This window comes from Muricoprocola aceti, assembly GCF_025567005.1.
Taxonomy (GTDB): Bacteria; Bacillota; Clostridia; order Lachnospirales; family Lachnospiraceae; genus Marvinbryantia; species Marvinbryantia aceti.
Genome location: NZ_JAOQKE010000024.1, coordinates 1 through 40,455 on the forward strand (window position 1 = coordinate 1; position 40,455 = coordinate 40,455).

At 45.5% G+C, this 40,455-nt stretch carries 42 protein-coding genes; 2 read left to right on the top strand and 40 right to left on the bottom strand.

Features of this window, described 5'->3' with window-relative positions:
* Nucleotides 1-120: 120 nt before the first annotated feature.
* The 31 genes from OCV47_RS13740 to spoIIIAA all read right to left on the bottom strand — a co-directional run bounded on the left by OCV47_RS13740 (nucleotide 121) and on the right by spoIIIAA (nucleotide 28,162).
* Nucleotides 121-567: a LytR/AlgR family response regulator transcription factor gene (locus OCV47_RS13740; RefSeq protein WP_262655640.1), complete on the bottom strand. Its 447-nt coding sequence runs from the start codon at nucleotides 565-567 to the stop codon at nucleotides 121-123.
* On the bottom strand, nucleotides 512-877 hold the full coding sequence (locus tag OCV47_RS13745; protein WP_262655641.1) for a LytR/AlgR family response regulator transcription factor: 366 nt from the start codon (nucleotides 875-877) through the stop codon (nucleotides 512-514). The genes OCV47_RS13740 and OCV47_RS13745 overlap by 56 nt, the downstream gene beginning before the upstream one ends.
* On the bottom strand, nucleotides 849-2,654 hold the full coding sequence (locus tag OCV47_RS13750) for an ABC transporter ATP-binding protein (RefSeq protein ID WP_262655642.1): 1,806 nt from the start codon (nucleotides 2,652-2,654) through the stop codon (nucleotides 849-851). The genes OCV47_RS13745 and OCV47_RS13750 overlap by 29 nt, the downstream gene beginning before the upstream one ends.
* Nucleotides 2,655-2,723: 69 nt before the next feature.
* Nucleotides 2,724-2,951: a heavy-metal-associated domain-containing protein gene (locus OCV47_RS13755; protein ID WP_262655643.1), complete on the bottom strand. Its 228-nt coding sequence runs from the start codon at nucleotides 2,949-2,951 to the stop codon at nucleotides 2,724-2,726.
* A gap of 141 nt (nucleotides 2,952-3,092) precedes the next feature.
* Complete coding sequence (locus OCV47_RS13760) at nucleotides 3,093-4,292, bottom strand: serine/threonine-protein phosphatase (protein WP_262655645.1); 1,200 nt, start codon at nucleotides 4,290-4,292, stop codon at nucleotides 3,093-3,095.
* Between the two features lies 1 nt (nucleotide 4,293).
* Nucleotides 4,294-6,015, bottom strand: coding sequence for a [Fe-Fe] hydrogenase large subunit C-terminal domain-containing protein (locus OCV47_RS13765; RefSeq protein ID WP_262655646.1), 1,722 nt, complete (start codon nucleotides 6,013-6,015; stop codon nucleotides 4,294-4,296).
* A 12-nt stretch (nucleotides 6,016-6,027) separates the two neighbouring features.
* Entirely contained in the window at nucleotides 6,028-6,339 is a 312-nt protein-coding gene (locus tag OCV47_RS13770; RefSeq protein ID WP_262655647.1) for a hypothetical protein, read from the bottom strand.
* Between the two features lie 263 nt (nucleotides 6,340-6,602).
* Nucleotides 6,603-7,187, bottom strand: a complete 585-nt coding sequence (locus OCV47_RS13775) for a 50S ribosomal protein L25 (RefSeq protein ID WP_262655648.1) — start codon at nucleotides 7,185-7,187, stop codon at nucleotides 6,603-6,605.
* A gap of 177 nt (nucleotides 7,188-7,364) precedes the next feature.
* Nucleotides 7,365-9,701, bottom strand: coding sequence for a ferrous iron transport protein B (feoB, locus tag OCV47_RS13780; RefSeq protein ID WP_262655649.1), 2,337 nt, complete (start codon nucleotides 9,699-9,701; stop codon nucleotides 7,365-7,367).
* 65 nt (nucleotides 9,702-9,766) lie between these two features.
* Entirely contained in the window at nucleotides 9,767-10,351 is a 585-nt protein-coding gene (locus OCV47_RS13785; protein ID WP_262655650.1) for a chromate transporter, read from the bottom strand.
* Nucleotides 10,348-10,911 carry a chromate transporter gene (locus OCV47_RS13790; RefSeq protein WP_262655651.1) on the bottom strand — a complete coding sequence of 188 codons (564 nt, stop codon included), beginning with the start codon at nucleotides 10,909-10,911 and terminating at the stop codon, nucleotides 10,348-10,350. The genes OCV47_RS13785 and OCV47_RS13790 overlap by 4 nt, the downstream gene beginning before the upstream one ends.
* Nucleotides 10,912-11,028: 117 nt before the next feature.
* A complete protein-coding gene (gene spoIVB, locus OCV47_RS13795) occupies nucleotides 11,029-12,345 on the bottom strand; it encodes a SpoIVB peptidase (RefSeq protein WP_262655652.1) in 1,317 nt (438 codons plus the stop codon).
* A gap of 101 nt (nucleotides 12,346-12,446) precedes the next feature.
* The gene (gene recN, locus OCV47_RS13800; protein WP_262655653.1) at nucleotides 12,447-14,132 is read right to left on the bottom strand and encodes a DNA repair protein RecN; all 1,686 of its coding nucleotides are present in this window, start codon (nucleotides 14,130-14,132) and stop codon (nucleotides 12,447-12,449) included.
* A 47-nt stretch (nucleotides 14,133-14,179) separates the two neighbouring features.
* The gene (argR, locus tag OCV47_RS13805; protein ID WP_262655654.1) at nucleotides 14,180-14,635 is read right to left on the bottom strand and encodes an arginine repressor; all 456 of its coding nucleotides are present in this window, start codon (nucleotides 14,633-14,635) and stop codon (nucleotides 14,180-14,182) included.
* A 20-nt stretch (nucleotides 14,636-14,655) separates the two neighbouring features.
* Nucleotides 14,656-15,525, bottom strand: coding sequence for an NAD(+)/NADH kinase (locus tag OCV47_RS13810; RefSeq protein ID WP_256299163.1), 870 nt, complete (start codon nucleotides 15,523-15,525; stop codon nucleotides 14,656-14,658).
* A 5-nt stretch (nucleotides 15,526-15,530) separates the two neighbouring features.
* Nucleotides 15,531-16,349 (bottom strand): TlyA family RNA methyltransferase, encoded by an 819-nt coding sequence (locus OCV47_RS13815; protein ID WP_262655655.1) that lies wholly within the window; start codon nucleotides 16,347-16,349, stop codon nucleotides 15,531-15,533.
* Nucleotides 16,346-18,217, bottom strand: a complete 1,872-nt coding sequence (gene dxs, locus OCV47_RS13820) for a 1-deoxy-D-xylulose-5-phosphate synthase (RefSeq protein ID WP_256299167.1) — start codon at nucleotides 18,215-18,217, stop codon at nucleotides 16,346-16,348. The genes OCV47_RS13815 and dxs overlap by 4 nt, the downstream gene beginning before the upstream one ends.
* Before the next feature lies 1 nt (nucleotide 18,218).
* On the bottom strand, nucleotides 18,219-19,124 hold the full coding sequence (locus OCV47_RS13825) for a polyprenyl synthetase family protein (protein ID WP_262655657.1): 906 nt from the start codon (nucleotides 19,122-19,124) through the stop codon (nucleotides 18,219-18,221).
* Complete coding sequence (gene xseB / locus OCV47_RS13830; protein WP_317244426.1) at nucleotides 19,090-19,323, bottom strand: exodeoxyribonuclease VII small subunit; 234 nt, start codon at nucleotides 19,321-19,323, stop codon at nucleotides 19,090-19,092. The genes OCV47_RS13825 and xseB overlap by 35 nt, the downstream gene beginning before the upstream one ends.
* A complete protein-coding gene (xseA, locus tag OCV47_RS13835) occupies nucleotides 19,320-20,534 on the bottom strand; it encodes an exodeoxyribonuclease VII large subunit (RefSeq protein ID WP_256299171.1) in 1,215 nt (404 codons plus the stop codon). The genes xseB and xseA overlap by 4 nt, the downstream gene beginning before the upstream one ends.
* 12 nt (nucleotides 20,535-20,546) lie before the next feature.
* The gene (gene nusB / locus OCV47_RS13840) at nucleotides 20,547-20,951 is read right to left on the bottom strand and encodes a transcription antitermination factor NusB (protein WP_262655659.1); all 405 of its coding nucleotides are present in this window, start codon (nucleotides 20,949-20,951) and stop codon (nucleotides 20,547-20,549) included.
* Nucleotides 20,952-21,049: 98 nt separating this feature from the next.
* On the bottom strand, nucleotides 21,050-21,436 hold the full coding sequence (locus tag OCV47_RS13845) for an Asp23/Gls24 family envelope stress response protein (protein WP_117447527.1): 387 nt from the start codon (nucleotides 21,434-21,436) through the stop codon (nucleotides 21,050-21,052).
* A 119-nt stretch (nucleotides 21,437-21,555) separates the two neighbouring features.
* Nucleotides 21,556-23,145 carry a peptide chain release factor 3 gene (locus tag OCV47_RS13850; RefSeq protein WP_262655660.1) on the bottom strand — a complete coding sequence of 530 codons (1,590 nt, stop codon included), beginning with the start codon at nucleotides 23,143-23,145 and terminating at the stop codon, nucleotides 21,556-21,558.
* A 135-nt stretch (nucleotides 23,146-23,280) separates the two neighbouring features.
* The gene (locus OCV47_RS13855) at nucleotides 23,281-23,856 is read right to left on the bottom strand and encodes a SpoIIIAH-like family protein (RefSeq protein ID WP_117447529.1); all 576 of its coding nucleotides are present in this window, start codon (nucleotides 23,854-23,856) and stop codon (nucleotides 23,281-23,283) included.
* Nucleotides 23,857-23,873: 17 nt separating this feature from the next.
* On the bottom strand, nucleotides 23,874-24,440 hold the full coding sequence (locus OCV47_RS13860; RefSeq protein ID WP_117447530.1) for a stage III sporulation protein AG: 567 nt from the start codon (nucleotides 24,438-24,440) through the stop codon (nucleotides 23,874-23,876).
* A complete protein-coding gene (locus tag OCV47_RS13865) occupies nucleotides 24,437-24,949 on the bottom strand; it encodes a stage III sporulation protein AF (protein WP_262655662.1) in 513 nt (170 codons plus the stop codon). Before OCV47_RS13865 ends, OCV47_RS13860 begins: the two co-directional genes overlap by 4 nt.
* A gap of 2 nt (nucleotides 24,950-24,951) precedes the next feature.
* Complete coding sequence (locus OCV47_RS13870) at nucleotides 24,952-26,091, bottom strand: stage III sporulation protein AE (RefSeq protein ID WP_262655664.1); 1,140 nt, start codon at nucleotides 26,089-26,091, stop codon at nucleotides 24,952-24,954.
* 1 nt (nucleotide 26,092) lies between these two features.
* Nucleotides 26,093-26,479 (bottom strand): SpoIIIAC/SpoIIIAD family protein, encoded by a 387-nt coding sequence (locus tag OCV47_RS13875; protein WP_256299182.1) that lies wholly within the window; start codon nucleotides 26,477-26,479, stop codon nucleotides 26,093-26,095.
* A gap of 10 nt (nucleotides 26,480-26,489) precedes the next feature.
* Nucleotides 26,490-26,684 (bottom strand): stage III sporulation protein AC, encoded by a 195-nt coding sequence (spoIIIAC, locus tag OCV47_RS13880; RefSeq protein WP_117447534.1) that lies wholly within the window; start codon nucleotides 26,682-26,684, stop codon nucleotides 26,490-26,492.
* A gap of 21 nt (nucleotides 26,685-26,705) precedes the next feature.
* Entirely contained in the window at nucleotides 26,706-27,221 is a 516-nt protein-coding gene (locus tag OCV47_RS13885; RefSeq protein WP_262655665.1) for a stage III sporulation protein AB, read from the bottom strand.
* Nucleotides 27,218-28,162, bottom strand: a complete 945-nt coding sequence (spoIIIAA, locus tag OCV47_RS13890) for a stage III sporulation protein AA (RefSeq protein ID WP_262655666.1) — start codon at nucleotides 28,160-28,162, stop codon at nucleotides 27,218-27,220. Before spoIIIAA ends, OCV47_RS13885 begins: the two co-directional genes overlap by 4 nt.
* 130 nt (nucleotides 28,163-28,292) lie before the next feature.
* Here spoIIIAA and OCV47_RS13895 point away from each other — a divergent pair, with 130 nt between their 5' ends.
* On the top strand, nucleotides 28,293-28,634 hold the full coding sequence (locus tag OCV47_RS13895; RefSeq protein WP_117447537.1) for a cupin domain-containing protein: 342 nt from the start codon (nucleotides 28,293-28,295) through the stop codon (nucleotides 28,632-28,634).
* A gap of 233 nt (nucleotides 28,635-28,867) precedes the next feature.
* Here the strand turns inward: OCV47_RS13895 and arcC are convergent, their stop codons facing one another.
* From arcC to OCV47_RS13935, 8 genes are all read right to left on the bottom strand, one after another.
* Nucleotides 28,868-29,797, bottom strand: a complete 930-nt coding sequence (gene arcC, locus OCV47_RS13900) for a carbamate kinase (protein WP_262655667.1) — start codon at nucleotides 29,795-29,797, stop codon at nucleotides 28,868-28,870.
* A 65-nt stretch (nucleotides 29,798-29,862) separates the two neighbouring features.
* On the bottom strand, nucleotides 29,863-30,891 hold the full coding sequence (locus tag OCV47_RS13905) for an XdhC family protein (RefSeq protein ID WP_262655668.1): 1,029 nt from the start codon (nucleotides 30,889-30,891) through the stop codon (nucleotides 29,863-29,865).
* Between the two features lie 17 nt (nucleotides 30,892-30,908).
* The gene (gene yqeB / locus OCV47_RS13910) at nucleotides 30,909-32,273 is read right to left on the bottom strand and encodes a selenium-dependent molybdenum cofactor biosynthesis protein YqeB (protein WP_262655669.1); all 1,365 of its coding nucleotides are present in this window, start codon (nucleotides 32,271-32,273) and stop codon (nucleotides 30,909-30,911) included.
* Nucleotides 32,255-33,037, bottom strand: a complete 783-nt coding sequence (gene yqeC, locus OCV47_RS13915; protein WP_262655670.1) for a selenium cofactor biosynthesis protein YqeC — start codon at nucleotides 33,035-33,037, stop codon at nucleotides 32,255-32,257. Before yqeC ends, yqeB begins: the two co-directional genes overlap by 19 nt.
* A 1-nt stretch (nucleotide 33,038) precedes the next feature.
* Nucleotides 33,039-35,321 (bottom strand): xanthine dehydrogenase family protein molybdopterin-binding subunit, encoded by a 2,283-nt coding sequence (locus tag OCV47_RS13920; RefSeq protein ID WP_262655671.1) that lies wholly within the window; start codon nucleotides 35,319-35,321, stop codon nucleotides 33,039-33,041.
* Nucleotides 35,309-35,785, bottom strand: coding sequence for a (2Fe-2S)-binding protein (locus OCV47_RS13925; protein WP_117447542.1), 477 nt, complete (start codon nucleotides 35,783-35,785; stop codon nucleotides 35,309-35,311). The genes OCV47_RS13920 and OCV47_RS13925 overlap by 13 nt, the downstream gene beginning before the upstream one ends.
* Before the next feature lies 1 nt (nucleotide 35,786).
* Entirely contained in the window at nucleotides 35,787-36,554 is a 768-nt protein-coding gene (locus OCV47_RS13930; protein WP_256299196.1) for an FAD binding domain-containing protein, read from the bottom strand.
* A gap of 29 nt (nucleotides 36,555-36,583) precedes the next feature.
* The gene (locus OCV47_RS13935) at nucleotides 36,584-37,978 is read right to left on the bottom strand and encodes a uracil-xanthine permease family protein (protein ID WP_262655672.1); all 1,395 of its coding nucleotides are present in this window, start codon (nucleotides 37,976-37,978) and stop codon (nucleotides 36,584-36,586) included.
* Nucleotides 37,979-38,105: 127 nt separating this feature from the next.
* Here OCV47_RS13935 and OCV47_RS13940 point away from each other — a divergent pair, with 127 nt between their 5' ends.
* Nucleotides 38,106-39,848 carry an alpha-amylase family glycosyl hydrolase gene (locus OCV47_RS13940; protein ID WP_262655673.1) on the top strand — a complete coding sequence of 581 codons (1,743 nt, stop codon included), beginning with the start codon at nucleotides 38,106-38,108 and terminating at the stop codon, nucleotides 39,846-39,848.
* Nucleotides 39,849-39,923: 75 nt separating this feature from the next.
* Here the strand turns inward: OCV47_RS13940 and OCV47_RS13945 are convergent, their stop codons facing one another.
* Nucleotides 39,924-40,352, bottom strand: a complete 429-nt coding sequence (locus OCV47_RS13945) for an HIT family protein (protein ID WP_256299202.1) — start codon at nucleotides 40,350-40,352, stop codon at nucleotides 39,924-39,926.
* Nucleotides 40,353-40,455 lie beyond the last annotated feature (103 nt).

Consider the following 40,455-nt stretch of genomic DNA (forward strand, 5'->3'; position numbering starts at 1 on the left):
ATTTTCACCAAGGGATAAGTGCGCCCTTTTTTAGTCCTAAAATATAATCAATATTTTTTAAATTTCTTATTGACATTTATTAGCTGGACTTTTGTTGTTCTTTTACCGCATTTTTCTATATTATACATGATTTTTTTTTTCTGAGCAATACTTCATGTCATTTTTTAACAATTTGTCACGGTTTCTTTGTATATTTTTTGTTATTTTTGCAAAACAAGTCGGTTCTTCCGCGCTAACCAAAAACAGCTTTCCACGTTTTGTGAAAAGCTGCTTCATCTTTTTATTTACAAGAAAGCCTTTTCCACACCGAAAAAATCCATAAGATTTCATCGTCGCTTCCAGTTCTTTCAAAGCCGTTCTGGATAAATACTTTCCAGATTCCATCCGATAGATCACGTTGTGCCCTACACTTTCAATGTAAAGAATCTCTGCTACATTCAGCTTCTTAACCCCATTTTCTACCGGGACTTTAAGAAATACCTCTGTCTTTTTCTGTATTCTTCCAATTGCCTTATCCAGCTTTTGTGAAAAAGCAAAATATTCTACCGGTTTCACCACATAATCCATTGCATCCACTTCGTACCCGCGCACTGCATATTGAATCATATTGGTAATAAATATTGGTAATAAACATCAACACCACTTCAGAATCCAGTTCCCGTATTTTCTCTGCAGCCGTCATACCATCCATAAAACGCATCTGGATATCCAGAAGAATGATATCATACTCCCCTTTATAACCGGATACAATGTCTTCTCCGTCCTGAAACCATGTTACTTTTATCTGTTTTTTTCGTTCTTCTGCATATTTACTGATGTAATTCTGAAGCTGCTCTGCATATAATTCTTCATCTTCCACCACTGCAATCCGAATCATTGCTCTTCTCTCCGTCTTCCCCGGTCAGCTGATTCCATAACCGGTAATAACTGCCTCTTTTTTTCAGAAGCTCCTCATGGCTGCCTTCTTCTTCAATACCATCTCCGGATAATACCAGTATTCTGTCATAATTTCTGATTGTTGTCAGTCTGTGGGCAATGGTAATCGTTGTTCTTCCCTGTGCCAGCTGATTCAGACTTTTTCCTACCAGCAGTTCGCTTTCGTTATCCAGCGCACTTGTCGCCTCGTCCAGAATGAGAATCGGTGGATTTTTCAGGAATACTCTGGCAATGGAAATACGCTGTTTTTGACCACCGGATAGCTTTACGCCACGCTCTCCCACATAAGTATCATATCCGTCTTTTAATCCGGAAATGAATTCATCTGCTCCGGCAAGTTTCGCTGCCTGACGAATCTCTTCCATCGTGGCATCCTTCTTGCCATAGGCAATATTTTCTGCCACACTGCCGCTGAACAGATATACGTCCTGCTGCACCACCCCGATCGCTTCACGCAGACTTTTTAACGTCACATGTCGGATGTCCTGCCCATCCACATCAATTTCTCCTCCGGTCACATCATAAAAACGGGGAATCAGATTGCACAGAGTTGTCTTTCCGCCTCCGGACGGGCCTACCAGCGCCACTCTTTCGCCAGGTGCCACATGCAGAGACAGATCTTTTAACACATGATTGTGATCATCCGGGTATTCAAAAGAAACCTTTTTAAAATCAATACTGCCTTCCTTCATCTGAAGCGGTACCGCATCCTCTGCATCCTGAATCTCAATCGGTGCATCCATAATCTCAAAAAAGCGCTCAATACCGGTCATTCCACGCTGGAACTGTTCTGCAAATTCCACGATACGGCGAATGGTTGCAATCAATGTCGATACATACATCACATACGCCACCAGATCTCCCGGGGAAATTGCTCCGCGGATCACAAACAAACCGCCCCCAAGTACTACCAGCAGATACATCAGTCCATCAAAGAGTCTGGTAGATGCCTGAAAAGCTGCCATCGTTTTGTAGGTCAGCTTCTTAATATCCTGAAATTCCTGATTCCCTTTTGTGAATTTGACTTTCTCCCGTTCTTCTACGCCAAATGCCTTTACCACACGTTCGCCTAGCAAAGAATCCTCAATCTGCGCATTCAATTCACCAATCTGAATACGTTGCCTGCGGAATGCTTCTCTCTGCCAGCGGTTCAGCTTGATAGATACCACTGTCATCAACGGTATACAGGCGAAAATCAATATGGTCAATGGCACATTATAGGTACACAAAATCACAAAGCTGACCACAAACTTGAGTCCGGCAATGAAAAATTCTTCCGGACAGTGGTGTGCAAATTCTGTCACATCAAACAAGTCATTGGTGATACGTCCCATAATCTGACCGATTTTCGTGTTAGAATAGTAAGTATACCCCAGCTTCAGCAGATGATCGAAGGCATCTTCTCTCATGTCTGTTTCGATATATACTCCCATCACATGTCCCATGTCTGCCATATAGTACTGGGCTCCGGCATCGATCAGCCTCAGAATAAAATATAAAAAGGTCAGCTTCAATACCAGTGATACGGTAAGTGCTGCCAGATCTGTCATGGCAAGATTGGTAATTGTACGCAAAATTAACGGCAATATCAGATCACATAAACAGGTTAATGCTGCACAAAACAAATCCAATATTACCGTTTTTAAGTATTTCTTCTCATATGGCCAGAAGCGTCTGATCAGCTGCAGACTGCTTCTTTTTGCCTTATTGGACTTCATGCTTATAATCCTCCATCTGTATAGATTGTTCTATTATAAGCCCAATGCTGTCTATATTGCAACTTAAGATTATGCTTCGTGAGTACTTTCTACTGAAACCAGTTTATATCCGATCTCTTTCATTTTCATTTTCAAATAAGGAATGTCCAGAATCTCATCACTGAGTACTACCGTTTCCCCGTCTTTTGCAGAAGAACTCACCTTTTTTACCTGAAACAGGCTGCGTACCAGATCATTCATATGTGATTCACACATGCCACAGGACATACCGTCTACTTTTAAAACAGTCTTTACCATAATATTGTCTCCTAATTATAATTATTTTAAACTAACCTTTCTTTAAAAAAGAATGTGCCATTTCAGGCACATTTTTATCTTATTCTCTTGCTTTTCCTCTGTCAAGTACCACATCTTCCGTAAACCTGTTTTTTTGCTCTGTTATACACACCAGAAGCAGATCTTCACCTGTTTTCCTTCTTCCCTCAGTTCATCGATCAGCTTCAGTGCCAGATTTTTCTTCTTTTCACGGTCAATATGAAGGGCGGTATAATTCTCATTCAATGCATTTCCAAAGAAGAAATTAATCTCTGTTGCTTCTGCAAACAGCACCCGGAACAGCTCTGCTGCTCCATCTTTCTTTTTGATCAATTTCTGGTAATACAATCTGTCTTCTCGAAAATCTCCATAATATTCCATCAGCTTCTGCAGAGTTAGCAATCCTTCTGTCACCAGATCAATCCCCTGGATCGCAGACATGGCAGGTACTTCTTCTGTTGCGCTCTCTGGCAGACTGATGATCTTTTTCCCCATATAGTCCGCCACCAGTTTTGCGGTAGTACCTCCACAGACTACCCGCATGCCTTCTTTCTGAAAAAATGTTTCAAAATAGCTGCGGTCATCTTCCCGGTCTGCCGGAGGCCCAACACAGATATTTACTACTTTTCTTTTCATGCCTTTCAGTGCAAGCACAGTCAGATCGTCATCCGTCTCATCCAGATTCAGATCCAGTCCTGCATTTCCTATGGCAGATGCCATCTCCTGGGCACTCATGTCTTCCCGATAACGCTGCTCACAGTACCTCACAACTTCTTCTCTGCCCCAGCCACCGTAAGTCGTCTTTCCCATGCCGGCATTGGTCACTCCATCGCTCATCAGAAGTAGCATATCTCCTTCCTGGAACTGCAGGTAACTCTGATGTATCTCTTTCTCGCCAAATATCAGAATGTCCCGATAATAGTCTACACTTTTCCCGTTACGCAGCAAAATCGCATCCGGATTGTCATATTGCAGCAAACAGATCTCATTGCCTTCCGCCACCAGTACCGTGAATGTGGCATAAGCCAGGTTTCGTACGCTGCACACCGGCAGTGTGTCAGCCACTGCTTTTACGGCTGTACGGATATCCACTTTTCTGGCAATCATAATACTAAGCATTCTGGCTGTCAATGTGGCCAGAATATTTGCTTTCACGCCACTTCCCAGTCCATCGGAAAGCACCAGGACAGAAGAATCCCCATCATGAATCACAGTATAGTAATCACCGCAGATTTTTTCTTTTTTCTTATTCAGACTGACCTTGCCGAATCCCACAGGAATCTCTCCTATTGCCTGTATCGTCTTATCTGTCTTCTGTTCCATCTTACTTAATCTCCTGCTGAATGGTCTGCTTCAGTTCTTCTATGGCCACCTTGGTATCTGCCGCAGTTTCTCCTAAAAGGCTTGCTATCTCATGAACAATTCGAAGCTGTTCCTCTGCCAGTTTATCTGCCATCTGCACCGCCTCGGCCTGCGCACGCTTCTGTTTCTTTTCTCTTGTTTTTTCCCTGGTCACATCTTTCATAATACACAAAATCAGCTTATTTTTCCGGTCATTGGTAAGCACCCGTTCAATATAACGTTTCTGCTCATCCAGATAAATACAGTCCTGCGTAATCTCCCGGTCAAAGGCAATCATATTTACCATAGCGTAATCATCCATGATCTCACTCACCGGCTTTCCAAGAAGATCTTTCTTTCTGGAAATATCAAAAATATCCATTGCTGCTTTATTCATCTGCACAATATTCAGCTGATGATCCAGGGTTACCAGGAGCCCCGGCATGGCATTGATGATAATATTGGCATAGTCTTCCTGCTTTTCTCGCATATAGGGAATACACATAGATACTTCCGCTTTTCCCTGAATGACTGCCACGGCTTTGGCGCGACAGCTGTCATATCCGCAGGCACCACAATTCAGTTCATCTTCTTTTTTATATTTGCCCATCTCCTGCAGCACATGAATAATCTGTTCTTTTGTGATCGCCTTTCCTGCATAGAATTCTTCTTTTTGGAACTTGCGTGGCAGCATTTCCCGGACATCAATTGGCCTGTCCTCCTGCCCTTCTGCATGGCCGTTTTCAGCTGCCAGTTCACGAATGGCGATCATGGCATCCAGGAGCTTTTTCTCTCTTTTCTGGGAATATGGACCGCTGATACATCCATTGGTACAGGCGTTCATCTCAATAAAATAGTTCTGATACCCACCTGCCTGAAGTTCCTTTAAGATCTCTCTGCACTGCTTCAATCCATCTACCGATAAATACTTCTGTCCTTCGACCGGCTTCATCATCTGAATCAGTCCGCCGCTTACTGCCACCAGTCTGGAAACGCAGGTATCCTGCTGCATCGCTTCCTGTTCTTCTGCAATGTTGCCCTCTGCTTCCGGCATCTCCTCCATCCAGTTGCTCAGTTCGCGGAATGTAATCACATAGTCCATACATTCCTGCCTTTCGCTCAGTTCTGACATCACAGAAATACACGGGCTGATATACACCAGTACGGCATCTGGATACTTCCCTCTCAGATAGCTGGCATGCATCTGCATCACGGAGCCAACCGGAGCCAGATATTCTGTCAGATGAGGGTATTTCTTCTCGATCAGCCGGACAATCACCGGACAGTTGGAAGAAAGCATCAGTTTACTCTGATATTGTTCTTTCAGCAGCTGTTCATAAGCCTGCTTCACCATAGAAGCCCCCTGTGCTCCGTCAACTACCTTCCAGAATCCTAAAGTATGCAGCCTTTTCTCCAGACGTTCCATGCTACTCCACCCGTATCTGGCCAGATAGGCAGGATGAACTGATGCGATGACTTTTTTTCCTTCTGCCATTTCTTTTCTGATATCCGGGATATCATCGTGCTCTACCTTGGCATGCTGTGGACAGACCGAAGTACACTTTTCACATAAAATGCATTGATCCTCCAGGATCTGTGCATGTTGATTTTCTACCCGGATCGCTTTCACCGGACAATTACGGATACACTTATAACAGTTTTTACAATTGGCAGTACGAAACTGCAAAATCGATGTATGACTCATCCTCTTTCTCCATTATCTGCCATTCCAGTTCTTCTTCTGAAGCTTTTTCTTCAGGATACGGATCTCACGGTTTTTCGCTTCCAGTTCTTCCTCCAGCTGTCTGATATACTGATCTTTGGAACCGATCGTCAGATGATTCTCCTGGGCATAATACTTCGTTTTCTTCAGGGTCTTCACCGTGGTATCCGCCAGATTCAGGGATGCTTCTGCCACTGTTCCCACTACCTTATCACGAAAATTCTTATCCGTTACTTTATCTGCAACTAACATAGCAGTCTCGCCGATCACTTCCGCGCTTTTTTTCATTACCTGTTTGAATTCCATGTTCTGTCCTCCTCTGTGTAAAACTGCTTTATTGTTAAATTCATTTTAATTGGATATTCAATGATCGTCAACTATATGCATTAGATTTTTATTATTAAAATGATACTTTCATGTCATGATATGAGAATTATGAAATGTTTCATTTTCATGGATAAAATTTAAATGGGATAGTCAGAAAAATGATTTAAACAAACTCAAACATCATAAAAGTTGAAAGAATAATAAAAGAAAGGACCTTGCAATTCGCAAGATCCTTTCTTTTATTATTCAGCAGCTTCCTCTTCGGTATCTTCCGGTATCTCTGCATTACGTGGTACAATAACGCTGACAACCGGTGCATCCATATGAGTGGTAATATCAATGTTTTTATCTTTTGCAATATCCAGATCTGCAACTTTCAGTGTATCACCAAGTTTTAAAGTACTGCAGTCTACGATGACTTTTTCTACCAGTGCTGACGGTTCTGCTTTGTAAGCGATCTCGGTCAGAAGCTGATCTACCACACCGCCACCTACCATTTCTTTATTGTGTAAGACGATCTCTGCTACGGAATGTACTTTTTCACCTTTGACCAGTGCCTGGAAATCCATCTCCATGATCTCGTTCTTCATGGAGTTGTAATCCATCTCTTTAACCAGTACATCGTATGTAGTGCCTTCCAGATCCAGTAATACCTGGCTGCCTTTCATACATTCACGTAAAAGACGTTCTGCTTCTTTGCGTTCAATCTTCAGTGGAATAGATTCTCTGATCTCTTTTCCAAAAAGATTTCCTGTAACAAAACCTTCTCTTCTCAGTTTTTTTGCCTTAGTTTCCATGTCTCTTTTTTGCACTTTGTAAGTATTCATTTATCTTTTCCTCCATTGATACAAATAGTGAACAGGGATGTTTTGCGAAAGAGTCATTACTGAGTGACGATTCGTTTTCTCTTGTTTCGCTTCGCATTGTAGTCCTATTTTTTATATTTTGCAATAGTTTTCTGATAATTTCACAGAAAGTTCACAAATACGAAAATTTACGATAATTTACAATATCGTTCCTATTAATCTTATAAGAAAGGCAGCTGCCCAGGCAATCACACACTGCCAGATCACTACTGCAATGGCCCATTTTCCTCCAAGTTCTCTCTTGATCGTACTGATTGCCGCTACGCAAGGCGTATACAGCAGACTGAATATCAGCAGAGAGGCGGCAGACAACGTGGTAAGTGCGCTGCCTACTCCACCTGCAAACAGAATTCCCAGCGTGGATACCACACTTTCCTTTGCCATGATTCCACTGATCAGAGAAACAATAATTCTCCAGTCGTCCAGCCCAAGTGGCGCAAACAGCGGTGCGATCCATCCGGCAATCATAGCAAGAATACTTTCAGAAGAATCTGCCACCAGATTAAATGTCAGATCAAAGCTCTGCAGGAACCATACCACAATCGTTGCCAGCAGAATAACCGTAAATGCTCTCTGCAGGAAGTCCCTGGCCTTTTCCCAGAGAAGCTGTCCAACGTTTTTGGCACTCGGGAAACGATAATTCGGAAGTTCCATGACAAATGGCACAGCCTCGCCTTTAAAAAGGGTTCCCTTAAAAATAAAAGCCGCCAGAATTCCAATACAGATATCCAGTACATACAGTCCTGTCATAATCAGACCTCCCCTTCCAGGGAAAAATGCATTTACAAAAAACGCATAGATTGGCAGCTTCGCTGTACAGCTCATAAACGGAGTCAGTAAGATGGTCATCTTACGGTCGCGTTCACTTGGCAGTGTTCTGGTTGCCATCACAGCTGGCACCGTACAGCCAAATCCTATCAGAAGTGGCACGATACTTCTTCCTGACAGACCGATTTTACGCAGCAGTTTATCCATAAAAAATGCTACTCTTGCTATGTATCCGCTGTCTTCCATCAGTGACAGGAAGAAAAACAGCGTCACAATAATCGGAAGGAAAGACAATACCGATCCTACACCGGTAAAAATACCATCAATCACCAGGCCATGAAGAGCACTGTTCACATGTGCAGCTGTCAACGCCGAATCTACTATTTGAGTCAGAGCCGTTACTCCCATTTCCAGCAGTCCCTGCAGCCATGCACCCACCACATTAAAGGTCAGATAAAAAACTGCCAGCATGATCCCGACAAAACACGGAATTGCCGTATACTTTCCCGTCAGGATCTTATCAATCTTCTCACTGCGGATTCGTTCTTTACTCTCTCTTGGCTTCACCACTGTCTGTTCACAGACTTTTTCAATAAAGGAAAAACGCATATCCGCCATCGCTGCGCTGCGATCCAGTCCCCGTTCTTTTTCCATCTGAAGTATCAGATGGTCGATCGTCTCGATCTCATTCTGATCCAATTCCAGCTGCTTCTCAATCAGGTGATCGCCTTCAATTAGCTTGGAAGCAGCAAACCGGAGAGGGATTCCGACATGCTCCGCATGATCCTGGATCAAATGACAGACAGAATGAATGCAGCGGTGCACTGCCCCGTTAAAATCATTTTCATCACAAAAGTCCTGTCTGCCAGGCCGTTCCTGATATTTTGCAATATGTATGGCATGCTTTACCAGCTCATCTACTCCTTCATTCTTTGCCGCAGAGATCGGCACCACCGGAACGCCCAGCATTGCCTCCATTGCATTCACATCAATAGAGCCTCCATTTCCAGTCAGTTCATCCATCATGTTCAGCGCCACTACCATCGGCACATTCATCTCCAGCAGCTGCATGGTCAGATACAGATTTCGCTGAATATTGGTGGCATCTACAATGTTGATGATCGCTTTCGGTTTATCTTCCAGCACAAAGTTACGAGACACAATCTCCTCACTGGTATAAGGAGACATCGAATAAATACCAGGCAAATCCGTAATCAGGGTATTTGCATACCCTCTGATGGAACCATCCTTCCGATCCACCGTAACGCCCGGGAAATTTCCCACATGCTGGTTGGAACCGGTCAGCTGGTTAAACAAAGTTGTTTTTCCGCAATTCTGATTGCCCACCAGCGCATAGGTCAGTATCTCTCCTTCCGGAAGTGGATTGCCATCTCCCTTTGCATGATACTTTCCATCCTCTCCAAGACCAGGGTGTATACTCTGATTGATATTTTGGGCGCCTTCATGCTTCCTTGTTCTCTGATCAATCGGTTCAACTCCGATTTGATCCGCATCTGACAGACGCAGAGTCAGTTCATAACCATGAATCTGCAGTTCCATCGGGTCGCCCATTGGAGCCAGCTTCACCACGGTTACTTCCGCTCCCGGTATTACACCCATATCCAGGAAATGCTGCCGCAGAGCGCCTTCGCCTCCGACATTGCAGATCACTGCACTCTGTCCTATCTGTAATTCCTTCAGTGTCATATTAAGGTCCTTCCTTTCCACATTTATCTGAAGTACATATCTTGTTCATTATAGGTACATCCAATTCATCTTTCAAGTAACAAAAGCAAATTTTTCAGCAAGTTCCATGCTACATTCATTATGCCAGCCAGTATCATCACAAAAACAGGATTTTTCTTTTTCTTCCAGATCAGCCAAAAACAGAGCAGGAAAATAATCACCATACTCCATCTGAGTTGTGAGACCGCGATCTGCTGTACTGAACCCCAGAATGCAGAAATCAACATCAGCACGCCTGATGATCCAATCAGAGCCACCACCGCAGGACGCAAGGTACCAAGCACTCCCTGAAGAAGATCCATATTCCGGTAACGCAGGTAGAACCTGGCCAGGATCGTGACCAGAATGCAGGATGGAAGAATACATCCAATGGTTGCCGCAAACGCTCCTGAGATCCCTGCCACTTTAATACCTACAAATGTGGCAGAATTCACCGCAATCGGTCCCGGTGTCATCTGAGAAATCGTAATCAGATCTGTGAATTCTGACATAGTCATCCACTGATGTGTCTGCACCACCTGTCCCTGGATCAACGGCATCGCCGCATAACCACCGCCAAAGCTGAACATCCCAATCTGCAGGAAGCTGAAAAACAACTGTAAATAAATCATTGCTTCCGCCTCCTTTTCCAGAAGGTAAGCAAAATTCCAAGGAGTCCACAGGCCAGAATCATATATATCGTATTGATCTGCCATATCACAGAAGCTGCAAAAACCACTGCCATGATCACGAAGGATATTTTATTTTTCTCTTTCGCAATTCCCGATGCCATCTCAAAAGTAACCGAAGCAATCACTGCTCCCACTCCGGCCTGCATCCCCTCCAGCATCCATGCCACCAGCTGATTGTTGCGAAATGCCTGATAGCAGGCAGAGACTGCGGCTATGATCAGGAACGGTGGTATCACGGTTCCCAGCACTGCAGTCAATACGCCGGCTATTCCTGCCAGTTTATAGCCCACGACAATCGCTCCATTTACTGCAATAGCTCCCGGTGAAGACTGGGCAATGGCTACCAGATCCAGCATCTCTTCTTCGTCAATCCAGTGGAGTTCATCCACAAACTGCTTTTTCATCAGAGTGACGATCACATAGCCTCCACCGAAGGTGAAAGCACTTAAGTATAAGGTGGACAGAAAGATTTTTTTCAGTAAAGTCTCTTTTCTTTCCAATTTCTATTCTCTGCTCCTCTTCATTTCTATTATTCTTAGTATCATACCACAGGTATTCCATTCCGGCAAACAAATACCGAAAAAAGCACCCGGATTCCAGGTTCCGGATGCCGCTGTTCATTTCTTCATTTTCTCCAGCATATTTTCGATAAAGATTCCATATCCTCTGGTGGGATCTTTGACAAATACATGGGTGACAGCACCCACGATTTTTCCATTTTGCAGGATCGGACTGCCTGACATTCCTCTTACGATTCCTCCGGTGATCTCCAGAAGTTCCGGATCTGTCACCCTGATTACCATACTTTTGTTGGCATCGCTATTGTTCAGATTGATCTTCTCAATCTCGATCTGATATTCTTTTCGCTCACCGGTAATCTCACTCAGAATTGTGGCTGACCCTGTCTGGATTTCCTGTCGGTAAGCGACTTCCATCTCTTCTATTCCTGTCTCGAGCTCACTACTCAATGTTCCAAATATTCCGATTTCTGAATTTTCCGTGATGGTTCCCAGTATGTTTTCTGGCTGATAATCAATCACTCCGCTCACCTCTCCTGGCATTCCATCCATTCCTTTTACAATAGAACAAACTTTCGCATCATATATGTTCCCACTTTCCAGTGTCAGCAGTGTACTGGTGTCAATATCATTGATTCCATGTCCCAGTGCTCCAAAGGTTCCATCCCCGGTTACATACGTCAGTGTTCCAATGCCCTGTGTATCATCCCGGATCCAGATGCCTGCTTTGTATTCATTTTTTCCTGTCTGTATTACCGGAGCCTGCAGCTCGATAATGTCGGAGTCTCGCAGCACTGTCAGTTTTACTTCACCCCCTGCTGCCTGACCGATCTGCTGCACCACTTCTTCTTTCTCTGATACCGGGATATCGTTGACAGCCAGAATATAATCCCCTGAATGTACCAGATCGCCACCTGGATTTTTTGGTTCTCCCTGCATGTCACAGACCTCGCCGGTTCCAACAATCAGCACGCCCTGGGTTTTCATATAGATTCCCACAGGAATCCCACAAGGTACAATTTTCTGTCGTTCTACCACATCCACTTCTACTTTTTTTATCGGAATGGCACCAAATAAACTGCACTGCACTACATAGCTGTCCTCTCCATCGGACACAGCTTTTTCAACTGTTACCGACTTATCCATCCCTTTGCTGTCTGATAGCTTTCCAGTTATCGTCAGATTTCCAGATGGTATATCTGACTTTCCCTGACCGTCAGCCACTACGGTTTCCTCCAGCCATTCTGGGAATATATTTTGAAAGATCTCTGTGTTCTGCTCCTCTGATGCTACCGTCAGACAATCCGGTATACTGGTATATAGATCCAGCCAGAATAAGACACCAGACAGACCAACAAGCAAGGCCAGATCAAATGCCATTTTTCTTCGGACTCGCTTCTGTGTCGTTTTTCCCATCTGCTCACATCCTTTCCCTTTTATAAATTCGGCATCATCGAAAAAGAAGAGCATCTTTTTCAGATACCCTTCTTAGTATGTGAGCTATGTTTTTTTGTACTCTAGTATTTTTTTGTTGCGTCTGCCATTTCCTTCATCTCACGGGCACTCTTTAATGTAGTCTCTGTGATCTGCGCGCCACCCAGAATTCTGGCCAGTTCTTCTTCACTTTCCGCCAGTGACAGTTCACGGATACTGGTCTCTGTGATACCGTCATGCACGTTTTTTTCAATATAAAAATGATGATCTGCCATAGATGCGATCTGCGCCAGATGGGTAATACACAGCACCTGACGGCTTCTGGCAATCACTGCCATTTTTTCTGATACTTTCTGAGCCGTTCTTCCGCTGATTCCCACATCGATCTCATCAAAAATCAATGTCTCAGTCTGATCTTTATCTGCCAGAACAGTCTTAATCGCCAGCATAATTCTGGAAAGTTCGCCACCGGATGCCACATCTCCCAGCATCCGCATCGGAGAACCTGGATTCATGGAAATCAGAAAACATGCTTCATCAAATCCATTGGCAGATAATGGTGCACTTTCTGTCACTTCCAGATCAAAATTCGTCTCCAGAAAGTTCAGATCCGCCAGCTCCGCACGAATCTGCCCGGCAAGCTGGGAAGCGTACTGTTTTCGAATAAGGGACATCTCTTTTGCATTGTCCCGAAGAAGCGCTTCCTGATCCTCGAATGACTTCTGCAGCTGTGCCACATAGCTATCATAGTTCTGCAGTTCTTCCAGGCGCTGTTCCTTTTCTTCCCGATATGCAAGAATCTCCTCAATGGACTGTCCATATTTTACTTTCAGGCGGTTGATCTCATCCAGCCGTTTCTCGATCTGCTCAAATTCATAATCATCAAAGGTCAGATCTCCCAGATAGCCAGACATTTCCCGATTAAAATCTGAGAGAAGACTTTCGATCTCTGACAACTGTTTTTCCAGTTCCTGCAAAGATACATCATACTCCTGCACCATCTGCAGTCTCTGTACTGCTGTGGAGATCAGATCAGCTGCACAGCTGCTGCCTTCGCTCTCGCCTGTCATCTGATAGGCTTCTCCCGCATTTTCGGCAATCTTTCTGCCATTGGACAGCTTCTTGTACCGTTCTTCCAGTTCTTCATCTTCCCCGGTCTTCAGTTCCGCCCGGTCAATCTCTTCCACTTCAAACTGTAGAAAATCCATTTCTTTTTTTCTGGCCGCTTCATCCAGTGTGGAAGCTTCCAGTTTTTTACGAATCTGTGCATAGTCTGCAAAAATATGCGCACCCTTTTCTTTATAAGGTGCCAGTTTTTCTTTTGCATATTCATCCAGAATCTGTAAATGATTCTTCTTATGAAGCAGTGACTGATGCTCATGCTGCCCATGAATATCAATCAGGAGAGATGCCAGTTCCCTCACCTGAGTCAGCGTCACGGTCTCTCCGTTCACCTTACTGATGCTCCGTCCACCGACCAGACGGCGTGAAATGATCACCTGTCCGTCTTCCACCGGAATATCCAGCAGTTCAATCTTTTCTTTTAATCTTGGATCTTCCACAGAAAATACCAGTTCCACCAGCGCAGAAGTCTCATCTTCTCTGGCAAATCCTTTAAAGCTCTGCATTCCAAGAGCCACATTAATGGAACCGATGAGAATGGATTTTCCTGCTCCGGTCTCCCCGGTCAGGATATTGAATCCTTTTCCAAAATCAATCTCCAGCTCCCGTATCAGTGCCATATTTTTTACATGTAAGTTTAACAGCATATCCTTTTTACACACTCCCGGCAAGGATTCTATTTTTCAGATGTGAGCTATCTCACATCCAATATCTTTTGTATCTTATCCATCACCAGCAACGTATCATCCACACTGCGGATGGCGCACATGATGGTATCATCTCCTGCAATACAGCCGGCAATCTCCTTCCAGTTCAATGCATCCATAGCAGCTGCCACAGCCATCGCCATACCTGAAACGGTTCGGATAACCAGAATATTCTGTGCCATATCCATAGAGACAAAACCATCTCGCAGAATACGCAGATACTTTTCATCCAATTCACTGCTCTGGGTATTCATCACAACATATTTTTGTTTTCCACCATCAACAGCGATCTTGGTCAGCCGCAGTTCCCGAATGTCTCTGGATACGGTGGCCTGAGTCACACGAAATCCAGCCTCTTTCAGTTGTCTGGCCAGTTCTTCCTGTGTATCAATATCATATTGGTTGATCAATTCCACTATTTTTGCATGTCGCTGAATCTTCATATTTTCATACACCCTTCTGATCAGGTTCCACTCATCTTCTTGCGAAGAGTCTCCAGGAAACTGATCTGATCTACTTTTACAAACTGCACTGTACTCTGTGCCTTTTCTACTACAACATAGTCCTCACAGGTCATTTCTGCTGTCGTGTCTCCGTCAAAGGCAACCTCTGCCTCTTCCTCTGGCTCTTTTCTTTTGCCTATCACTACTTTTATCTTTGCCGTATCCGGCAGAATGACACTTCTTGCGTTCAGTGTATGAGGTGCTATCGGAGTCAGCAGGATCAGGGATGCTGCCGGTGATACAATCGGTCCGCCCACAGACAGGTTATATCCGGTGGAGCCGGTAGGGGTGGAGATAATCATGCCATCTGCACTGTACTCATTCAGAAACCGGTCATTCACATAGATCTTCAGATCCATCACATGAATTCTTCCGCTTCTTGCGATAACAATATCATTCAGGGCTACATCTGACAGGATCTCCTGTCCCTCATGACAGACTACACCACGAAGCATCATATGTTCCTCTGTGATATATTCACCCAGCACCAGATGATCCAGTGCCGTTTCCAGATGATCCTGATCCACTTCCGCCAGGTATCCAAGCGTTCCCAGGTTCACCCCGAACAGGGGCAGATGTCGTTTTACCAGATCCCTGGCTGCTCTCAGCACCGTTCCATCACCACCCAGTACCAGTACACAGTCCACATCGTCCGGTATCTTATCTGGATTGCTGGACTTATACTCTGGTCCCTGCTCTCCGCCTGAGTTTTCTTTTTCCTCCTGTAAGGTACATCGTATGCCTTTTTCCTGAAGATAATCCTGAATGCGGTGTGCAACTTTCAATCCTGGATCCTTCTGTACATTGGTAATTACGTAAAAATGTTTCATCCTTTTTACTTTTCCTTTTTGTCCAGTGATTCATGCGCCAGACGCACGGTCTCTTTGATGTCAAATGCTGCATCTTCGATCTCACTGCCTTCTGGCATCTTCTGCAGATGCAGCAGATATTCAATATTTCCTTCCGGTCCCTTGATCGGAGAATACTCCAGATTCTTTGGCTGGAAAGAAATGCTTTTTGCATAATCTGTTACCATTTCGATCACTTCCTGGTGAACAGCCGGATCTCTGACCACACCCTTTTTACCGACTTTTTCCCTGCCCGCTTCAAACTGCGGCTTGATCAGACAGGCAATCTGTCCGTCTTCAGTCAGAAGATTTCTTACCGGAAGCAATACTTTTGTCAGTGAAATAAAAGATACATCAATAGAGGAAAATGCTACCGGCTCCTGAATATCTTCTGGTGTCACATAACGGATATTTGTCTTTTCCATACAGACAACTCTCGGATCCTGTCTCAGCTTCCAGTCCAGCTGCCCATATCCTACATCTACAGAATAGACCTTCACAGCTCCATTCTGAAGCATACAGTCAGTAAAGCCTCCTGTAGAAGCTCCCACATCCATGCAGACCTTTCCGTCCAGCGTAATATCAAATTTCTCCATTGCCTTTTCCAGTTTCAGTCCGCCACGGCTGACGTACTTCAGCGTATTGCCCTTTATAGTAATCTCCACTTTGTCAGCAAACATAGTTCCCGCTTTGTCTTCCCGTTCTCCATCTACCAGCACGCACCCTGCCATGATCAGAGCCTTTGCCTTTTCCCTGGATGGTGCCAGCTGACGCTGTACCATCAATACATCTAATCGTTCTTTCATTTTGTCAGTCCTATATATTCTATCACTATTTTTTTCACAATAGACTCTGCATCGATCCCGCATTCCTGCTTCAGCAGATCCACATTGCCATGTTCTACATAATCATCCGGAAGTGCAATCGAGATCATCCTTGTCTTACTTTTGATCTCATTGAGGTACTCCAGCACTGCTTCACCGAAGCCTCCTGCCTTCACATTTTCTTCCATCGTAACCAGCAGGTTATGCTCTGACTGCACAGTTCGAAGCATTTCCTGATCCAGAGGCTTCACAAATCTGGCATTCACCAGTGTGCATCCATATCCCATTTCGCGAAGCCGGTCACGTACTTCTACTGCCGTCTTTACCATACTGCCCACTGCAAGCAGCGCAATCTCATTTTCATCATAAATGGTCTCCCATTTTCCATATTCAATCGGCGTACGGAACCTGGCCAGTCCATCATAAGCTTCTCCTCTTGGATAGCGCAGAGAAATCGGTCCGTCATAATGCACCGCAAACTTCATCATATCGGACAGTTCCCATTTGTTCTTCGGCGCCATCACACACATATTCGGAATCGATGACATATAGGACAGATCAAAAATCCCCTGATGAGTCTCTCCGTCACTTCCCACCAGACCTGCACGGTCAATGGCAAAAATCACCGGAAGATTCTGGATACAGACATCATGGATCACCTGATCATATGCTCTTTGCAAAAATGAGGAATAGACCGCCACGACCGGCTTCAGGCCAGCCGCTGCCAGACCTGCCGCAAAAGTCACTGCATGCTGTTCTGCAATTCCCACATCAAAGAAACGGTCCGGGAACATATTCCGGAACCGTTTCAGTCCGGTTCCATCCGGCATAGCTGCCGTCACTGCTACCACATTTGGTTCCCGATCTCCCATTTTTCTCATAACAGTAGAGAAAATATCCGTGTAGTTTGCCTTTACTCTTTTCTTCTTCGGCAGTCCGGTCTCGATGACAAACGGCTCTGCACCGTGGAATCTGGCCGGATGACGCATAGCCGGCTCATACCCCTGCCCCTTCTGGGTACAGACATGTACCAGAACTGCTCCATTTACCTGTTTTGCTTCCCGGAAAGCCCGGGTCAGCTGGTCAATATTGTGTCCATCGTATGGTCCCAGATAGGTCAGCCCCATCTCTTCAAAAAGCATCCCAGGTACAAAGAACTGCTTAATGCTGTTCTTTGTTTTCCGAATTCCACGAATCAACTGTTCTCCACGTCCCGGTAAACGTGACAGCGTGTTCTCTACACCAGCTTTCAGATTCTGGTATCCTTCCTTTGTCCTTATCTGATTCAGATATTCTGAAAATCCACCCACATTTTCTGCTATGGACATATTATTATCATTCAAAACAATTATATAATTCCGTTTCAGGCGTGATGCATTATTCAACGCTTCCCAGGCCATTCCGCCGGTAAGAGAACCATCGCCAATCACAGAAATCACGTAATTGTCCTCACCCTTCAGCTGACTTGCCATAGCAAGTCCCAGCCCTGCTGAAATCGAGGTAGAGCTGTGTCCGGTATCAAATGCATCACATGGACTTTCCTTTCTCTTTGGGAAACCGCTCATTCCACCATATTTACGTAAAGTATCAAATCCATCTCTTCTTCCTGTCAGAAGCTTGTGTGTATAAGACTGATGTCCCACATCCCAGATCATCTTATCTTCCGGTAAATGGAAAGACAGATGCAGTGCCATAGTCAGCTCTACCACACCCAGATTTGACCCCAGATGCCCGCCATTCTCACTGATCTTCTGAATCAGAAATTCACGGATCTCTCCAGCCAGCTGAGGCAGATCCTCTTTCTCTATATTCTGTATATCATTTTCTTTTTGAATTTTATCCAAAATCATATTATTTCTCCCTGATGACCAGTTCCAGAATCAGATTCCTCAGGAATTCATTTTTTCTTCCCAGCTGATCCAGGACGTCAATAGCTCGTCCGGAGATCTCTTTTACGTCCTTTTCAGCCTTTTTCAGACCTTCCATGGTCACATATGTTGTCTTATGATTTTTTTCATCACTGTTAATTGGCTTGCCAAGTACCTGACTGGTACTGGTCACATCCAGAATGTCATCCCTGATCTGGAATGCCAGTCCCACATCAGAGGCCACCTGTTCGATCTGTGCTGCTTCGTCCGCAGATGCTCCTGCAAGAATGGCTCCCACCATCATGGATCCTTCGATCAGAGCACTGGTCTTAAGGCGGTAGATAAAATCAAGCTGTCCGCGGCTTAAATCCTTTCCAGACTGTTCTACGTCTACTGACTGACCGCCGATCATTCCTGTTATTCCAGTTTTTCTTGCCAGTACTGCCATCGCCTTTCCCACAGCCGGATTCTCCGGTTCCATCTCAAATGCCCTGGACGCCGTCTCATACGCCAGATTCAGGAGGCCATCTCCTGCCAGAATCGCCATTGCTTCTCCATATACAATATGGGTGGTCTTTCTTCCTCTGCGGTATTCATCATTATCCATAGCCGGAAGATCATCGTGAATCAGGGAATGGGTATGAATCATCTCCATCGCCGCCATAAATGGCTCCACAATCCTGCCGGTACCACCAAATAAACGATAAGTTTCCTGCATCAACAGTGGACGAAGCCGCTTCCCTCCTGCCTGCATACTATAATTCATTGCCTGAAGCAATGTTTTCTGATATCCTGTCTCTTCCGGAAGATACCGGTAAAGAATCTCCTGTACCTCTTCCGTCCGTTTACTCCATTCATCCCGGAAAGTCACAATAATCACCCTCTTCATTTATCATCTGCATTTTCTTTTCTACTGTGTCCAGCTTCTCATTGCAGCTTTTTACAAGCTCCATACCTTCTTTATATGTCTGAAACGACTCTTCCAGCGTAGTCTCCCTGTTCTCCAGCACCAGAAGCAGTTCTTCCAGCTTTGCAAAGGATTCTTCCAGTGTAAGATCTTCGTCTTTCTTTTTCTCCTGCTCCATCATACGCTCCAGTCCTCTGTCTTTTTCTTTTCTTTTACTTCTGCCAGAATCTGTCCGTCAGATACATAGATCTGCAACAGGTCTCCAGGCTGCACCTGCTCTGTTGCTGTGATCTTCTTTCCCCTGGCATCCGCTGTATAGGAATACCCCTGACTCAGCTTCTCCAGTGGTGACAGTCCCTTCATTCGTTCCACATAAATCATCAGCTGATGCCGCCGTTCTTTCATGGTCTGCTGCATCAACATCTGAAGTTCTTCTTCTATATCCGTCAGTCTCTGATATTTTTCCTGAATCTGATGTTGTGGACTTACATACTTCAGCTTTTCCTGCAAATGCTCCAGTTCTTTTTTTCTGTCCGACAGACGCTCACTCATTCGATTCTGCAGCCGCTGCTGCATATCCCGCAGCTGTCCCTGGATGGCTGCCATATCTGCCACTGCCAGCTCTGCTGCCGCTGAAGGCGTCGGTGCCCGCAGGTCTGCTACATAATCCGCTATCGTAAAATCCGTCTCATGCCCCACTGCTGAGATCACCGGTGTCTCACATTGAAAGATTGCTCTTGCGACCTTCTCTTCATTAAAAGCCCACAGATCTTCCATGGAACCGCCGCCTCTTCCTACAATGATCACATCCACATGACTCTGATCCAGAAGTTCAATGCCCCGTACAATGCTGTCGGCAGCCTCTTCTCCCTGCACCAGTGCAGGATACAGAATCAGCTGCACATAAGGATTACGCCGGTAAGAAATATTCATAATATCACGAATAGCCGCCCCGGTAGGCGCGGTTACGATTCCGACCCGACGGCTAAATGCCGGTATCGGCTGCTTATATTCCGGGGCAAACATCCCCATCTCTTCCAGTTCTTGCTTCAGTGCCTGAAACTTCTCATATAGCAGCCCCATGCCATCCTGAATAATCTCCCTGGCATAGAGCTGATACTTTCCGTCTCTCTCATATACACTGATGCTGCCCAGCACAATCACACTTTGTCCATTCTGCATCTGGAACTTCAGTCCGCTTCGGTTCCCGGCGAACATCACACAGGCCAGGCTTCCGGAGTCATCCTTCAAAGAAAAATAAATATGTCCGGATGTGTGATATTTGCAGTTGGACACTTCTCCTTTGACATAGATGCGGTTCAGCATAAAATCCTGGCGAAACATATTACTGATATAGAGGTTCACCTGTCTGATCGAATATACATTCTTCATAACAGTCCCTGATTAATCTGCCAGCTTTGCCAGCACTCCATTTACAAATGCAGGTGAATCATCGCCACCGAACTTCTTGGCCAATTCCACTGCTTCATTAATCGCTACTTTTACCGGGATCTCTTCGTCTATCTTCATCTCATATACTGCAAGTCTTAAAATTGCAAGATCCACTTTGGACATACGGCTTGGCTTCCAACCAGTCGCTGCGCCAGTCAGGATCTGATCCAGTTCTGTGATCTGTGCTTCGATCTTATGAAATCTCTCACGAATATAAGCTGCTTCTTCCTCAGTCGGAACGGCTCCCTCTACTTCATCCAGATAACGCTCTGCCTGTTCATTCAGCTCGTCTCCATTATAGAATTCCAGTAAAAATAGTAATTTGAAAATGTGTTCCCGAATTTCTCTTCTGCTCATCTTACACTCCTTGTTTCTTTCTCATTCTCTCTACGATGAAAAAAGAATCCTGACATGCAGGATTCTCCACCTGCGGTGGGTTGCCACCGCAACATATTCTATTTTCCGTTCTCCATTGTCACATTGGCAATCTTAATATTTACATTCTCTACTTTCAGGCCGGTCATACTCTCGATCGCTGTCTTCACCTTTTCTTGTACCTGACCACAGGTCTTCGGAATGCTGAAACCATAATCCAGATTCAATGCCAGATCTACATTCACGGTATCATTCTCTATAGCAATCTTCACGCCTTTGGAAAGATTCTTGATTCCCAGCTTGCTGACCAGCTCATTGGTAATATTTCCTACCATGCTTGCCACACCTTTTACTTCTGTAGCTGCCAGTCCTGCGATAATTGTCACTACTTCATTGGATATCTGAACCTGTCCTTTTTCATCACTGCTTGTTACTGTATAATTCTTCTGAACTTCTTCTTTTCCCATATCGGAGACCTCCTTTGCGACGTTCCCTGATCGTAGTTGTTCAGTTTCTTCCTTGTCTGAACAGTTACTTCTGACCAATATCTACCGTCAAGTATAACAAACTTTCATTTTTTTGTAAACTACTGACGTCCAAATTCCGCCAGTTTTAATCCAGGGTTACGATCCAGTGTCATACCGATGCTCCATGAATTTACCCAGATCAAAAGTGGATTTCCCTTCATATCTTTTACTTTCTTCATATCTGAAGTACCAACCAGACTGTTCAGGTCAAAGTCTTCATTTTCAATCCAGCGAATATGTTCATATGGCAGATTTTCCAGTCGGATCTCCACATTATATTCATTCTCCAGACGGTACTTCAGTACCTCAAACTGCAGAACACCTACTACGCCCACAATGATCTCTTCCAGTCCGGTGTTGTATTCCTGGAAGATCTGAATAGCACCTTCCTGCGCAATCTGGGTGATTCCCTTTACGAACTGCTTTCTCTTCATGGTATCTACCTGACGCACCCTGGCAAAATGCTCCGGTGCAAATGTCGGAATTCCCTCATAACGGAACTTCTTTCCCGGCATACAGATGGTATCTCCAATCGAGTAAATTCCAGGATCAAACACACCGATAATATCTCCTGCATAAGCTTCATCTACTACATGCCGTTCCTGTGCCATCATCTGCTGAGGCTGGGAAAGACGCTGCTTCTTGTCCCCCTGCACATGATAAACTTCCATTCCTGCATCGAATCTTCCGGAGCAGATGCGCATAAAAGCAATACGGTCTCTGTGCGCCTTATTCATATTCGCCTGAATCTTAAATACGAAAGCGGAAAAATCTTCTTTAATCGGATCGATCTCACCGATATCTGCCATACGTGGAAGCGGTGGAGTGGTCATATGAAGGAAGTGCTTCAGAAAAATCTCTACACCAAAATTGGTCAGGGCTGATCCAAAGAACACAGGTGACAGTTCTCCCTTATCTACCAGTTCCTGATCAAACTCTGCACTTGCTCCATCCAGCAGCTCGATCTCATCCATCAGCTGCCCATAATGTTCTTCGCCTGCGAACGCCTTCAATTCCGGAGAATCCACTGCTATCTCCTCTGCCAGTCCCTCTTTGGTTCCCTTTTCTGTATCCCTGAATACAGTAACCTTACGGCTGCCCCGCTCATAGACTCCTTTGAATTCCTTACCGGAACCAATCGGCCAGTTAATCGGGCAGGTGGCAATTCCCAGTTCTTTTTCGATGTCGTCCAGCAGTTCAAAGGTATCATTGGCATCACGGTCCATCTTATTGATAAACGTAAAGATCGGAATATGGCGCATGACACATACCTTAAACAGCTTTCTTGTCTGTGCCTCCACACCCTTGGAAGCATCAATCACCATCACAGCAGAGTCTGCTGCCATCAGAGTACGATAGGTATCTTCTGAGAAGTCTTGATGTCCAGGTGTATCCAGAATATTGATACAGTAGCCGTCATAATTAAACTGCAGTACGGAAGATGTGACAGAAATACCTCTTTCTTTCTCAATCTCCATCCAGTCTGATACCGCATGACGGGAGGTCGCTTTTCCTTTTACGGAACCGGCAAGATTAATCGCACCTCCATAAAGTAAAAACTTCTCTGTCAGTGTTGTCTTACCTGCATCCGGGTGGGATATAATCGCAAAAGTTCTTCGTTTTTTTATCTCACTTGTAATATCTGCCACTATCTTTTCTCCTTCTTCCAACTAATTATCTAAATCATATGTAATCTTCTGTCAACCTTTAGATTCTAACAGAGGAAAAACCCTCTGTCAATGGGGTACCGGTCATTCCAGGCCCGTTACCCCATGAAATTAAATTTATTCTCCGCTTACCGGTGTAATGATTATGTTTTCTCCAGGTACTTCTGCCTTTCTTTTCACAATGTCCTCTATCTGAGCCCGCTGACTGTCCGATATCTCTGCCATATTGATGACTACATCGGCGCTGTTGTCGGTAATGCTTACCACACTGTCTTCGAACCCTTTTGCATCTAACAAGAGTTCCGCTGCCGCTTCGCGCTCCGCTATGTCAGTAAGAGACGTGATGCTGTCGATCGCAGTCTGTTTCTGCGCATCAGCAATGGTGTCATTATTGATCACTTCCATCAAGGTCTCTTTATTCTGGGCACGAAGCTGTTCTCTTGTCAGTTTGGCGGATGCAGAGAATTCTGATCCCCCAACGCTTGTCAGTACTGCCTCACCAGGTGTATCCGTCACTTCTCCTTCTTCCGTCAGATCGTATCCATTTTCCATCAGTACCTGTTCTTCCTGGGAAGTCTTTCTGGATACCGCCTCCTCCAGCTGTGTACCGGAATAATTCAGGTACCCGGCTACCGCTATCATAATTGCCAGTGCAGTGATAATCATCTGGTTTTTCTTTACCACACGTTTCACCTGCGCTTCCTCCTTCCTTATATCATCTTGATTACTTTGATTTTATGCGCCTCTATTCCAAATAATGCCATAGCTGCTTCCGTTATATTTTTTACCACCACCGCATTATCACCACCCTGGGCCAGGATCAGAACCCCTTCGATCTTCGGTGCATTGGTTCTGGTCACATAAGGCGTCTCCCTGCCCTGTCCGTCTTTTTCCAGTACTGTGGATTCTTCCTTATTTTCCTGCTGGCTTTTTCCTGTATTTGTACTGTCATCACCGTCCTGATTCATTTGCCTCTGTACTGTCTGATCCTTTTCCACAATACTTTCCCGGCTTACCGATTCGGTAATCATTACCTGCACTTTTCCGGCTCCGTCCATTTGTGCCAGGATCGCTTCCAGTCTTTTTTCATACCATGTCAGTTCCTCCAGATCAGCTTCTTCCTGCGGACTGCTTTGACTTTCACTCTCTGTTGTACTTCCTGCCATACTTTCCCGTTCCTTCCCGGAAGGAAATACCGCCGTCATGATCAGTATGCCCACTAACAGCAAAAGTATCCACTGTTCTTTTCGAATCTGCTCCAGTCTGAATGGCTTCATTCCTGTCGCCCCTCCTTCCCGATTTGGATCGTTATTTGTTTCCTGTCAAGGCCCAGGCAGACAGCTAACTGCGTCCTGCATTCCTCTATCTGCTGCATTACTTTTTGCAAACGGATCTGTACACTGATGATCTCACCGTTTTCCTCAATCTGTACGTCCACCTCCTCCACTGCTCCACCATAATCCTGCACCAATATCCGAACCTGCCGTTCCAGCTCCTCTTTCACTCCAGTTTGAATCTGCTGATTCTGAAATTCCGCCAGCTCTGTCTGTGCTTCGCGCAGATTTCTGCTTTCCTCCAGGATCTGCCATTTCCAGGTAATTTGATCCATACGTTCATCCATCGATAACATCTGCAGAACCGGCTGCATCAGTACCAGTGTAAAGATCAGTCCACCTGTAAATTTCAGATATTTCTGCCATACAGGCCGTGGCACAAGCTGATAAAGCAGTTCCAGAAAACACATACAGAAGACCACCTGTTTCAGCCATTCTCTGATTATGTCCATCCTTATCCTCCTGCAGTTGTCACTATCGCTATCGTCAGGAAAAACATTACGCCGGTGACTGCCACTGCCAGCAAAAGAAGTCCCACTGCTTCTGCCATGTCATCAATACACCGTACAAACCTTGGATCTGCCACTGGTTGGATCACCGCACTCACCAGCTTATAAAGTAAGAGACAGACCAGGAGACGAACCAACGGACGGAGGCAGATCCAGATCAGCAGAATCATACCACCTGTTCCCACCGCATGTTTCAATACGGACGCTGTTCCCAGCAGTGTCTCTGTCACACTGCTTAACGTATTTCCTACCACTGGTATGGCCCCTCCGGCTCGAATCCAGATAGAATTCTTCATATGATCCAATGCCGGAAATAATAATCGCTGAATAGTCTGTATCCCAATAACCAGTGTAAGCATGGTTTTCAGAGACCATCTGACGATCTGCCGAATCAGCGCTGTCATCCTGGCCAGATAAGCCTCTTTTGTCACATTTCCCAGCATGGCAATGAGCACATAGCAGGCGATTCCCGGCATCAATACATACTGGACCACACTTTGTACCACCATGATGATGAACAATGTCACTTCATAAAATCCAATCGCAGTCATCTGTGTGGCCGCCAGTGACGCTGCCAACAGATACACTGGCAGAAGAAGACGCATAAACTGCAAAACAGACTGCATAGTCTGCTCCGAAATACTGCTCAGTTCCCGAAAACTATCCAATAATATAACAAAGAGCAGCAAATATACCATATAAAATGCAATTTCCTGTACTCTGCTTCCTGTAAACGCGCTCATAAACACAGAAAAGACAGAGGCTGTCATTGCCAGAATCAGAATCTGTACAATGGTTGTCCTCTGTCTTTTTAATTCGAAAAACAGGGTATTTTCTGTCAGGCTGATAAACGTGTCTCCCGACAGTGGAATTTCTCCCTGACACAGCTTTGTGATCATCTGCCGGAAATTAAGATGATCCTGTGGAAGCAGCTCATCCACCGTATTCTGTATGGACTGCAGATCCAGTTCATCCATATAGGTTTGATACCTGTCCACTTCCTGCGCTTCCTCTGCCTTTACCCTTCCTGACAAAGCCAGTAAAAGCAACAGGCCGACTATGATTCCTGCTGTCCTTTTTCTCATATCAGGCCAGAAATTCTGTCACAGTCTGAAATACTGCCAGCATCACCGGTGCACTGACAGTCAGTACTGCTACTTTTGCAAAAATCTCAATCTGACTGCCGATGGCATGATAACCCGAATCTTTGCAGATGGCAGAAGTTACGTCCGCAATATAGGAGATGCCAACGATCTTCATCAGAATCAAAAAATAACTGCTTTTCATGGCCGTATATGCCATCAGACTCTCAAACAGATCCGAAAGAGTCTTCAGACGAAATATGGCATTATAGCTGATCAATATGCATGCAGCCAGGCTGATCAGCAGAGAAAACTGAGGCTTCTGTTCTTTTACCAGTAATGCACAAAGTACGGCTGATAAACCCAGAATTCCAGTTTTTATAATATTCATGCATCCTCCTTTACAGCGAAAACAGATTTTTTATCGTATCAAATAATTCATTCACATAGGGCAGGATCCACAGCAGCACCAGAATCAGTCCCGCCAGGGAAGTCAGAGAGGCCAGATCTTCCCTTCCGCCATGCTTCAGTACCTGACAGATGACGGACACCAGAATCCCTACCGAAGCTATTTTAAAAATCAGATTTACGCTCATCGGCCCCTCCATCTGTCATACTTAATAAAACAGTACTGCGCAGAACAGTCCTCCCATAAAGCCAAGACAGCGATACATGGTTTCTTTCTGCCTCATCTTTTCCAATGCAGCTTTTTCTTCCAGCTCTATTGCCATAAGATACCCGTCCAGCATTGGAATCTGTGCATCTCTGTCTATTCTTCCAAGAAGAGTACAAATCTGCACCAGCTGCTTCTGCTCTTCTTCCGTCAGCCCACATCTGGACAGACAGGCATCTGCTGTTTTCTTCAAAACCTTTTCCAGTGAATTCTTTTCTGTTGCCTTCATCTCTTCTGCTGTTCTTCCAAAAAAAATCGCCAGTTTTCCATCTGTCCGCTGCTCCAGATGTTCAAAGATCTCTTCCAGCGGTACTGCTCCATATTGCAGTTCGCCCTTCAGCAATCCTATGATCAGGCGCAATTCATTCAGCATCTGATATCTTTTTCGCAGAGAACTTCCTGCCTCAGCCCCCAATGCGGTTCCTGCAGTCAGGATCAGAAAGACTCCCAGCCACTTCATAGACTCTGTGACCAGTCCCTGTCATAGACTGCCTGTATCTGCCCTGCCCGGTCATCCTTCTTCAAAATAACGTAACGATCAAATATTTTCTTTTCCAGTAATTCATTTAAGACTGGATTTTTTCTTATATCATCTGGAGAATGTCCATGAACCGTAGCCAGTATCCTGCAGCCACAGCATGCTGCCGTCTCTATAGCCCGTACATCTTCTGCAGTGCCGATCTCATCTGCCGCTACCACCTCCGGTGCCATAGAACGGATCAGCATCATCATTCCTTCTGCTTTTGGGCAGCCATCCAGCACATCAGTTCGGACTCCCAGATCATTCTGTGGCACTCCATAATAACAGCCTGCCAGCTCACTTCGTTCATCTACCACGCCCACATTTTTCCCAGGTATCTCCTGTGTTCCGTCTGAGATCAACCGGATCAGATCCCTGAGCATGGTTGTCTTACCGGCACCCGGAGGTGAAATCAACAGGGTATTGCAGAGATTCTCTCCCTCTGTCAGCAGCGGCAGTATTTTTTCTCCGCATCCTTTTTTTTCATGACACAGGCGGATATGTAAAAATGTAATATGACGAATATTTTTTATCCGTCCATGCTCCATCAGCACCTTGCCTGCGATTCCCACCCGGTGTCCTCCCTGAATGGTCAGAAATCCCTGCTTCATCTCTTCTTCATGGGCGTATAATGAATACCCGGAGATCTGTTCCATCGTCTGGCAAATCTCCTCCTTACTCACCGGATACCCCTGTTCTTCGTATATCGTTGCTTCTCCGCCTGCCTTCACAAAAAATTCTCTTCCGTCCCATCGAACTGCCAGGGGTTTGTCCGCCCTCATGCGGATCTCCTGCAGCTTTTCATAACTGAGATTCAGTCGTCCCAGTACATTGCTCACCTGTCCAGGAAGCATCTGCACCAGCATCTGTCTGTTTTCCATCCTCACCACCTCTTATGTAAATATATGAGGATGTTCATGATTTATGTCTTTGTTGCTTGCTATTTTTCTCAAAACAGGATATGATAATTACACTTTCAAACACTATTGCAATAGAAAAGGAGATTCGATTATGGTCAGAAAAACAACCGTAGAACTGGTAGAACATGCTGCTGGCGGTGAAGGCAGCCTTGAAAAATATCACATTGTATCTGCTGAAGAATTAAACGGACATGGCAAAATGTTTGCCAAGATCGTTCTTCACCCTCACAGCTCCATTGGATGGCATCAGCATGTAGGCAATACCGAACCATATTATATTCTGGAAGGCAAGGGAATCTTCGTTGACAATGATGGCAGCCGCTCAGAAGTCGGCCCTGGTGATGTATGTTATATCGAAGTAGGACAGTCCCATTCTCTGGAAAATCCTACAGATGAAAATCTGGTATTTATTGCGTTAATCTATAACGAATAAATTACATCCACACTCAAAAACTCCCTTGTTCACAGATATTCATATTGTCTGTCTCAAGGGAGTTTTCATTTTATTTAGATATTTTGTAACTATTCAGAACCCACTGTTCCGCGAGGTGTTTTGGCATGAAAATGCCAAAATCCCGAGACATGCAAGTCAAAATCCCATCGCCGAAGGCGATTTTCGATGGATTTTGACTCGTAACTGTGAAGGTACTGAACAGTTACGATATTTTAAGAAATATGTGTACCGCCCTTGCCTGCTACTGCTGCTGCTGCATGTTCCAGATTGGTAATAATGGCTTCTCTTCCTGCTTTCTCGGAAACGAAGTCAATGGATGACTGGATCTTCGGTAACATAGCCGCTTCACCAAACTTCTTCTGGTCAATATGTTCCTGCGCTTCTGACACAGATATGGAGCCAAGAAGTGTTGGATGGTCGGTATCAATGTCAATGTCTACCTGCTTATCTGCAGTAATGAACATCAGTACATCTGCATCCGTCAGCTCCGCCAGCTTTCCTGCTGCATAGTCTTTTTCAATAATCGCACTGGCACCTTTCAGTGTATTTCCCTGTGCCATCACCGGAATACCGCCGCCGCCGCATGCAATCACTAACTGTCCTGCATCTACCAGCGCATTGATCGCATCGATCTCAATGATATCTTTTGGACGCGGTGCAGATACGATACGGCGATAACGACCGCCATTCTCTTCTACCACATAGTTGCCCTTGGCTTCTTCCTTCTGCGCCTCTTCTTTTGTCATATAACGGCCAATCACTTTTACTGGATGATAGAATGCTTCATCATACGGGTCTACCAGAACCTGTGTCAGAATTGTACTGACAGTCTTGTAAATGCCTCTTTTTACCAATTCACTGCGAAGAGCATTCTGTAAATCGTATCCGATATACCCCTGACTCATAGCCGAGCAGACAGACATCGGTGCACCGGTAAAATCACTGTGATAATGTGCAAATTCATTCATTGCTGTATGAATCATTCCAACCTGTGGGGCATTACTGTGTGTGATAATCAGCTGACAGCCTTCTTCCACCAGATCGGCGAGTATCTTTGCAGAAGCCTTAACAGCCACCTGCTGTTCCGGGAATGTCGTTCCCAGTGCGCTGTGTCCCAGTGCGATGACAACCTTCTTTTTCATGGTTCGTACCTCGTATCGTTTTTCTTTTAATATTACTATTTTATGACATAAAATTCAAGACTGGCTTACAGTTCTTCCAGAAATACCTCCAGCACCCCTCCGCAGACCATCCCTTCTTCTTCGGCTGCATCTGCTGTCAGATCTGCTTCAAACAATACCGCCTCTGTGTCTGGCTGTGCCATCAGTTCACGGGCTCTTGCAATGACTTTTGCTTCCAGACATCCGCCTCCGATGGTTCCAACTATCCTTCCATCCTGCAGGATCAGCATTTTTGTGCCAACTGCCCGTGGTGCGGAACCCCTTCTGGATACAATTGTGGCCAGTACTTTTTTCAGCACAGCATTCTCCTGTGCTTTCACAGCCTGCAAAATCTCTTCCGGGAATCCTGCTCCCACATTCTTTTTTCCTTTTTCTGCAATGATTTCCGCCATGATAGACACAGCAATCTCTTCCGGCGTCTCTGCATGGATATCCAGGCCAATGGGTGCATGAAGCATTGCAATCACCTCTGGATCCGCCCCGTGCCCGACTGCATCTTTTCGTACAACTGCCACCCGCCGTCTGCTTCCCATCATACCGATATAGGCATGAGGCATATGGCTGATCCGTTCCACACAGATCTGATCATAACGGTGCCCACGGGTTACAATCACATAATAGGTATCCGTATCCGCAAGGATCTTCTGCAGTCCCTGTTCATAGCTGTCACAGATCACACGGTCTGCCCCTGCTGCCCTTGCATGATCCGCAAAAATTGGGCGGTCTTCCAGAACTGTCACTTCCATGCCAGTCATCACCGCCATACGGATCACTGCTACCGCTACATGACCACCTCCGCAGACCACCAGTTTTGGTCGTCTCCCGATCTTTTCCACAAACACCCGCTCTCCTGCGGCTTCAAAACAGCCGGTATCCGGCGCCTCTTCCAGTTCTTTCTGATGTATATCAAAAAATTTTGCATTTCTGGACTTCAGCCATATCTCCCCGTTCTCCATCAGCATTTTTTTTCCGATTTCTTTTCCGGTAAGTATCGTATATAATTTTCTGTCCGCATTCCTTCCTGTATCTTCCAATGCATCCAGTATCCTGCTCATATTTTCTTTCCTCGTCATTACCAGTTCTGTGTCTTCTCATCAATATCCTGAAGTTCTTCCGGTGCTGTCTCCAGAAGCATCACCTGCTCCGGATGGCGTCTGACTACCTGTTTGCCACCGATATCTCCCTCCAGTTCCTTCAATTCCTGAAAAAATGCACGGTCCAGAAGAACCGGATTTCCCAGTTTCTCTTTCGTCCCGGCACAGATCATTTTTCCCGGATTCTTCACAGCCATCTCCAGCATATGTTCTATCGTCTCTGCCTTTAAGCCTGGCTGATCACAGACAGCAAACAGCACACCCTGCAGTTTTGGATTTTGTCTGCAGCATACATCCAGCCCCATTTGCAATGACCGGGCAATCCCTTTTTCCGGATTCTGATTCTCTGCAGTCAGCATTCCATGCTGTCTGGCGTATTCCAAAATTTCTGTATGTCCACTGACTGCAACTCTGGTGCACATAGGATAAATTCTCATCTGATCCAGGAGATAACGAAACATCGGTTTCCCGTTTTTCTCTGACAGCAGCTTATTTTCCTGAGGTTCTCCATACCGGCTGGACTTCCCGGCTGCCAGAAAAACCAGTCCATACCGTGAATAGCATATTGTTCGTATGGCTTCTGCCACACCCCTTCCGATTTTTCTTGCTTTATCTGAAATCAGATACACCAGAGACGGTTCCATCCTGGGATCCACATCCCCGATCTTCATTCCTTTGGTCACGTTCACATTCGACTGCAGCATTCCCCGGACAATGCCATCGATCTGTGCATACACCGGATATCCACCGGTAACTGCCAGCAGATCTCCTTTTCTCACCACTTCTCCGATCTCAGCTACCGGTTCCATAACTCCGTCTGCTGATGCTTTTATCAGGCGCTCTATGGCATAACCACCAATCATGCCCGGCACACCGGTATTGGGAATGGCACTGCCCTGATAAATCGGCTGCCCCAAAGTCACTCCACGCCTGGTCTCAATCACTGCATGGCAGTCCTTTCCTGCCGTAAATCCCGGTCCAAGAGCAATCACACAAGGACCATCCGCCATACTGGTTCCCAGATTCTTTTTTGCCATGATCGCATCCACGATCACATCAAAATGCATCCTGGTTCGAATCTCTCCTTCTGGATCTACCAGAACTGCAATCTGATTCTTTCCAAGCACCGCTTTGATCTCTGTCTCATTTTGTACCAGCACAGCCGTATGATTTTCTATCACAGCTTTCTTTTCATAAACCGCTCTGGAACAGGCTACCTGCCTGCGGACCGTCAGTGGAATCGCAATCTCTGTCATCACGATCTGATGTCCCCGTTCCTTCAGTTCCGCCGCCACACCGGTAGCCAGATCTCCGGCTCCTCTGATTAATATTCTAAGTGCCATATTTTTCTTCCTTTATCTGTATCTTCCAACAAGTGCGATGTGATAGCCACCTGTGAAATGCCATATTCCAGCATCTTCTCTCCCACTGTCATAGCTCTCCTTAACTGCTGTGGTGTATCTGCTTTATTTAAGATCACATGATAGGAACGATCTCCCACCAGCTTTCTTCCACCCTGAGGACTGGATGCCAGAACTGCAAGATCTGCTTCTGTCAGCTGGTCGCTCTCTTTTTTTCCAAGGATCTCTGCCACCTTGTGGCTGCGAAAACACTGCTTGTTAACAGGCTGATCCAATCCATCCAGTCCATATACCTGAATTACTCTGGTGGTTTCCGGCAGAATCACCGGTTCATGCTCCTCCGGAGCTTTTACCGGAAGACATTTTGCTCCGTCTGCTTCCAGCAGCAGCCAGGCACCGGCATGAATCACCTGTCTTAAGAATTCTTCCGGTAATCCCGCCATCTTTTCTTCCGAAACCGGTTCTCCCATCCAGACTGTTCCATATTTTTCGTAAATTCTAAGAAAGCTTTCCAGTGATGGAATCCCCAGAAAGCTTTCGTTTTTTTCATATTGCATATGAGTAGTAGTGGCAATTCCATGAAAAATATGTCTCTCCATGCACTCTTTCTGCAATCTGCGGATCACCGTAGTCTTGCCACCGCCCCCGGTCAGGGACAGGATTTCCCGATGATCCCTGTCTAAGTTCCATGCATCAAAGAGACTGACTTCTGTCTGCCATCTATCTTCCCGCCAGCTCAGTATCATCTTATACTTCTCCTGCGATGGCCATAGCGATCTTCTCTCCTGTCATTGGAAGATCTCGCATCCAGTGGCCGGTTGCATTGTAGATAGCATCTGCCAGTGCCGGTGCCGGTGTATTGATTACAATTTCTCCAATGGATTTGACGCCAAATGGTCCGGTTGGCTCAAAGCTTGGACGGAATTCCACCCGAAGCTTTCCATAGTCCAGTCTGGTCGGAATCTTATACTGCATCAGTGAATTATTATACAGCTGTCCCCTTTCGGAATACTGAATATTCTCAAATAATGCCATGCCAATTCCCTGTCCCAGTCCACCTTCCACCTGTACTCTTGCCAGGTTCGGATTGACCACGGTTCCACAGTCAACAACTGCTGCATAGTCCAGGATCTCCACATGACCGGTTTCTTTATCCAGTTCAATCTCCACTGCACCAGCCATATAAGGAGGCGGTGACACCGGAGATGTATAGCTCTCGGTTACCTGAAGGGCAAAATCATTGGAACACTGAGCCTGGAAACCAATATCTTCAATGGTCACTGATGTCCCTGTCTTCACATTCTTTGCCACATGTCCGTCATAATCCACATCCTCTAGTTCACAGGACAGCATCCGTGCTGCCAGTGTGCGGATTCTCTTTTCCAGCTCCGTGCTGGCCCGGACTACTGCCTGGCCGGTAATATAGGTGGTACTGGATGCATAGGATCCGGAATCATACGGAGAAAAGTCTGTATCGGCACCGGATACAAAAATATCATCGGTGGTTACGTTCAGACAGTCTGCTGCCATCTGAGACAGAATCGTATCGCATCCGGTTCCCATATCTGCTGCTGCAATGGTCAGCTTATAGCTGCCGTCTTCATTTAACATAATAGTAGCGGAACCCACATCCACATGGGAAATACAGGATCCCTGCATGGCCATGGCAATTCCCACGGAACGCACCTTGCCATTTCCCATATCTCTGCATGGGAATTTTTCCTTCCAGCCGATCATCTCGGCTGTACGCATGAGACAGTCATCCAGTCTGCATCCTGCCGCAATCTCATTATCGTAGGCCATCATGCACATACCCTGACGTACCATGTTTTTCATGCGGATCTCTACCGGATCCATGCCGATCTGACCTGCCAGTTCACTGACTACAGATTCCAGGGCAAATACACCCTGTGTGGCACCATAGCCGCGGTATGCACCGGCTGCACAGATATTGGTATAAACCACATCAAAGGTATGTCGGTAAGCTTCCAGATTGGCTGTATACAGGGGAATCGACTTGTGTCCGGTCAGTCCTGCCGTTGTCGGTCCATGGTCTCCATAAGCACCGGTATTGGACAAGTTGTAAACTTCTATGGCACGGATCGTTCCGTCATGGCTGGCTCCAACCTTCACAGTCACTTCCATCTCATGACGGGGAGAACCGGCAATCTGGCTCTCTTCTCTGCTATAAAGCAGCTTGGATGGTTTTTTTGTCATCCAGGTCACAAAAGCCGGGTAAATCTCTGCTACAACGGTCTGTTTGGCTCCGAATCCACCACCAATACGAGGCTTCAGGGAACGTACTTTTGACTTTGGAATGCCAAGAGCCGTGGCAATAATTCTTCTTACATGGAAAACGATCTGAGTGGAACTTAAAACTACCAGTCTTCCATACGTATCAATATAACAACAGGTGCGGAAAGTCTCCATCATGGCCTGATTCACTGCCGGTACATGGAATGTCCGTTCCAGTGTAAGGTCACAGTCTGCAAAGACCTTCTCCACATCTCCTTTTTCATCTTCCATATGAGCGCACAGATTTCTGTGATTATCCGCACCTACCGGAAACATCGACTTCCAGTTATCCTCCGGATGCACCAGTACCGGATTATCTTTTGCAGTATGATAATCCAGCACAGCCGGAAGTACCTGGTATGTTACTTTTATACGTTTCATGGCAAGATCTACACATTTCTCATCTTCTCCTGCCACGATTGCCACTGCATCTCCCACAAAACGGACATGCTGATCCAGAATCAGACGATCGTAAGGGCTCCATTCCGGATAGGTCTGTCCGGCCTGGGCAAATCGATTCTTCGGCACATCTTTCCAGGTATAAATTGCTTCAATTCCTGGAACCTTCAGCGCATTGACGCAATTGATCTCTTCGATGATCGCATTGGCATGGGGACTTCTGAGCACTTTGACAATCAGGCAGTCCTTCGGTGCAAGGTCATCCATATACACCGGTTTTCCCGTTACCAGCGCCATGGCATCTTTTTTTCGTATTGGTTGTCCTACTTCGCCCATGATGCCCCTCCTTCTTTTTTATATTTCATAAATTCGTGAATGCCACGAAGCTGTCCCTCATATCCGGAGCAGCGACATAAGTTGCCTGCCAGATAACGCCTGATCTCTTCATCTGTCGGATCAGCAGTCTCCCGGAACAGGGCAATGGCATTCATGATCATGCCAGGATTGCAGAAGCCACACTGTTCCGCTCCCTGATCTGCAATGAATCTTCCAAATTCTTCCGCTTCCTTCTGCAGTCCTTCTAAGGTCTCCACCTTCTGTCCATCTGCTCTTGCAGCCAGGACTGCACAGGAAAGAACCGGTTTGTCATTTAAAAATACCGTGCACAGACCACAGTTGGTTGTCTCGCATCCACACTTTACACTATAACAGCCATGTTCTCTGACAAACTGATACAGGGTCATATCTGCGCTGATGTCTTCAGTTATCTTTTTTCCATTCAAAGAAATGGTTACGATCATACTACACATTCTCCTTTCCCTGTATCTCTTCTGCCGCCCTCTTTAACAGGACACTGGCCAGATGCTTCCGATACTCTGCTGAAGCACGCATATTGCTGCCATAGGAATAAGAATCCGCCAGAGTCTTTAACGTCTCTTTTTCCAGATTTGGCACCTTTCTTACTTCTGCACGTTGTGGTCTGGCACCAATCGCTGCTTTCACACCATCTTCCGTTTCTGCCACTGCCACAGCAAGAACCGGAAAATCTGTTTTTGTATTTCGATAAGACTGGTAAGCATATCTTCCTCTGTGCTTTTTCACAATGACTCTCACCAGAATATCGTTGTCCCTTTTCTTCGCTGCAAATTCTGCCAGAGGGCAGATTCCGCCTTTATACAGTTCCACATAAGTATCCAGTACCAGAAATGCGGTCAGTACATCAGAAAATCCGAATCTTCCAAACAGGCTTCCTCCTATCGTAGCAGAATTGCGGAACTGTACTCCCACAATATCTTCCACTGATCTGCGAATCAGTCCGTCACAGCAGGCATTTAAGCCCTCATGAAGTTCCAGCTCCCGCAGGGTCACCATACATCCTATGGAAAATTCTTCTTCTGTCTCTTCCACCTCATTCAGTCCCAGTCCGGACAGATCAATTGCTTTCTGAATCTGAATATTGCTCATGCGCATCCAGAGCATACCGCCTAAGATCCGGTTGGTTCTTTTCTGGTTCAGTTCATATGCTTCTTCCAGACTCTGTGGTCTGATAATTTCTTTTATCTTTAACATCACTGCTCTCCAGTCATTTTCTTACTTGCTTATGCTTCTTCCTTCGGAAGCACAATATTTAACACCATTGCTACCAGTGCAGCCGGTACAATTCCGGAGCCACCGAAGATCAGCTGTACAGATTGTGGTAGTCCTGCCAGCACTCCGCTGTTGGAACCGAATCCATATCCAAGCCCCAGTGCCACAGATACAATGGTAATGTCTCTTGCTGTCATCTTTTCTCTGGTAATCAGCTGAATACCGCTGACTACGATGGATGAGAACATCATGACTGCTGCCCCGCCCAGCACACTCTGCGGCATAATAGAGATCAGTGCAGACAGCTTTGGAAACAGTCCGCAGAGAATCAGAAATACCGCACCTGTTGCCAGTGCAATACGGTTCACGATCTTGGTCATGGTAACCAGTCCTACATTCTGGCTGAAAGAAGTATTCGGCAGTACTCCGAATAAAGCCGCCAGAGAGGATCCGATACCGTCACATACTACACCGCCGGAAAGCTCTGTATCAGTAGCTTCTCTGTCCATACCACCTTCGATGACACCAGAGATATCTCCTACCGTCTCTACTGCAGTTACCACGAACATAATCAGAACTGGTAATATCGCTCTTACGTCAAATATAATCTTCACAGGCATCAGCTTTGGTACTGCAAACCAGCTGGCATCTGCCACCTTGCTCCAGTTCAGTACCCATGCCTTGGTGTATTCCACACCTTCTGCATCGATTCCTGTCGTTGGCAGTACTGCAGCCATAATCGCAGCCACTACATATCCGACAATAATACCAATCAGCACGGAAGAAGCACTGGTCATTCCCTTTGTTCCATGTTTTAATGCAATAATCACAATCAATACAATGGCTCCCAGAATCAGATTCTCTAAAGAACCATAATCTTTTGCTGCGCTTCCGCCTCCGAAAGATCCTACACCAACAGAGATCAGAGACAGACCGATGGATAACACAACGGTTCCTGTCACAACAGGTGGGAAAAACTTACGCAGCGGCTTGATCATAAATCCAAGTACACTTTCAAATAAACCGCCAATCAGCGATGCTCCCATGATGGCACCATAGGCCAGCACACCACCGCCCATAACGGACGCTACACTATTACAGACTCCGATAAAACCAGAACTGGTACCCATGATGATTGGTACTTTACCGCCCACCGGTCCGATAGCAAACAGCTGAATTAATGTTACGATGCCTGCAATCAACATGGCATTCTGCAGCAGTGCAATCTGCACGTCTGCAAATTCTGTTCCGGATCCGATGCCACAGGCTCCGGTAATAATCAGAATCGGAGTAAGATTTCCCACAAACATGGCAAGTACATGCTGCAGTCCCAGGGGAATGGCCTTTTTCAATGACAGTTTCCCGTAGAAATCATACTCTGGTCCTTTGTTTTCCAAATGATTCATTTTCGTCTCTCCTCTTTTGTTCTTTTTTCGTTTTTCATTATAGAGTAGTTCTTTACAAAAGTATAGAATTTTTTGCGAAAAAACATTATAATGGAAAAAGAATTTGTTTTTTGGAGGTATTATCATTATGGCATGGTACGATGAAGCTATTTTTTATCATATATACCCACTTGGTTTATCAGGAGCACCGAAGCAGAATGCCTATGAAAAACCGGTTCACCGGTTGAATACTCTGCTGCCGTGGATCACCCATATCCACAATCTGGGATGCAATGCCCTGTATATCGGGCCATTATTTGAATCTGTAGGACATGGTTATGAAACCACAGACTACAAGAAACTGGACAGCCGTCTTGGCACAAATGAAGATCTGACTCATTTTGTAAAGGAATGTCATAAGCAGGGCATCCGTGTTATTCTGGACGGTGTATTCAATCACACCGGCCGTGACTTTTTTGCATTTAAAGATATTCAGGCCAACCGGGAGAACTCCCGCTACCGTGACTGGTACTGCAATGTGAACTTCTGTGGCAACAATGAATACAACGATGGGTTCTCTTATGAAAACTGGGGCGGTTACAATCTTCTGGTAAAATTGAATCAGCGCAATCCGGAAGTTAAGAACTATATCTGCGATGTGATCCGTTTCTGGGTAAACGAATTCGATATTGACGGTATCCGTCTGGACGCTGCCGATGTGCTGGATTTTGATTTTATGAAGGCACTGCGTCAGACTGCCAATGAAGTAAAACCGGAATTCTGGCTGATGGGCGAAGTCATTCACGGTGATTACATCCGCTGGGTCAACGAAGGAACCCTTCATTCCGTTACCAACTATCATCTGCACAAGGCACTGTATTCCGGACACAATGATCACAACTACTTTGAGATCGCTCATACCGTAAAACGCCTCTATGAAATGGGTGGCAACCGGCCAGAAGGACTGAAACTGTATAATTTTGTGGACAACCACGATGTAGAACGTATCTATACCAAGCTGAGCAACAAGGCTCATTTTGCTCCGGTACATGTACTGATGTATACACTTCCTGGTGTGCCTTCTGTCTATTATGGTTCTGAATTCGGCATCGAGGGAAAGAAAGAATACGGTTCTGATGATTCTCTCCGCCCAAAGCTGAATCTGGAGGATTATAAAGATGCCATTATTTCCAATCCATGTACTGCGCTGATTGCAGCACTTGGAAAAGTACGTGCCGCCGTTCCGGCTCTCTCCTATGGGGATTATCAGCAGCGTGTGCTGACCAACCGCCAGTATGGATTCACCAAAAGCTGGAATGGATGCACCGTGGCTGTCACCGTCAACAACGACGACAACGAAGCTGATTTCCGGGTACCGGTAGACAGCAGTGAAACCTATATCGGTACTCTGACAGGAGTAAAAGTACAGCCAGAAAACGGACAGATTCATGTAAGCGTAAAAGGTAACTTCGGTGAAATCTGGGTACCGGAATCTGCGCTGAATGAGGAACCTGTTACAGTTCCTGCAGAGACAGCCATGCCAAAAGAGAAAATTGTGAAAGATACTGTTGAGCAGGCAGAAAAAAATATTGCAGACAATGCTTCTGCGAAAGAGACCTCTGCTGCAGAGCCTTTAGCAGAGATTCCGCTGGAAGTTCCTGCCGAAACAGGCACATCTACAACCCCAGATGTTTCTGATATTCCAGAAAAGAAAGATGCAAAAGTTCTCGATCTGAACAAACCCTACGAAGAAATGTCCGTAGAAGAGCTCCAGGCTGCTATTCTGGAAAAACTGTCCAAGAACGGCCCGGTTACCGACCAGATGCGCAAAGATGTAGCTGATAACGTTTACCTGAATTCCCTGCTGAACTGGGTAAAGAGCTTCCAGTAGATCTTTTTATCAATTATAAAAAGGTGTAAGGTCTTTGAATTCAATAAAGACTTTACACCTTAGATGTTTTGCCAGTTACTTTATTTCTAGTTTTTCCTGATAACGTTTTACCATTTCTTCATATTCTGCATCAGTCAGTTTCTTTTCACCTGGATTCATAGCAAATACGCCGCCCCATTCATACTGATCCCTGTACTTCGGAACTAGATGGAAATGAAGGTGATGTCCGGTATCTCCGTATGCACCATAGTTTACCTTGTCTGGATGGAACAGGTCATGCATGGCCTGTGCTACCTTTGCGATATCTTCCATAAATGCGCTGCGTTCCTCTGCTGTCAGTTCGATGATCTCGCTCACATGCTTTTTATGAGCAACAATGACTCTGCCTGGATGGCTCTGCTCTCTGAATAGATATACTTTGCAGGTGTCTAACTCGCAGATCTTAATACCAAATGCATCTACAAGTTCGCCTTCCATGCAGTAAGCACAATTCTGATCTTTCATAATTAAATCTCCTTTGTCTTGTTGGTAGTGTCAAAAAACTACCTGTTTTTATTGTTCTAAAATCCTTTAAAACCTTGATTTATTGGAGGTTTACAAATAAAAA

Coding starts and splice junctions, on each gene's coding strand:
- OCV47_RS13740 (WP_262655640.1), bottom strand. CDS start 567: ATGGATTATGTGGTGAAACCGGTAGAATATTTTGCTTTTTCACAAAAG.
- OCV47_RS13745 (WP_262655641.1), bottom strand. CDS start 877: ATGATTCGGATTGCAGTGGTGGAAGATGAAGAATTATATGCAGAGCAG.
- OCV47_RS13750 (WP_262655642.1), bottom strand. CDS start 2,654: ATGAAGTCCAATAAGGCAAAAAGAAGCAGTCTGCAGCTGATCAGACGC.
- OCV47_RS13755 (WP_262655643.1), bottom strand. CDS start 2,951: ATGGTAAAGACTGTTTTAAAAGTAGACGGTATGTCCTGTGGCATGTGT.
- OCV47_RS13760 (WP_262655645.1), bottom strand. CDS start 4,292: ATGGAACAGAAGACAGATAAGACGATACAGGCAATAGGAGAGATTCCT.
- OCV47_RS13765 (WP_262655646.1), bottom strand. CDS start 6,015: ATGAGTCATACATCGATTTTGCAGTTTCGTACTGCCAATTGTAAAAAC.
- OCV47_RS13770 (WP_262655647.1), bottom strand. CDS start 6,339: ATGGAATTCAAACAGGTAATGAAAAAAAGCGCGGAAGTGATCGGCGAG.
- OCV47_RS13775 (WP_262655648.1), bottom strand. CDS start 7,187: ATGAATACTTACAAAGTGCAAAAAAGAGACATGGAAACTAAGGCAAAA.
- feoB (WP_262655649.1), bottom strand. CDS start 9,701: ATGACACTGAAGGAATTACAGATAGGACAGAGTGCAGTGATCTGCAAT.
- OCV47_RS13785 (WP_262655650.1), bottom strand. CDS start 10,351: ATGATTTATTTACAGTTGTTTTTCAGCTTCCTGCAGATTGGGATGTTC.
- spoIVB (WP_262655652.1), bottom strand. CDS start 12,345: ATGGGAAAAACGACACAGAAGCGAGTCCGAAGAAAAATGGCATTTGAT.
- recN (WP_262655653.1), bottom strand. CDS start 14,132: ATGCTGTTAAACTTACATGTAAAAAATATGGCACTGATACGGGAGCTG.
- argR (WP_262655654.1), bottom strand. CDS start 14,635: ATGAAGATTCAGCGACATGCAAAAATAGTGGAATTGATCAACCAATAT.
- OCV47_RS13810 (WP_256299163.1), bottom strand. CDS start 15,525: ATGAAACATTTTTACGTAATTACCAATGTACAGAAGGATCCAGGATTG.
- OCV47_RS13815 (WP_262655655.1), bottom strand. CDS start 16,349: ATGAAAGAACGATTAGATGTATTGATGGTACAGCGTCAGCTGGCACCA.
- dxs (WP_256299167.1), bottom strand. CDS start 18,217: ATGATTTTGGATAAAATTCAAAAAGAAAATGATATACAGAATATAGAG.
- OCV47_RS13825 (WP_262655657.1), bottom strand. CDS start 19,124: ATGAAGAGGGTGATTATTGTGACTTTCCGGGATGAATGGAGTAAACGG.
- xseB (WP_317244426.1), bottom strand. CDS start 19,323: ATGATGGAGCAGGAGAAAAAGAAAGACGAAGATCTTACACTGGAAGAA.
- xseA (WP_256299171.1), bottom strand. CDS start 20,534: ATGAAGAATGTATATTCGATCAGACAGGTGAACCTCTATATCAGTAAT.
- nusB (WP_262655659.1), bottom strand. CDS start 20,951: ATGAGCAGAAGAGAAATTCGGGAACACATTTTCAAATTACTATTTTTA.
- OCV47_RS13845 (WP_117447527.1), bottom strand. CDS start 21,436: ATGGGAAAAGAAGAAGTTCAGAAGAATTATACAGTAACAAGCAGTGAT.
- OCV47_RS13860 (WP_117447530.1), bottom strand. CDS start 24,440: ATGAAGCCATTCAGACTGGAGCAGATTCGAAAAGAACAGTGGATACTT.
- OCV47_RS13865 (WP_262655662.1), bottom strand. CDS start 24,949: ATGGACATAATCAGAGAATGGCTGAAACAGGTGGTCTTCTGTATGTGT.
- OCV47_RS13870 (WP_262655664.1), bottom strand. CDS start 26,091: ATGAGAAAAAGGACAGCAGGAATCATAGTCGGCCTGTTGCTTTTACTG.
- OCV47_RS13875 (WP_256299182.1), bottom strand. CDS start 26,479: ATGAATATTATAAAAACTGGAATTCTGGGTTTATCAGCCGTACTTTGT.
- spoIIIAC (WP_117447534.1), bottom strand. CDS start 26,684: ATGAGCGTAAATCTGATTTTTAAAATAGCTTCGGTAGGGATTCTGGTG.
- OCV47_RS13885 (WP_262655665.1), bottom strand. CDS start 27,221: ATGAAGTGGCTGGGAGTCTTTCTGATCCTGACTGCAGGAACCGCATTG.
- spoIIIAA (WP_262655666.1), bottom strand. CDS start 28,162: ATGGAAAACAGACAGATGCTGGTGCAGATGCTTCCTGGACAGGTGAGC.
- OCV47_RS13895 (WP_117447537.1), top strand. CDS start 28,293: ATGGTCAGAAAAACAACCGTAGAACTGGTAGAACATGCTGCTGGCGGT.
- arcC (WP_262655667.1), bottom strand. CDS start 29,797: ATGAAAAAGAAGGTTGTCATCGCACTGGGACACAGCGCACTGGGAACG.
- OCV47_RS13905 (WP_262655668.1), bottom strand. CDS start 30,891: ATGAGCAGGATACTGGATGCATTGGAAGATACAGGAAGGAATGCGGAC.
- yqeB (WP_262655669.1), bottom strand. CDS start 32,273: ATGGCACTTAGAATATTAATCAGAGGAGCCGGAGATCTGGCTACCGGT.
- yqeC (WP_262655670.1), bottom strand. CDS start 33,037: ATGATACTGAGCTGGCGGGAAGATAGATGGCAGACAGAAGTCAGTCTC.
- OCV47_RS13920 (WP_262655671.1), bottom strand. CDS start 35,321: ATGGGCGAAGTAGGACAACCAATACGAAAAAAAGATGCCATGGCGCTG.
- OCV47_RS13925 (WP_117447542.1), bottom strand. CDS start 35,785: ATGATCGTAACCATTTCTTTGAATGGAAAAAAGATAACTGAAGACATC.
- OCV47_RS13930 (WP_256299196.1), bottom strand. CDS start 36,554: ATGTTAAAGATAAAAGAAATTATCAGACCACAGAGTCTGGAAGAAGCA.
- OCV47_RS13935 (WP_262655672.1), bottom strand. CDS start 37,978: ATGAATCATTTGGAAAACAAAGGACCAGAGTATGATTTCTACGGGAAA.
- OCV47_RS13940 (WP_262655673.1), top strand. CDS start 38,106: ATGGCATGGTACGATGAAGCTATTTTTTATCATATATACCCACTTGGT.
- OCV47_RS13945 (WP_256299202.1), bottom strand. CDS start 40,352: ATGAAAGATCAGAATTGTGCTTACTGCATGGAAGGCGAACTTGTAGAT.